We start from the raw sequence: 57671 nt of genomic DNA, 5'->3' as shown, positions 1-57671 counted from the left end.
TACAGCAAGAAGTCCTGATATTGGAACAATATTTTTTACAAGTCCCTCTAAACTTACAAGCAAAAATGAAAGTGCCAAGATAATAATAACCTTAGATGAATTTCTTATATAGGCTCCATTTTTGTAATTCCTTTCAAAAAATAAATACAACAAATATCCAATGACAATGCCCAATCCTATTCCTAATACAATCGAAATAGGAACTTTAAATAGTGATTTAAAAGAAAATTCACTGCCCTTTGCCATAGATAAGAATGATGAAAATAAAACCAAAACAAAAACATCGTCACAAGATGCCCCTGCTAAGATCATTTGTGGAATGGACTGGTCTTTTCCATAACCTTCATCAATAAGTTTCACCATCCTAGGCACAACTATAGCTGGAGAAACCGCCGCCATAACAGCTCCCATTAAAAGTCCATCAACCAAATGTAGCCCTAAAAGTTTTGGTACGAAAATCGCATAGGATAAAATCTCAAAACTTGCTGGCAAAAAAGATAGTAAAACAGCAGAGCGTCCTACTTTTTTGAGGTCTCCTATATCAAGACTGAGTCCAGCTTTTAATAAAATAACAATCAAGGCTATGCTTCTTAGGTCGGCAGAAATATCTAAAATATTCTTATCAAGTAAGTTTAATACTTGAGGTCCTAAGATAATTCCGGTTAGAAGCATACCAATTATTCTAGGTAGTCTTAGCCTATCAAAAATTTTCGCATAGACCATGCCCACAATAACAATAAGTCCAAGTGATAATATCATAAAATCTCCTTTCCAATAAAAAAGCTGATAACCCTACAAAAATGTAGAAGTCATCAGCCAACGCGTTTTAGATTATAATTATCAAGGGAGTACTTCATTCCCTAAAAATATTATATGCAGATTTATCCTAAAATCAAATTTATTTTTTATTAACAGGTTCAAAGGTCTTTCCAAAATCACTTGATTTATATTGTTTTTCATTTCCATTAATATCTTTGCAAACAAGTAAAATAGACCCATCTTCTTTTACAGATCCAGAAATATCTGGGCTAGTATCAGGAATCTCCGATATAAATTTTATTTTATCATCATTAATCTCAACAAAAAACCACCTTGACCTGGCCCCTGCCCTATCAACTTCTATCAGACCATAGCTTGAATTCGGGATTTTTTTAACATCTTCGAGTCCAAAGTTATTTAAGAATTCAGAACTACTTAGGTTTTCTTTTTGCTCTATATCTTCTTGATTATTGTTAGTTTTTACGATTTGCTTATCCTTATGAAAATAAAATTTAAGTTGGTCTCTGGCTTCTTTGTTTGTTACTTTACTTAAATTTGTAAAAGTCTTTTCACTATCTTCAAAGGTCATCTTATCCATTGTTATAAAGTCTTTCCTATAAACAACATAATCAAAATCAACCCAACCTTCATTTAAGAGATAATATTTTTCTCCATCATAAGTAAAAGGAATACTATCCTTAAAAGCAAAGATACTCATAATCAAAACCACATAGCCAGCCAAAAGACCAAGTCCAACCATAAGAAGAGTTGACAATAGTTTTAAATAAAAATTAATATTAAGGTCTGTAAATTTACTAATAAAGAAAATATTATAAGCAAAAAATACAAATATAGATATGCCCAAAAAAATATTGTTAAATAGTGGGATAAATTCAATTTTTGCACATAATATAAAGCACAAATATAACAAAGGAAAAGATCCTATATATAAAACAAAATATAAAAATTGTTTTTTTCTAATCATTTTTAGCATATTATTAATCATTGTCCTATAATTTACTTATCTTTTTTGCCAGAAACCACAAACCTACACTTCGGAAAATTAGAACAACCTAAAAACTTTCCATATTTTCCTTCCCTCTCTACAAGCTTGCTCCCACATTTTGGGCAGATTCCCTCTTCTATTTTCTTTTCATTTTCCTTCTTAATTTTATTTATATCCATTACATGAGAAATATCTGTTTGGTGTGACTTATTAGAATTTATAATGCTTAAAATCTTCTCCAAATCTTCTTCATTATAAATTTCCTCGACAGAGAGCTCTTCAATAAGCTTACCAACTTGTGAAATCCTGCAGAGCTTGGCATCCTGAACCTCAACATCTTTAAGATTTGCTTCTGGAGAAAATGCAATAATAGAAAAATATTTCATCTTTGGATAGACCTCTTCTAAAAGAGCCTCAAGTGCTTTTATATGACCATAATTTTGTAAAATCGGATTCATAAATTCATATTTTTTACTACCTAAATATTGTGTCCAATTACGCGAATATTCCTTACCATAAATTTTCCCCTTATAAGCCTTAGTTTCTATAACAAAAATTCCATATTTTGAAATAACCAAGTGGTCAATCTGGCTTGTCTTTGTGTGATTAGATGGGTTGTCAATCTTAATATCATTTAAAACCCTATACTTATCCTTATCTAATTTATTTAAAAATTTTGCAGAAACAATCTCCCCTATTTTCCCCTTAAATTGAGACCTAAATACTGTCACCAATAAAATACAGAAAACACCTATAATAATTGACATTGTATCAGACATAATCCCTCCTATCCTAAAAACAAAATCAACTTTACATAATTCTAGCAAGTTTTGTAAATGGCAAAAATAAAAATTGACGCAAGAAGATACACTATTCCAGCAAAGGTAGTTAAGTCAATTTTAAACATAAATATAAAAATAATTAGAATAATATTTACAAATAAGGATGGTATCATGGACTTTAAATTTTCCGTACCGATTATTATATCTTCTTTAATATTTCTTTTATGACCAGATTTATACGAAGGAATCATTTTGTTGTTAAGCATTAAAATAATGTTTTCAGACGCAAGTATATAGACTAAAAACTTAAAAACCAAAACAAGGTTGACTTCATTTTCATTTACAAAACCTAACTTTGTAGCTAGGAATGATAAAATATATAAAATCAATATAAAACCTGCTAGAAAAAATAATGTAAAAATATTTTTACTCAATATATAATTAAGTCTATCTTTTCTATTGTCTAAATTTTTAAAATCATCATAAAACAGGGCATCTGTTGTAATATATCTAAAAATCGCACTCGTAAGTACCCCAAGACCCAAACAAAAAATCCAATAAGGCATACTAAGAAATGCAAAAACAAATAAAATTAACAATCCAAATATAAACCATAAAATGTCATAGCTTCCATCATCTACAAAAAATTTCTTAACTGTTTTTTTAAAAAAAATAGTATCCTCCTTTTATAATTTAAAAACTTTTGGTAAATCAGTTGTCAAGACATCCACAATATCATCAAGTCCAATAATTACAAAATGAATTATTTCATCATCTCTAACATGGTCGACATCTTTTTTTAATTTATCGATTAAATCTGATTTTTTACTATAATAGAATGGATAATAATCACTTTCTGAGCCTATATGCCAGCTTGGCTTATAAACTTCTGATGTATCTTGGTATAAATAAACAGTTTCATCAAATAAGAGACAAATTTTCCTTAAATCCGATTTATTTTCTAAAGTTACTTTAAGTCCCTCATGATTCCAACTTATGTCGATAATATAAAGGGGTTCCGGACTTAATTCTCTTATTATATATTTTTTAAAATTTCCCATATATATACCTTTTTATTTTATTATAAAATAAATTTACTTAATATGCAAAAATATACTTTAGTATTATAATTTAGGATCTATTTATATATTTAAAAAACAAAAACAGCCCCGTAAAGAGCTGCTCTCATTGATTTATTCTGTTCTAATTAGATCAATTGTTGGTCTGTCTAAAATTCTTTTTAAAGATAAGTGATAGATCAATAGATTTATCACATAAACAACCAGTGCAAATCCCAAATACATTTTATAATCAAAATATTTCAAGAGTATAGGTAGGCTAAATTGTGGTGATAGTATAGATATTATTAACATCACAGTAAGACTGATAAAACTTACTAATAGAAAAGATTTGACTTGTTCTAAGAAAAATTCTTTTTCATAATTTTCTTTTAATTCATCAATATCCATACCTGCAGAATATAAACTTCCAATTTCTTTTTTTCTAGATATCAATGAGATATTTATTGAAGAGTACCCATTTGTCACATTTAAGATAAATATAATTATCCCTACTGCTAATGAAATATATAGCAAATACTTTAGAGATGATGCTTCTTGCTCTTCTATTTCTTTGCCTACAAATATATCATATCTTTCATTGATTTGAAGAGATTCTCTGAGTTTATTTTCTATAAATTCTTTGGCACTTGATAGGTCTTTGTCATCTATTTTCATCTTCAATGTATATGGATAGTTTAGATATTTATCATCCTTAGCTTCTTCAACCAAGTCAAAATATGTTTCATAGTCAGTAAAAATATTTACTACAAAGGGAAATGGCTTAAATTCAAACTCGCCTGTATCGTATATTTCCTTTGATATCTTTATTTTCTTTTCAAATCCAACCATGGAAATATCTATATTTTTAGGATCTTTGAAATATTTAACCATCTTGGCTTTTGCAATTGGTTCTAATGGATCAGCTTGCACCTTGTTATATAAGATAAATTCTCCCTTAGAGCCTCCAAGTTTTTCTAAATCATCTATATCCATTGCAATAAGGTTGCCTTGCAAATATTCTTGCGATTTCTTTTTAAGTATTTTTTTGATTTTTTCATCTAATTTATACTTTTTTGCTTGATTAGATAAGTCAAGATTGTTTTTAACACCTATATACTTATCCTTATATATAAATGACTTTTGACTTCCTAGCTCTTTTTCTATATAGCTTAGAACGTCAGGAACTTTTTTATCTGAGCTATAATAAGTAGTAAAAATATTATAAGAACTATCTTCATCATAATAGTCCCTAAAATACTTACTTATAGAAATTGATAATATAAACATAGATATTATTAAAATACCAATGGCTGAAATATACCTTTGACTTTTGATAGAAGAGAGATTATTATTTCTTAATTCCTTCCATAGGTCTTCATTTTTCTTTTTCTTTGACATGGATAAGTCGACATTTCCCCTTATACCATCTATTATATTAATTATAGATATCTTTCTAGCTGGTTTTATTATCGATAAGCTCATTACCAAAAATGAAACTAATAATATGAGCCCTGTTAGTAGAGGATTAAATGTAACATATTCAAATTTTGATATTTCTAGGTTTTTTTGCGAATAACTATATAAACCATAAATTAAGAAAAATCCAGACAAGTGGCCCAAAAGTACAGGGATGATTGAAATAAGTCCTGCTTCTTTAAATAGTAACTTATATATTTGAAAATCTGTTGATCCTATTGATTTATAAATAGATAGTTCTTTGATTTTTCTAAGTCCCCAGACCCAGAAAATATTCCTTGTAAAAAATATAAATATTACAATCATAGAAAGAAGAAAAAATATCATCATTGCCTTAGCCATTATTTTTTCTAGCCAAGTATCATTTACTCTATAATATTTTTCTATTCTCTCGTCAAATCTCATCTCTATTTTTCTGCCGAGTCGTTTTGTGATCTCATCTTCAAATATTTTTTTATTTAGATGGACATCAACAAAATCATCAAATCTTAATACCGCTGGTTGAGGGTCCTTTGTTGTATCAAAGATTAATCCATAGGATAGACCAGCATATTTATTGTAAACATCTTCATAAATTCCAACCAAGTTATAAGATTTGATTTGGTTTTTTTCAAAACTTTCTTTTTCTATTTTTGAATTTGTAGGATCTAATTCTTTTTTACCAAGGAATCTTTTACCAAAACTTATAGGGATTTCATCTCCTATTTTTAATTTGTGCTTTTCAACAAGAGATTTTGATAGCATTATCTCATTCGGATTTTCAGGAAAACGCCCAGCTTCAGTAAATGAAAATTCTCTCATTTTATTAATATGGTTATCCTGTCTATAGATAACTACTAAATCATCATCAAGCTTTGCACTTGTGAAGTCCATGTTTAACCTACCAGCTTCTTTGACACCATCTATCTCTCTTAATTTTTCGATATCTTCTTCGCTTAGATGATCATCTATGTGGGCATCAGCAAAATTGGTAGCTCTTGTTTCCATGTAGTTTGCGTCTAGATTTACCTTAACAAAATAAAAAACAACTGTAAAAAACAAGGAAACAATAAAAACCGAGATGAAAATTGGAAAATTCTTCTTATTCATTTTTCTCATCTCCTATTATTTTCCCATCAACTATAGTGACAATTCGATCTGCCTCTAGGGCGATTTTTTCGTCATGGGTGATTAGGATAATTGTTTGTTTTAGGGTTTTATTAAAATATTTAAAGATTTCAATTATTTCCTTGGAGTTTTTCCTATCGAGGTTGCCAGTTGGTTCGTCGGCTAGGATTATTGAAGGTTTATAAATCAAAGACCTTGCTATGGCAACTCTTTGCTGCTGACCTCCAGATAGTTCACTTGGGAAAGAATCAAGTTTACTTTCTATGCCAAGTTTTTTGACTAAATCTTCTAAAACATCTTCTTTGATTTTTCTCTTATCTAGCTTTAAAGGAAGTTCTATGTTGTGCCTTACAGTTAGATTTTGAATTAAATTATAAAATTGGTAGATAAGGCCTACTTTTCTCCTTCTAAATAGGGCCAATTCCTTTGATGAATATTGGGATATGTCGTTGCCGTCTATATAAACTTTTCCATAGCTTGGACTATCTACCCCACCTATGATATGTAAAAGAGTTGATTTGCCAGATCCACTAGGGCCTACAATGGCTACAAATTCTCCTCTTTCTATTGTAAGGTCAACTCCATCTAAGGCCACTACCTTAGAATTTCCTTCTCCATATTCTTTTCTTAAATTTTCTACTTTTAATATTTCCATACTTTACTCCTTATCTTTATCTAAGCTAAGTATATGAAAGTAAAGTGATTTTTAGGTGACATTATAAAATTTCATTTCAAACCTTGCACCTTCTTTTGTATTTGAAACAGAAATTAATCCATTATTCTTTTCAACAATTGTTTTTGCCATGGCAAGACCTATACCAAATCCCTTAGAGTCAGGGGTTTTATAAAAGCGTTTAAAGATTTTTTTGATAGAATCTTTATCAATTCCTCCTCCATTGTCCTCAACAATTAGAGAAGTATAGAGTGGATTTTTGTAAGATGAAATAACTATTTGATCACAGTCTGGTCTGTTATCTGCATTTTTTAAAATATTAATCAGGGCTTCTGTTAGCCAATAAAAATCACCGAAAATAATATTTTCTTTTAAATTATTTTCTATTTTTATACTTGTAGATCTTTTTATATCTAGGGCGTCTAAAGCATAGGTCACCAATTCATCAAGATTAATTTCTTCCTTTTTCATAAGTTCTTTATTGGCATCAAGGCTTGATAGTTTGAGCAAAATATCTGATAAGGAATTTAGTCTTTGAATTTGCCTTCTTAAGATTCCTATATCATCATTATCTGGGTAATCAATTTCCAAATTTTCGGCAGAAAAAACCATGGAAGTGATTGGTGTTTTTATTTGATGGGCAATATCTTCTAGGTATTCTATTTGCTTTTCGCTATTTTTGCTTGTAGTTTCCTTGGCTTCTACTATTTCTATAAAAAGTTTGTAAGTTTTATCTTCTAAGATTGAAAAATCATCTTGCTTCATTGGGATTTTATAATTTTGATTTTTCATATTCTCTATTAAATCGATAATCTCATTAATTCTCTTTTTCTTTCTTTTTTCTAAAAAATAATAAAGTAAAAAAAGACTTATTATCCAAAATACATATACCATCTAGTCCATCCTATAACCAATTCCCCTGACAGTTGAGATTACTTCCCTGTCAAGCTTTTCTCTAATTCTTTTAATAGTTGATGTCAAGGTGTTATCATTTACAAATTTATCCCTATCTTCCCAAAATATTTCAAGAAGTTGGCTCCTTGTATAAACCCTGTGGGGATTTTTGATAAATAAAAGTAATATTTCGTATTCAAGTGGAGTTAAGTCAATATTTTCCCCTTTAAAATAGACTTTTGACTCGTTTAAATCTATTTTTATATCTTTATAAGAAATACTTTTATCTTGTGATATAGGCAGAGTCCTTAAAACAGCATCAATCCTCGCCCTTAGTATTGCAAGTGAAAATGGCTTGGTTAGGTAATCATCAGCTCCTTGGTCCAAAGCCTCTATTATAAAATCTTCATCATTTTTTACCGTTGTTACTATAACTCTGATGTCCTTTTCTTTTAATCTTTCTATCAGATGCTGGCCCTCTTTATCAGGCAGATTTATATCAAGAAGTGCTACATCAAAATCAACTTTCATCTTGTAAGTAGCTTCATAAAAAGACTTTGCAAGGTCTACCTCATAGCCATTTTTTATTAAATATCTTTTAATTTGCAAGCCAATATCTTCATTATCTTCTATAATTAAAATTCTTTTCATTTACTTCCTCGTTTTAAAATAGTATTTACAATATACCCTTATTAATTTTTAAAGAAAAACACCTATTGTTTATAGGTGTCTTGCTAAAATTTATGGTAGAAGCATGCAGAATCTTCTAAATCCCAGGCTCCTTCTTTTATATAAAAATTATAAGCAGGTGAATTTTTCAAAGTCGTAAAAAATGCACCACTTATAGATTTTTTCTTCAATTTCTTTATGGTCGTCTTATACAGATTCTCCCCTAATCCTAATCTCCTATATTTTTCTGAAATAAAAAATTCATCAATATAATAAGTAGTTCCACTAGCATATCTCCTAGAGTGTCCTAGTATTGCTCCTATTATTTCATCTACATCTGCTATAAGATATCCAGTAAAGTTTGGAAAATCACAAAGAGACGATAAGGATTCTAAGGCTGTTTCTTCTGTCCATTTATCATTCCAAGGTGGAGCATTATAAACTTCTACCATCAACCTTGATAATTTAGTTAAATCTGCTTTTAAAATTTCCCTAATTTCCAAATTAATCCCTTCCTTATTTTTCTATATTTTTTTAATTAATTTTTAATCGTCCATGAATTTTTTCAATCTTTCAGCATATTCTTTTGGGCGTTCATGCAAAAATTGACCATGACCCATATTCTCAAAGACCTCAACTGTAATTTGTGGTAAGTATTTTTGCAAATTCTTTTGGCTTTTTGCTGGAATAGGCTCTTCGCTACCCCTCCAAAATAAAACGGGTTTAGGGTATTTTTTTAAATTTTCAGAAAATTTGTAATGGTAAATATAATTACAAACATTTTTAATTGTGGTTTTGCTAATTTTTGCATACATCATTTCGATGATGCTTGTATTATCCTTACCTGCGACCAAATCTAGCAAACATTTTGGAATTTTTTTGCCTTTTTTGATTATATTTGTTCCTATAATAAAGGCGTAAGTACAAGGATAAGCCATCAATCCCAAGTCAACAGTTATGGGTGCATCTAAGAGGACTTTTTCTACCCTAATATTGTCCCTAGAAATTAGGTCTACTGCAAGAGTCCCTCCCATAGAAAACCCACAAAGTCCATAAAGCTCCCCATTTAACTCATTTAATATGAAAGATTCTATATCTTCAATTGTTTTTTCCATTGAGATCATATCATTTATGCAAGAATCACAATGGCCATCAAGCTCACAAAAAATCACATCATAATCAGTAAGATACGGCAAAAGTGGTTTAAAACATAAGTCTGCAGTTGATGCAAGACCGTGTATAAATAAAATTGACTTATTTGATTTTTCCCCATAGCAAGTAAAATTCATTATATTTCCTCAAGAAATTTCAGATGTTTCCATAATTTTTCAAAACAGAGTCAAAATATATCCATCTATCAAAGCAATTAAAAAGTACATGAAAAAGGCTCGAATAAATGATTCTATATGTTTTTTGGGATTTTGATAAAGGCTTTGATCTGGTATTTTTGATAATCTAATTCTTTTTGTCCTTCTCCACCACAAAAGGTCTATTACTACCAGGTCAAAAATATTCAAACCTTGGCCTAAAATTAATAAGTCTATGAAGTTTTGAGCAAAACTTAGCTGACGTATTTTAAATCCTACTAGTAAAAATAAAATAGAAAAGGTTACAAAGTTTGCCATAATTATTGAAATTTTACTTTTTTCTCTATATTTTCCTCGGTATTCTTCTATTTCTTTGATTTTCGCTTGCACTTCTTCAGGGTAGGACATATAGTTTTTTAAATTTTTCTCATCAGTACCAGTGCCTAAATAACATATGGCGAAAAATATTAGACACAGAGTCAATAATACAGCTAAAACCATAAAGACCTCCTAAATTTTTTTCTAATTTATTTCCTTACAAAATTGGGACTTCAAGCTTTCAATAATTCAATTATTTCATCTTGAGCAATCCTTCCTTCTTTAAAAAACCTCACCAAAGGATAACAATGGCACATTCCTTCCCCTACCCTTATCTCATAAGAAGCCTTATATTTATCCATAGTTTTTTTAAATTCCTCAGCAAAGGCATAAAGACATTCATCTCCACCATAATAAAAATAAGTTTTTGGAAAATCTGTGAAATCTCCCCTTGTACCATCTAACATATATTCTGGCAAATCTTCATTTCCTTTCAAGATTTCTCTTGCAGTTATAAGATAGGTTGGATCTATCATAACATCTTTATAGTTAAGTTTTTTCAATTTATTCCATATTTCCTTATTTTCATCCAGTTTTACATCTGGAATCCCACCTGGAGATACTGAAATAATTTTCCCTGGCATTGGGAGAGGTCTACCCAAAGCATTATTATGCAAAAATATTCCAAGAGATAGGCAAGCTCCTGAAGAAAATCCGAGAACATTTATATTTTGAGCCTTATAAGTTTCTGTCATTAACCTATAGGTTTCAAAGCAAACTTCATAAGTTTTTCTTACATTTACATCTGCTGAGCATAGTGGATAAAATAAAAACCAAACATCTTTACCCGTTTTTTCCATAATTCTTTCAGATAAAGTAAAGTCTAATTTATTTGGTTGGGTAATCATACCTCCACCAAAAAGATAGAAAATAGCACCATCGGCAGTTTTTTTATTTTTTTGATAAGTAAGAAGCCTAGATCCCATGACCTCTCTATCAAATAGATAATAATTTTTCTTCCTAGCCATCTTCTTAGCCTTATCTAAGTCAAAAACAACTTTAGCATTTTCGCCTTTTGCATACTCAAGCATCTCTTCCTTGTTTTTTAAAAACATTTTTTTAACTCCAAGAAGACTTACTATGCCTGCTGCTGTTTTATAAATCAAACTCACCTGCCACTCCTTCCTATGAATTCCAACAAACTATAAATTGATACTTATTATCACCTTCATTATACCCTGATTATAGTAGGGTATAATGTTTTCATAAAATTTTTAAATAGAAAATGGCCCTTAAGTTTTTGCCTTAAAAGCCATTCTTTCTTTGATTTAATTTGTAAAATACTTATCATAATTTGAAAGTAAAAGTCTTAGTCTTCTAACTTCCTCATCGAGGAGGTCTCTGCCTTCTTCTGTTATAACATAATGCTTGCCTTTTTTTTCTACTTCTACACGTTTTATCAAGTCATTTTCTAAAAATTGTGCCAAAAGGGCATAAAGGGTGCCAGGAGCAAGTTTTATCCTTCCCTTGGTTATCTCTTCAACCCAAGATGTGATTTCTGCCCCGTTTCTCACTTCTCCTAAGGCCAAAAGGGTAAAATACATTGGTTCTGTTAGGGTTTGGAATTGATCTCTTGCCATTATTTTGCCTCGAGAATCTTTTCTATATCTTTTGTGACCTTTTCGTCATAGATATTGCCATCAACTTCCAAAACCATATTACCCTTTAAAATCAAATATGAATTCTCATCAGAAAGGCTATAAACCTTATCATAAGAAAAATCTTTTGAAATATCTTTTACAAATTCTGCCCTGTATGGATGGTTTTTAGCATTTCTAAGAATTCTATTAAATAAATCTTCCGCAAGCCCTTCAGAATTTACTACAGTTTTTCTTATATTGAGGTCATTAGAATCTGCCATGTAGTCTTCACAGCTTTCCGCCAAGAAACTTGTAGATTCTTTCCTTACAGAAAAACCAGCTATTTCTTTTGTTTGTAAGTCATCTTTTAATGCAAGCTTAGCAAAAATACCAAGATTAGATATGCTAAATACCACAAACATTATTACTGGAATTAAAGCAAATAGAAATTTTTTCTGTCCTTTTTGTGCATCCATAAGTTTTACTTTTTTGATAAAGTAAGAGATAAGAATAACCATAAATATCATAGGAATCACGGAAATAAGTATTGTTAGCCCATAACCCATTTCTAGCTGATGTATTACTAATGCAATCCAAGATAAAATTATTAACACTATTGATAATACAGGTAGGAATGCTTGTAACTTTCCTATTCCCAATCCAGTAAATTTCAAATCTTTTATGGCTTTAACTTCACTATTTCTTCTCTTAAAACTTACATAATCTCCCAAAGATAAGAGTGATAATATGAGAAATAAACTAACAGCTGGTGCCATAAAAAATGGAAAATTAGAGTAATATATATCGCTTGACCTTAAACGGGCAATACTGGATAGAGCCAGAAAGACAAAAACAAGAAGATTCAAGCTTATTGTAATTAATTCTCCCTTAATACCTTTATTTAAAATCTCAATTTCATAAAAATCATCATTATAGAGTGAATTTGATCCTTTCTCATCAACCTGATATAGGTTCATATTAAAACTTCTATCAACCATATGCCAACCATATTCTTCTGCCATCTCATCATAGTCTTTGAGTTCTTCCTTAGAAAACTTAACATACCAAGTCTCATTAGGAGCAATTGTAAATTGGTATTTTATATCAGCTGGCTCACACTTTTTAAACTGGTGAATGAATGGCAAGATAATTTTTTCAATCTGCCAACCTTCCTTCGCCATCTTTTCATACCATTGTGCCATAGGACCGAAATTTGTATAAGATAAAAATCTAAACTTAAGCATTTTTTGCCTCCTTTAAAATATCGACTTTCGATATTTGTTAATTCAATTATATATCGATACTCGATACTTGTCAATATAAATTTAAAATTTCAATTTAAAAACCACCCAACCTTATCTACTAAAAATAAGACTAGATGGTTTACTATGTTATAATCATTTAATTCTAATATTTATAATTTTGCTCTTAATATTTTTTCTCATAATAACTACTCACAAAAAAAGTTATTATAGGAAAAGAAATAATTCCAAGAGCTAAAATAATCGCAGGTAAATATGCCTTTGCAGAAAAACAAATCACAGCAGCAAGGCCCATGATAAGCATTAATATAGGTGTCATTGCTGCATTTACCTTATCCCTTATTTTCTCATTTCTCTCATCATTTACATTTATTCTGTAAAATGGATCTTCCTCCATTCTCCTATTATGACCTAGGCTAACACTAGAAATAGTCACACTAGTTGTAAAAATAAAAGGCAAAATTCTACTCAAAGTTTCATCATCCTTAAAAATAAATAAAGCCACCAAACTTATAAAACCAATTACATATCCAATATACCAAATTTTCTTATTCTTCATTGACATTCTCCTCCTCGTAGATAAAAATATCTTCAATGGCCATTTCAAAATATCTTGCAATCTTAAATGCCAAAATAATTGACGGATTATATCTCCCATTTTCTAGAGATCCCACAGTTTGCCTTGATACTTCAAGAATCTTCGCCAATTCTTCCTGAGTAATCCCCTTATGTTTGCGAATCTCTTCCAACCTATTTTTCACATTTATCTACCTCCTATGACAAGCTAGCTTTACATTTATTATAAGTCCTTTTATTTCATATGTCAAGTTTACTTTACATTTGTACTTAAAAATAAAGCCTAGTTTAATCAACTTCAAAAGTAAACAAACTAGGTTTCTTCTATTATAATAATAAAAATTTTTCTTTATATTTCTTCCCAAATTTCGTACAAACTTTTACCATCAAATACTTTATAATAAAAGGCATCATTGATAGTATCGAAAGTTTTTTCATCTCCTAAAAATCCTATAACTATATCCTTAGAAACACTTATTATCGCATCTTTCTTATTATATGAAAATTCAAAGCCTTCTTTAAATTCTTTCCAATCGTAAGGAGTAAAAGTACTTTTCCCAGAAATGATTTTCTCTAAGTCTTCTACTAAATACTCTGTAAAATATTCATCATCTGAAATTACATAGTTGGTCAAATCTGGTTTTAAAACTTTCATCATTGCCAAATCATAAACCATCCTTGACATTTCAATCTTACTTGATTCTATTTTTATTTTATTACTTGTTTTACTCCTTATAGAAATGGCTTTCGCCCATAAATCAGAAAATTCGCCAAAAATATTAAAATACCTAAAGCCATTTTCTAATAAGCTTTTAACGCCCCTCTCTATTTTTAATTTATCCCTCACATGGTGTGAGATAATAAAAGCATTATTTCCAGATATGGGTTCAAAATTCATAACATGGCTATCTTTTATACAAATATTATCGCCAATCCATTCGTAATTATAATACATTTTGCCCTAACTTTCATGAAGGTAGATCTTAATTTTTATCCTTGCCCACTTACCACGCATTTCCTTTTCCATTACTTTTGCAAAAAGAACTTTCCCAGCATCCATGAGCCTTGAAAATACTACATTGTCTTGGCGAGGTACATAGCCAATTTTTTCTTTTCCAAGGGTTTCTATTCTGATTGCCTGGGGATCGTGCTCATTTTCAATTTCTCGATAAAAAACCAATTTATCTTCAATCTTTAATGTTGAGTATATTCCTTCAATGCCTTCAACATGGGTTGTTCCTGCCACATAGGTATCGAAAAGATAAATATCCTGCTCAAAAGGCCTTGGTATATCTATCTCTCCACCAGTATTTACAAGATAATCAATTAGATTATTTTGATCTTTTTTTATTAAATCAGTCATTTTTTATCCTCTAATAATTCTTTAATGTATTCTTCCTGAGTTCTTATTGCTTGCTTGTAAGATTTCAACATTTCTTTTAGTTCATTAAGCTTTTCTGCTTTTTTCTCTTCGTCCTCAACATAAATTCGCCAAGAATAGGGAGGGATTGATTTTATTGTTTTAATACTGCTTTTAATTTTCGCAATTAAATCTTCTAGCCTTTCTATTTCCTCTTCCATAGATTTAAGGGATAAAGATTCATCATCCTCTATTTCTCCACTAGTTACAATTGTATATATAATCTGCAAGGTATTTAAATCACCATTTTTATATGATTCTGTTGAGGCAACAAACAATTCTTTTTCTTTGTCTGTGATATTTTGATTTATATCGGGATGGATTTTCTTTACAATTTTCTTATATATTTTTTTTATTAAAGCCGTATCTTCCTCAGATAAGGCTTTTGCTCTTGAATGTTCCAGTGCAGCCTTTAATTGAGAAACAGTGTCTTGGAGTTTCTCTTTGTAGTCATGAAATTCTATATCAAGCTTTTTCTCAATTTCTCCAAGGTCTATTTTTTCTTGTCGGTTTATCCTTGCTTGAATAAGGGATTTTTTTCTACGCAAACGTAAATATTCGTTAAAGGCCTTATTTACCCTATAAGTAAGGCTTCCAAAAGTTAACATATAGGAAGTTTGAATATTTTCACAAACTACATACAAAAGATTGTCCCTTTCAAAAATAAGATTTTCTAAGTCTTTTTTGAGGTCATGAATTTTTTTCTTTTTATTTTTATAATCTTCTATTTCAACAATTTGTACCATAACATATCCTTTCAAATATTGTTTATATCAATTCTCAATACAAATGTATAGAACAACCCATACCCATTATGAATTTCATTATTTCATAAATTGTGTAAGGATAAGTGCCTTTTTGAACTAGCTTATCCTAATCAAAGATTTTTTCAGCGTCTGTAACTCTATCTGGAGCCATCATAGATTTGTCCTTTATGCTAATTGAAGGTGAGAACTCTAAGATATCATCCCTATACCTTATCGTAATTTTAAATATTGCACTAAGAATATCTCATTTTGATAAACCGAAAACTATGCACGATTCCAATATCATAAGTATTGATTCACCAAGTGAAAATTCACAAAATAAATATAACTTTATAGATACATAGACCATAAATATTGTCTATTATTCCCATTGCAATTCTTTTTTACAAATACAAAATCTCTTAAGAATATTTTTGGGCAATCATCACCCCAATCGGTGCCAAACCTCCATATACCAATTTGATTTCAACTACCGAAAACCCATGTTTTTCAACAAAATCTTCAAATTGATTTTTATTCCATTCTTGATACATCTTAAATCCCAGAACAGACATCAAAGTCTTAATAATTTTTCTTTCTTTACCCTCTGTCCATAAAAAATTAGGAGCAAGTAAAGTGCCGTTAGGCTTTAAAACCCTGTATATTTCTTTCATCGCACATTCTGGATTTGGCATAATATGAAGTGCATTGGCAATTAACACACAATCGAATTTTTCATTAGCGTAGGATAAATCAGTTGCATCAGCTGTTTCAAAGATAAGGTTTTCATATTCTCCACGCTTTTTAGCTTCAATAATCATTTGTTCAGAAAAATCTGTACCAATCCAACTCTTAGTCTTCTTTGAAAGTGCAAAAGAAAATTGCCCTGAACCACAAGCAAGTTCAAGCACATCCATGTCTTTTTTCAGATAAGGAAGAATGTATTCACAAACTTCATCATATACCCCTTGATCTTTTTTCATAAAAGGTGCATATAGCTTAGCAAATCTATCCCAAAAATTTTTATTACCTTTATCAATCATTTTAAACACTTCCTTTAAATAATTCACTTTACTGATATTTATATTAATCATATTATCCATCATTAATAAGATAAGTTATTTATTATTCGTCTACTCTTTATAATATTATACCAAATATATTGTTGATATTAGTTATTATCTCTTATACTCATTAAATATTACTATAAAGTTCACTCTATTTAGACATAATTCCTTACCGTATATATTTTGAAAATGATTAACATGAGTTTATTAGTCATTAATGTCATTTAAGCATTTGCAAATTTTTTATTCAAACATTTACATTACTTCAAGCTTTGTCTTTTATATATTTTTTAAATTCATTTACTTACAGATATCCTCTTTCCATTTTCACACGAAAAAAAGACGATAGATTTTAAATTTCTACCGTCCTTAAATACCCAAGTATTTTATTATTTATGATTTTCTTTTAAGAAAGCATCAATAGCTTTTCTTGATTCACTTCTTGCTTTTTCATTGCCTTCAGCTGTTCCACCTGTTGCAACTATAATTTTCCCTAAATCTAAAATACCATTGCCTGCAAATATATGCCCTGCTCCTTTATATGAATAAATCTTTGCCTTAGGGTTTTGTTCTTTTATTTTATTTGCCATGGCAAGGCTATCCCACATCAAATCATCCTCGCCTGCTATCATTAATATATTTGCCTTAATATTTTTGACTGGTATTAGTTTTTCTCGACTTGAGGAGTCTTTTTCTATTGCACTATTATAAGTTTCTTTAAAACTAATAGGACTTTTAATAATAGCTGGAACAATAATATTTTTTAAAAATGAGTTAAATGATGATTTTTTAATATCTATATATGGAAGTTCCTCTCCTTTATAGGTCCATGATGAACCATAATCTTTAAAATCTAGACCAGCAAAATTATAAGATGAAGGTGCCATCAAAATTAAATTATCTATTTCAGGATATTTGCTAGCCAAATTAAGGGCATATTCTGCACCTTTTGACGCTCCCAAAACACTTATCGGTTTACTGTCTTTTATATTTCTATTTATATAACCTATAACATCTTCAAATTGTTCTAAGGGAATTTTTCTCAAAGTCTGTTCTTGGTTCTTCATGCCAAACATAAATAGAGCAAGAGTTTCATAGCCTTCTTTTGCTAATAGCTCAGCATTTTCAAAATTTGGGCTTCCTTCAGAACCTCCAAAACAAATTACAAGACCCTTATGTGATTTTTCCTTAGGTACAAATCTAAAGCCTTGCATTCTACCCTCATCCACATAAGTTACATTAACTCCATCAATATCTGTAGGATATAGACTTATATTAGTAACATCCTTAAAATATTCAGGAAATTTCAAAGCATTGTTATCTTTATACTTATGGTCATTATATATTCTAAGAATAAAAACTAAAACCACTAAAATAATAACTATTGAAAAGATTCTAAAAAATTTTTTCTTCATTTTATTCCCCTACTTTAAAATAGAATACAGATTCTACTAGTATTTAAAAGATCTGTTTGTAGTTATTATATCCTTTTTAGAATATTATTTACACTAATCTACATTAACACTTTAATAACCTCCATTAGAATCTTAACCTCAATAGAGTTGTCGGCCTGCTTATATATACTATGCCAAAAATATTTTTTTATCATCTTTCTAAGCTATTTATACTTTAGATTCTTTTGAGCTTTTGGGCATAAAAGAACCCCTCCATCCCTAGTAAGGATTTTGGGGTTCTTGTTAAGCTCTAATATTTATTTTAAAATAGGTTATATAATTGACCTAGGGCGACCTTGTCTACTGGATCACATGTGATTTTCTTTCCTTCAATTGTTACTTCGTAAGTTTCTGGGTCTACCTTGATGTTTGGAGTTTCGGAATTTAGTTTCATATCTTTTTTGCCGATGTTTCTACAATTATGAACAGGTAGTACCATTCTTTTTAGGTCTAGTTTTTCTTTTATGCCTGATTCATAGGAGGCTTTTGAGACGAAGGTAAAACAAGAATTACCGATTCCTCCACCAATGGCCGCATACATTCTTCTGTATATTACAGGTTGTGGTGTTGGTATGGATGCGTTTGGATCTCCTGACGGTGCCATTATTATTAGACCATTTTTTAGGATTTGTTTTGGGCGAACTCCAAAGAATTTTGGCTCCCAAAGGACTAGGTCTGCACGTTTACCAACTTCGATTGAACCAATATATTCAGATACTCCGTGGGCTATGGCTGGATTTATAGTGTATTTGGCTACATATCTTTTGGCCCTAAAGTTATCGTTATTATTTCCTTCATCTTCTTTAAGAGCTCCACGTTGGTCTTTCATCTTTGAGGCTGTTTGCCAAGTTCTCATAACAACTTCACCAATTCTGCCCATGGCTTGAGAGTCTGAAGACATTATTGAGAATACTCCCATGTCTTGGAGGACATCTTCTGCAGCTATTGTTTCTGGTCTAATCCTTGAGTCAGCAAAGGCTACATCTTCTTCTATGGTTTTGTCAAGATTGTGGCAAACCATAACCATATCCAAGTGCTCATCTGATGTATTTATTGTAAAAGGCATGGTTGGATTTGTTGATGCTGGAAAAACATTATTAAATCCTGCTGCAACTATTTGATCTGGTGCATGTCCTCCTCCTGCTCCCTCAGTATGGAAGAAATGTATAGCTCTACCTCCAATAGCATCTAGGGTATCTTCGATTGTACCACCTTCGTTAAGGGTGTCGGTATGGATAGCAACTGCAATATCGTACTCATCAGCAACTTCAAGGCTGGCATTTATAACGGCTCTTGTTGCTCCCCAGTCTTCATGAATCTTTAGTCCACAAGCTCCTGCTTTTATTTGTTCATAAAGTGGCTCTTTGCTTGAGCAGTTACCCTTACCTAATAGTCCAACATTTACTGGATATCCTTCGACTGATTTTAGCATAGCTTCTAAGTGGTTAGGGCCTGGAGTACAGGTTGTAGCATTTGTTCCATCAGCAGGGCCTGTTCCGCCTCCGATTAGGGTAGTAGTTCCTCCTGCTAGGGCTGTATTTGCTTGATCGGCTGATATAAAATGAACGTGGGTGTCAATTGCTCCAGCGGTTACGATTTTATTTTCACCTGAGATTATTTCAGTGCTTGCCCCTATTACAAGACCAGGGTTGACATTATCGTTCATATCAGGATTACCTGACTTGCCTATTCCTGTAATAATACCATCCCTAATTCCTATATCTGCTTTGTAAATACCAGTATAGTCTAGGATAATCGCATTTGTAATTACTGTATCGCAAGTGCCTGAGGCATAGCTTGCAGTTGATGATTGGTTCATACCATCTCTTACAGTCTTACCGCCACCAAAGATTGATTCATCTCCATAAATTGCATAATCTTTTTCTATTTCTATTATAATATTTGTATCTGCTAGTCTAACTTTATCGCCTGTAGTTGGCCCATACATAGACCCGTATTTTTCTCTTGAGATTTTAAATGACATCTATTCCTCCCCATCACTATTAATATTAGCGTAGCCTTTTTGAATTAGGTTTTTCATGGCTTCATCTTTTTTTATATCATGGGCTACACCATTAGTGAGTCCGTTGAAGCCGATGACCCTTCCATTTCCGCCAATATCAATTAATCTAACCCTATGGGTTTGACCTGGTTCAAATCTAATAGCATTTCCTGCAGGGATGTCTAGCTTTTTGCCGAAGGCCATGCTACGATCGAATTTCAAATATCTATTCACTTCAAAAAAATGAAAATGTGAACCGATTTGTACGGCCCTATCTCCAGTATTTGTTACATTTATTTCAATAGCTTCGAAATCTTCATTTAAAATTAAATCATCATCTTTATAAAAAATTTCACCTGGAATCATTTTTGCCTCCTACACTATTGGTTGATGAACTGTTACAAGCTTGGTTCCATCAGGAAATGTGGCTTCTATTTGTACATCCTTAATCATTTCAGGGACACCTTCCATGACATCATCCCTTGTTAGAATCTTCCTGCCTTCTTGCATCAAATCTGAAACAGTCTTGCCATCACGAGCCATTTCATAAAGCTCGGCACTGATTAGAGCGACTGCTTCAGGATAGTTTAATTTAAGTCCACGTTCTTTACGCTTTCTGGCTACTTCTCCAGCTGTAAATATCATCAAGCGTTCAATATCTTTTGGTACTAAATGCATATCCTTCCCCCTTTTTCAATCAAATAATCTATTATTTCTTTTTCACATTCTATTAAATCCTGGCCCATCTTGCCCAAAATCCTAATTTGAATATCATTTCTAAAGCTGTAACTTGCCCCACCTTTTAGTCCTCTCTTTAAACTATGCTTATCAATTATATTGCGAATCTCGCCTATATTATTTTCATCGGAAAAATTTATAGCAACCATTGACAAAAAGTGGTCATAGCCTTCCATCAAACCCAGTTCATTTATATTTTGTTCTCTTGGCCTTATGAGGTTTTTTTCGGTATAGATAAGTTTGCCATCAAGGTTTATATCTAGATTAGTCTTGTAGCTTTTAAATTCAAAGCTTTCTCCCCTGCCAATTCTACCAGCTACAAAGCAGTTAGAAAAAATAAGCCTGGCATCTTTTTCTAAATCGACCTTGATATCCTCCCTAAAATCTGCATCCTTGTAGAGAATCATTGGTAAAAGTTTAAAAATAAAGTCAGATTTTTCTTCCCCACGAATTTCAACCTTACGACTTGCGAAAGAATTCTCATTCATCTTATAAACTTTTTCATATGATTGAGAAGAAAGCAAGACCTTGCTATTCTTTTTTGCATAGAACTTTTCTTCTTGCATATCGCCTTCCAGGATACCTGGGCTTGAGCTCATAATCATAGCCTTGGTAAAGTCGCCATATTTAAATGTATGCATAAGTAGAAATGGTGGCGAATTATAGATATCTTTTAGGATAGTTGTATCATCCTTATTTTCAAACTCTAAATATAATCTGCTGGCTCTTGCGTATGTTTTTTTCATTATTTTAAATCTTCTAACAAGACATGCTTTCTTATCCAGTCATAGACCTCATTAAGTCCATCGCCATTTTTGATATTAGTAAAGATAAATGGACGATCCCCTCTTTGGGCTAGGGTATCCTTTCTCATAGCCTCAAGGTCAACGCCAACATAAGGAGCTAAATCTTTTTTGTTTACGATAAGAAGGTCTGATCTTAAAATTCCTGGGCCTCCTTTTCTTGGTATATCCCCACCTGCAGCTACATCTATTACAAAGATGGTGGCATCTGCAAGGTCAGGACTAAAAGTTGCTGATAGATTGTCTCCACCACTTTCGATAAAGATCATTTCTATATCCTTAAAATTTCTGACTAAATCCTCACAAGCTTCAAGGTTCATAGAAACATCATCTCTTATAGCTGTATGAGGACATCCTCCAGTTTCTACTCCTCTTATCCTATCTCTTTCAAGAATTCCCTGATCTTTTAGGTAGTTTGCATCTTCTTCTGTATATATATCATTAGTGACTACTGCTACCTTGTAATCTTTTTTGAATTCTTCTACTAGTTTTTCTATTAAATGTGTCTTACCGCAACCAACAGGGCCTGCGACACCGATTTTTACGTAATCCATAAGCCTCCCTAAGACATATAAAGTCTTGAATATAATACTTCATGTTGCATTGAAGCAACTTCTACACCTGGATAGGAAGTAAAATAATACTCCTCATCCAATTTATCTATCTTTGTAACTAAATCAATTATCAAGTCATAGATTTCATATAAGATTTTCTGCCCATCAAACTGGCTAATAGGTACGGTCTTAACCGCTGTAATCACTAGATTCTGTGCCATATTAAAGGCAAAACTCAAAAGAGATGCGGTCAAATCAATATCAAGACTTGCTGTAATTAGAGCATAGGCGACTGAGTGATGGATGATAATGTCATTTTTCTTATGATAATCTAGGTAGTCGTAATATTTTGGTGGCATAGCTATGTCCATCTTATGAACTGTCGATATAAGTCTGGAGCCTAACTTCTCTGAAGCTTCCCTTAATTCTTTTTGGCTTTTTTGAGCCTGTAATCTTATATTTAGATCTAAAAGCTCATCTTTTTTTCCTTCTATAAAATAATTGTAAGCTAGATACACAGCTAAAAGGTCATTATAATAGAAGCTAGTTTTTAAATAGTTTATTAAATATTTTTTTGTATCTTTCGAATCTCTAATCAAATTCTTTAGGATATAATTTTCAAGTCCATAAGAATGAGAATAAGAACCTATAGGAAATTGACTATCATTTAATTGTAGGAGGATGAGCTCTTCTTCATATTTTGTTCTATTCATGGTGATGGTGGTGATGATTGTGGTCGTGATGGTGATCATGATTGTGGTCGTGATCGTGGTCATGGTCGTGACTATGATGATCTACTACTTGACCTTGAGGTAGAATCGCCATCAAGTTGTTTTTTGGCAATAATTTAGCCATGACCTTATCCATCTTTATCCCTTCTACAGTCTTTAGCATTTCTTCGAGAGTCTTCTCATATGGTGTAATTAAAGATTCGCCATCTTCTGACCAGTACAATTTTGCATGGCGATTACCAATAATATATGCCAAGTTGACAAAGCTCTTAGCCTCATCCATAGAAAGCTTTAAGCATTCAAGCTCTTCGATATTGATAGCATAAATTATATTATTTTCTCTATAAATTATATCCCCATGCTTTAGACCTCTTTGTCTATCCTCTTCAGAAAGCTTTAGACCCAAGTCCAGACCCGCATATTCAAATCTTTGAATTTTCTTATGAGCATGGTCGTAAGGCATATTAAGCCAGTTTATTTTTAAATTTTCTTCATTTATATCAAAAACATTTCCAATAATTTTTTCTATTATCACTTTATTCACCCCTTTTTTTACAAACTTAATAGTACCCCCTAAAACAAAAAAAAGCAATGATTTTACATTTTATAAAGTGTAATTTTCTTTATTGTACTTTTTGAAGACAAGCTTAGCTAAATTTCCCAGATAAAAACCGCATATAGAATATATCCATATACGGTTAATTATACATAGGAAAATTAAGCCCCCCCAAATTGTAATTATAACAAAGAGGACCCAGGGCTTCATACTGATTTTATTAAAAAGCTCGATATCACTTTAAAAGATATGATATAAAAAGCAAAAACTAAAGGATAGAAATAAACTCTTATTTAAACAATCCGTTCAAAGACCATCATCGCTCGAATCTTGTCTCCTCCGAAAAACCCTTTGATCCACAAGATGGGGTTGTTATAGTATGAAGCTATATCCTAAAGAAACTTGTTTATTTATGGCAGCTTGTAGGTTAGTTAAACTTGCGATTCCCGATTCTGTTCCTAAAAATTTCTCTATGAGCACTACTCGAAGAACACCATATTTATAACAAGCAAATCATCTGCTTCTGTCAGATATTAAAGATTTTAAAACTTCTAAAGGTAAAGATTTAATTAGTTTGTCAAGTGCACTATCATTGAATTTTTTCTCCAATCTACTGTTTGCTATTTCTCAGGAGACCATTAATTATGGAGTTTTCAGATATGGATTTTATGATATTGATATCTGCTTTTGCCTTTCTGCCTTTAAGTGATGATTTTTCAATCTTATCTTTTTCGGCATAGATAGCTTCATAATCATTATCGCAGCTTTTTAATTCTCTAGATATTATTGAGTGATGAAAACCTAAAATTTTTGCTATTCTTTTAGAAGAATATCCCTCTTAACTTAGTTGCTCCATCTTATTTCGCTCATTTATGGTAATATGTTTATAGCTCATATTAACCTCCGTGTATTTTTGTCCTTTTTAACATTTCACACGAAATTAGTATTAGTTTTCTATTTTATTACAGTGTCGCATTTAATTTTACAAATTATCAAATAAAAATGGAGGACTTATGCTTTATGTTATAGGTCCTCTAAAATGAAAATTATCATAATTTTATTTTAATTTACAAAGTAATTAACTCTTCCATAAACTTGTTTTCCAGCCCTATCTTTATATTTCAAATATTTCATCGCTTACTTCATTCAAAAACTCAATATCATGGGAAACTATAAAAATTATTTTATCCTTATTTCTGTATTTTTTAATAAGTTTGGATATTTTTTCCATATTTGAATAATCCATACCACTTGTAGGTTCATCGAAATAAACAAATGTAGAATCTTTGCACATAACTGATGCTATCGCAAGTCTTTGCTTTTGTCCTCCTGATAAACTCATAGGGTGCCTTTCAATAAATTCTTCTAAACCTAAATCTTTTAAAATGATTTTTGCCTTTTCTTCATTGAAATTTTTTACTCCTAAACTAAGTTCGCTAAATACCTCGTCCGTAAATAGCTGATGATTTACGTCTTGCATAACAAGTGAAGAGTTTTTAAGTCTTTCTTTTTTAGACAGTTGCTCTCCCTTAAAATAAATTTCTTCTTTTGATTTTTTCTCAAGACCAATTAAACATCTCAAGAGCGTTGACTTTCCTCGTCCATTAGAGCCTATTATGCCATAAATTTTGCCAAGCTTAAAAGAAATATTTTTTAAACTTAAATATTCATCCTCAGTAAATTTGTAGGAAAGATCTTTTATCTGATATTCTCCATCTCCTTTTAAATGAGGTACTTCCAACTTAGTTAGCTTCTTATCCCTTAAGGCTAAGTTATTTAAGTCTCTTGTATCTAATTTTAAAAATTCATTTCTTGTATAAGTTTTTTTAAGCTTACCCTTATCTATGAAAAAGATGTGGTCAACTATATCCATCAAATAATAAATCCTGTGCTCAGCTACAATTATGCTTATGCCTTTTTCTTTTAGTATTTTAAGCATCTTTGTCAAAACGCCTATACTTTTAATATCCAAATTTGATGATGGCTCATCCATAACAATAATCTTTGTGCCTGCTATATAAGAAGCTGCAATACAAAGTATTTGTTTTTCACCGCCAGATAGGTTAAATATGTTTCTGTTCAAAAGATTTTTTATCGGAAATATTTCTAGCATATCATTCAAACGCCTGTCCATCTCTTCTCTTGCAAGTCCAATATTTTCTAAATAAAACAATAATTCTAATGTCGTATTAACATTAAAGAAATATGTCTTAGGATTTTGAAAAACAGTTGAAACAAGCATTGAAATTTGATAAAGTTCCAAATCTTTTATATTATTACCATCAATAAATATTTCGCCCTTTGTCTTCGCGTTATCATATCTTACGGCTAAGCCATTGATTGAGTTTATTAAAGATGACTTACCACTTCCACTTTTTCCTGTAAACAACACGCACTCTCCCTCAGCTATGGATAGTGATATATCATCTATTATATGGTCTTTGCCATAATCAAGGCTTAAATTTTTTATTTCTACCATATTAAGCCTCCAACAATAAGTCCAGTTATAATTAAAACATATACAAAATCTATAGTCTGTATCTTTACAGGAATATATCTAGTCTTGGCAATTGGATTTTCTATTGCCTTTGTTTCTGCCGCTTTTGCAATATCATCTGCAATGTTTGAAGAAATAATTAATAGTGGCACTGAAACGTACTCAAGATATTTGATTGGATTTTTAAAATTTATCCCCCTTACCCTCATAGCCATTTTGATGTTTTTCTTCTCTTCTTTGAAAGATGGGAAAAATCTAAACATAACCGCAATAGGTATGGAAAGATTTTTTGAAATTTTAAGCTTATCCATTGATGAAATTATTGCGCCTACATCAGAGGTCTTTATCATAAAGCTAGCTGCCATAAATGGCAATAAAAACATTCTGAAGATAATAAATAAGCTTAAAAACATCTTAATTATTGGATTTATATTAGATAACACCATAAAATTAGGTAAAGCATATAATATTGCGCATAAAATTATCCATTTAAAAAATGTTTTTTTGTACCCATTCAAATAAAATAAAATACCAATAAGACAAACAATCTCTAGCTCAAAACTGATGTTTAAGCTATGCACAACAGTTAAACCTGTAAGAAATACGACTAATAACTTACTTATTGGATTTGGATTAAAGGGATAATTTGCAGAAAAGGTAGGCATTATACAATGCCTGCTTTTTCAAAGTGTTTTTTCAATAGTGCCTTGCCTATATATGCCCCTATAATTCCTCCTAGGAAAGCACCTAAGGCTACTAAAGCCATGTGAGGATAAGTTATTAGTTTTTCCATTGCATCAACATAATCTTTTCCCATCATCATAGATAATTCAATATATTTTTCTTTAGCTAAAAGCATTTGCATTAAAGAGCTACATATCCATGTGCTGAAGATTGCATAAGAAAGCATATTGTATTTAAATGAATTATAATTGCCAATCTTTCTAATTAATTCTGCTATTATCATTACTATAAGTGATAAGACTGCAACTACATAAGTATGTCCCATAGCAAACATCACAAGAGGTGATATCATACCGAGTATAAATAAGGCCCATGGTTTTTGAACTTTAGTCATAAATAACATAAGAACAGGCCCTTCAATTATGCCTAAAACTGTTGGGTATATTAAAAACAATATTGGAATCATACCCATCATGCCAACACCAAACATCAAGACGAAATAAATTACGGCAAAAACACCGATACTTACTAAATCTTTTACTTTTAATTTTTTAGTATCCATTTTAATCCTCCTAATAAATAAATTCTTCTGCCATTTTTGTTTTTTCTATTAAATTCTTGTAAACTTTTGATTTTTGTAAAAGCTCTTCATGCTTGCCTTCACTTTCTAATTTTCCGTTTTCAAGAACTACAATCTTGTCTGCATTTTCTATGGATTTCATTCTGTGTGAAATGATGACAACAGTTTTATCTTTAATTAAATTATTTAAAGACTCTTGAATTTTTTTCTCATTGTCAACATCAAGGCTTGCTGCTATCTCGTCTAAGATCAATATCGGTGCATCTTTTAAGAAGGCTCTGGCTATTGATAACCTTTGTCTTTCTCCACCTGATAGTTCAGCACCGTTTTCACCAATAACTGTATCGAAACCCTTATCCATTTTTTCTATAAAATCTGTGCAATTTGCAAGTTTTGCTGCTCTTTTAACTTCTTCGTCACTTGCATCTTGCTTTCCGATCCTAATATTTTCCATAACGCTTTGATTAAATAGAACTACATCTTGGAAAACAATAGACACCTTATCAAAAAGGGATTCTGTTGATATTTCTTTTATATCTTTGCCATCGATTAAGATTTGTCCCTCGTCGTAATCATAAAGTCTTGATATAAGTTTCAATATAGTTGTTTTGCCACAGCCACTTGCTCCTACCAAAGCAGTTACCTCTCCCTGCTTAGCTTTAAAGCTTACGCCATTTAAAACTTTTGTGTCTTTATTGTAGGCAAATTCAACATCTTTTAAATCAATGTCAAATTTTTTTAGTTCATAGTCATCGCCTTCTTGTAAATCTTGATTTTGAATTTCTTTTAATCTTTCAATTTTAGGCGATAAATAAAATATCTCCATCATTCCCTCTTTAGATGCATCAAGAGCGTCTTTTATCTTCATGGCCGCTAGTAAATAACCTACAAGGTAGAGAGGGCTTATCTCTTTATTAATAATTAGATTTACGCCAACAAATATCACAACAGCAAGGGAAATAAAGCTAAAAATTGATGAAAGTGACATAATTAAAATAAGTCCTATCTCTGTCTTTAAGTGCACTTTTTCACTTTTATCCATTTTTTCATATAGCTTATCTTTCATTTCCTCTGATAAGCCATAGGCTTTGATCTCCATTTGCATCTCGATATTTTCTTGAAAGCTTTCTGAGTTTTCTCTTAAGACGTCATAATATCTTTTTTGTCCCTTAACCTGATGTTTTTTAGATAGTGGTATAAATATAAAGCTTAATATCGTTGGTATAATTACAGCTAAACCCATCTTCACATTGCTCACTAGCATCATAATGGATATTAGTGGGAAGAAGAGTGCCATACCGCCCACTTTTGGTATCGAGTGGCTCATTGCATGCTCTATCCCCTCAATATCGGACATGATAGTTTGCGCTAGGTCGGAAATATCATGTTTAGAAAAGTAAGATAGAGGTAGTTTTGATAAATTTTCCGCTGTCCTTATTCTTAAGTCCGCACTTTCTTGATATGTTGTGCTGTATAATTTATCGTATTCGATAGAAAGCAAAATATACATTACTATCAAGGTAAAAACTGAGAATGCTATATAAAATCCCTTGCTTTTAACAATATTTTCCAAAACTTCCTGAGCAAAAATCATTAGTAATATCGCAGGAAGCATGTTTATACAATAAACGAAAAATGAAGCCAGTGTTGCTTTACTTAAATTTCTTGCTCCTTTATCTGTAAGAGCAAATCTTTTTTTATAAAACTCCTTCATTTGAAACCCTCCATTCATTCGCACTGTTAAACATATCTTGCAGTCTCTTATACTTTGTATCACTTGACATTAATTCTTTGTCAGAACCTCTTTCTATAATTTTTCCGCCATCCATTACAATAACTTCATCAAGGTCTTTAATTGTAGATAGTCTGTGTGCAATCATGATAACTGTTTTATCCTTCATCAGATTTTTAAAAGCTTTTTGCAATTCAAACTCGTTATCTGGGTCAATAGATGCTGAAGCTTCATCCATAATAATAATTTTAGAATCCTTTAAAATTGCTCTAGCAATTGCAATCCTTTGTTTTTCTCCACCGGATAAATAAACTCCTTTTGAGCCTATGATAGTATTTTCTCTTTCTGGGAATTTGTCTAATATTAGATCGCATCCTGCTAATTTTAAGGCTCTCATAACGTCATCTCTGCTCGCTCCTTTATTAGCTAAAGCAACATTATCATAAATGCTCTTCTTGAATAATTTTGAATCTTGAAAAACAAAGGAAATGGCTTTAATTAAGGCTTCATCAGAGTATTCACTTATTGCTACGCCGCCTATCTTTATGCTTCCTTCATTAACATTGTAAAAACCCGATATAAGTTTTGCTACAGTTGATTTGCCTGATCCAGATGAGCCGACTAGCGCATAGGACTTTCCTTCTTCTAATTTAAAGGATAAATTTTCAATGACAGCTTTATCGTTATAAGCAAAGCTAACATTGTCAAACTCAATATTGTAATTTTTAAAATTATTGACATTGCCATGGACCAATTTATCTTTTTGCATATCATTATAAAGCGCCTCTAAAGTATCTACTGCATAATTGCCTTGAGAAATATACATAGCGTACCACATTATCCTCATAAATGAAACAAAGAGAACTCCTGATAAGAATAAAATCATGATAAGCTCAAGTAAAATCACCTTGGCGCTGCCTAAGCTAGTCATAAAATAAACTATAGGTATAATTAAAATTGCAATTAAACCAAAAAATAACCATTGATACAAAACATAGGGTTTTTTACAAGATAGTGAATAATCATAAGCATACTTTGAGTAATCTTTTATCGCCTTGTAAAAGCTTTTAAATGACTCTACATTTGCTCTAAATATCTTTACTACCTGCATTCCTCTTACGTATTCAACAGTCTCAGCACTTAGTTTAGATAGAGCTTCTTGGTATATCTTCATAAATTCTTGCTCTCCCATCATTGCACCTAAAATCAAGCCATCGATTATGGTAAGAGCAAGCAAAGTTATGCCAACTCTTATACTTACTATAAAGCCGAGTGCTAGTACAAGTACGGGTGTAACTATTGCCTGAGAACTATCGGGAATCATGTGAGCTACAACCTGATGAGTTTGCGCGGCGTTGTCATCTATGATCTTTCTTATTTGACCAGATGGATTTAAGTCAAAGAACCTAAAACTTGCTTTCTCTAAGCCGTCTATCCCCCTTTTTCTTAAATTTGTTTCAAGCCTAAAACCTAGTATGTGAGAACATGTTCCTGAAACAGAATAAAATATTGCTCCACTTGTTAGTGTGATGACAGATTTTAGCGCTATGCTCTCTGCGCCAGATAAATCTGAATTAATTATTAAATTATCCAGAAATTTGTAGATTAAATAAAATCCATATACCGTAAGTACAGCAGATATAGCAGAAAAGACTATAGCTAAAAAACCAAGATATTTTTTATCCTGCACATAAGCAAATAGTTTTTTGTAAATCTTCATAATAATATCTCCTTTCTTTGATATCCATTTTAGATATAAATTCGCTTAATTGATAATAACTATCATTGCTTTTTTATTATACATCGCTTATAATTACTAATACAATAGTTTTGAATTAATAAGGCTAATTGGAACATTGTCTAAAAGGGATAGGTGTATTATGACATATTATGATTTTGTAAAAGATTATTTGAAAGTAGATGAATGTAAAAACAATAAGAAGTACTCAAGTGCAGGACACACTTTTTGTTGGAAAAAAGAGGACTCAACTTATGGAGAAGGCCTATATTGGTTTTATGAAGGAGATGGGTTTATTATTGATATACATGATTTTTATATCAGTGAAGAAGTTGTTCAAAATAATACCTATAGTATGGCAGACTATGTGTCGATATACACAAGCTACATAGTTAGCGCAAACGGCGAAAAATTTAATCCATATCAAACACTTACAGCGAACTCCTTATGTACTTTTGATTTTGATAATATACGAGATGATTTTGTTTTTTTATTACATGAGAACTGTTATTATCTAGCTGTTTCCATTGGTTTTAAAAAAGAGCTCTTAGAAAAGCATCTAGCAGCTATTAATATAGATACAGAATCATTTTATTCAGCTTTACTTCAACCGAATCAAATTATTCTTACAAAATCATTAGAAAAAGTGGCTATGGAAATTCTAAATTGTAAGATGGATGCCCCCGCCGCTGATTTTTTCTTTAAAGCCAAGGCAAATGAGCGGGTAAGCATAGTTATTGACACATACTTAAATAGAAAAAAATATAAAATTGAATCTGATGATAATAAAGCACTTGAAGATGTAGCCAGATTTTTAGATGATCATTTCGCCATGAATGTAAATCAAGAAACCCTTGAAAAAATATCTAAAATGAGTGGAACAAAATTAAAAAATTTATTCAAAGAAAAATATGGTCAAAGCATTACAGAATACACTCAAAGAAAAAGAATGAATGTAGCTGAAACTCTACTCTTAAATACCAAACTTCCTATAAAGGAAATAGCCGAATCTGTAGGTTACACATCCCATAGCAAATTTTCCATTTATTACAAAAGATACAAAGGAAAACTTCCTAGCGAGGTACGTGGATTGGCTTGCGACCATCAAACTTTAAAATGTGATTGCTGTGATTAAACTATTTTTTTATATTTATACACCTTTATCTTATATGAGTTTATAGATATTTGTATAGGTATATATAAAATGGGTAAAAAGCAAAAAAAGAGCAGCCTTTTGAGCTACTCTCATAGAAAGTACCAAATGAGTTAAATATATTTTTTGTGTTTCCTCATACCAGTTGCAAAACAACACTCACGTCAATGTAGTTTTTTTGAGTCTTTTTGACGTATCCTTCTTCATCTTTATCGAAGACAAAATGCTTATAAACTCATCAAAATGCAGGATTTCTAAATTTACATCTTTTGTATCAACGCTATGGCTTACACATGGCTTGAGTGGTCAGTATGGATAAATTTTGAAAATTTTCAAAAGCCTCGTATGTGGGAATATATTAATCAATACGTATCTTCTAATACATTATATCATTCTGGGGCAAAGAAAGAAAAAAACAGCCCTCATGACCTGAACCCCAAAATCCGGAATACGGATGGAGGGGTTTTTGTATGCCAAAATACACAAAAGAATTTAAAATCAAACTAGTAATGGAATATTTATCAGGGGAATCTGGAGGCAGTCCGATAATTGCTAAAAAATACGATATACCCGAAGGAACATTACAAAACTGGATAATCAAATATCAATCAGGTGGATTTGATAACTTATCAAAAAAGCAAAATCAAGATAAATTCACTAGTGAATTTCAGCTATCTGTAATACAATATAGGCAAATCAATAATATCTCATTCAGACAAACCGCAGAGCACTTTAATATAAGCAATAGATCAATAATATGTAATTGGGAGAGAGCATATAGACAGCTTGGTTTATCTGGACTAGAGGATAACAGAGGAAGGCCTAAAAAAGACATGACCAAATCAAATAAGAAGTTTAAACCTAATACTCCAATAAACGAAAGTGAAAGAGAAGAGTTAATAAGATTAAGGGAAGAAAATAGACTTCTCAAAATGAAGATAATCTACGAAAAAAAGCTACAAGCCTTGCTGCTGGAAGAGGAAGCAGAAACAAGGAAAAGACAAAGATAATCCTCAACTTAATAAAAGAATATCCACAAAGTAAAATAAGTGAATGGTTAAGCATAGCAAAATTACCAAAATCATCCTACTATGAATGGAAGATAAAATTAGAAAGTCCAGTAGATAAAGACAAAGAAGTTAAAAATGAAATTAAAACCATAACAGAAGCTTCAAAAGGTCGATATGGCTACAGAAGAGTAACTATGGTATTAAAAAATAAAGGCTTTAATATTAATCATAAAAAAGTCTTAAGAATAATGAGAGAAGAATCCTTGCTATGCTCTAAATTCAAAACTAGATCAAGAAAATACTCATGTCTAGACAATTCCCCAATGGAGAACTTCTTTGGGATATTAAAACAAGAAATGTATTATGGTGTGGAATTTAAAAGTTATGATGAATTAGTTAGTGAGATAGAAAAATATATCAAATGGTACAATGAGGATAGGATTAAGATAAAATTAAACGGAATGTCTCCTGTTATGTACAGATTACATTCCGCTTAAAATATTATTAGATTATTCCGTGTTTACGGGTTCAGGTCAAGGAGTCTTGTTTGCTATGTTTTTTTTAATAGTTTTTACTTATTTTAGTTTTGATATTCTATTAGCGTTTAAGTATTTATTTTTAAATGAAAAGAGAGACTCGAGTTAACAAGTCTCCCCAAAATTTGACAAATAGCCTATTTTAATCATTATCTCTTTGCATCAATAATAATTCTACTTTATTTATTTTATTAATAGCAATAATTGAAGATATTGGTCCTAACAAGGTTCCCAAAATTATTACTATTATTAACATTAGAATCATAAGGAATATATTCGGTCTTAAAAAAGGCATATTTAAAATTGATGAAAATACATTATTGAAAGTTATACTTAAAACAAAGGAAAGCACAGAACCTATGACTGCACCTGTACCATTAATTAGCATAGATTCAACAAGAACTACTTCTCTGAGTTTTTTCTTTGTTGCTCCTAATATCCTTATGGTTGCAAATTCTCTTTTCCTTTCCTTAACTGATAAGGTATTTACAAGACTTAAAATAAAGAAAGCTAGTATCCAAATCAAAGCTATCAATATATACACATATATAAGCATGTTTTTTGCTGAATCTGAAACTTGTGTCATTATTTTTCTTGGCAATAAAGGATACACTTTTTCTTTTTTAAATTCTTCTTTAATAAGTTTTTGAATTGTTTTTGGATCTTTGTTTTTTTCAACTTTTACTAAAATAGAAGATATATCATCTTTTTTTGCCACCGGATGATTAATTATCTTTTCATATTCCTTGGCTAATCTATGAGTTTCTTCTATTGTCATAAAAACTGAATTATCAAAACCCATGCCCGTTTTTGCAAGCCTACCTCTTATATCAAATTCTTGATTAAAAAATTTAACCTTATGATTAATATCCCCCACAATATTAGCACCAACAACAACTTGCCCAGCTTTAATTGGAGTTTTAATCTGTTTTTCAAGCCAAGGTTTAACGCTAAAGTCATCAGAAAAATCAATTCCTATAACTTGAATGGGAAAAGAACAGCACCCAGCAGAAAGTGTAGCTAGATAAACTTGGCCACAAGCTTTTTCTATGCCCGGTATTTTTTTTACTCTACTTAATATGTCCTTGTCAAAAAAAAATGTATTAGGTTCTCCCCTTAATATTGCACCTGTAATTTTAGAATCATAACCTTCTGGAACTACTATAATGTCTGCTCCCATTCTATCTGATAAAGATTTCATGCCATTTTCAAGAGAAAAAATTATAAATGATGACATGAATAAAATAAAAGTTAAAATTCCTACAAGAAAAATCAAGGTAATTGATCTTGTCTTCTTATTTTCTATATTTTTTTTTGCCAAATTAATTGTGTATAAATCTTTCATTATTTTGCACCATCAAGAGCATTATTGCAAGCTTCTATAAATTGCTTGTAAGTTCCTGTTGCCCCCGAAATAACGTCCACTCCTTCAGGATTTCCTTTTTCCACTAATCTATCTGGGTATGATTTTGCAAGATTTATAGCTTGTTGGGCTATCTTATATAGTCCTTCATTTTGGCTTTGACCATAAGATTCATCCTTTTCTTTTCCATCTCCATCAATGTTTTGCATTGTGCAAGATTCAATCTTATTGTCTTTAACAGTTATATCCACCTTTACAAGTCCGCCTCTTTCATCTTTGGCAGATTCTCCATGATATGTGCCGTCCTTATAGCTTACGCTTGGAGCTTCTTCTTTTTTATCTCCTCCACAAGCAACTAGGACAAGCCCCAAAGAAAAAAATATTAATACATTTAAAATTTTTCTCATATAAACTCCTTAAGTTTTTGATCTTTTTTTACAGAATCAAGAACTGGTCTTTTTCTTTTCATTTTTTCTTCTTTTAAAATTTTACCATGATCAAGAGTTATCATTCTTTCAGATTCTTCACCGACTTCAGGGTCGTGAGTTACAACAATAATTGTTGATCCTGCATTGTGAAGTTTTTTAAATATATCAAGAACTATATATTCATTCTTTTCATCCAAATTTCCTGTAGGTTCATCGGCTAAAAGTATTGCAGGATGATTAATAAGAGCTCTAGCGATGCATACTCTTTGTTGTTCCCCACCTGATAATTGGTTGGGTAAGTGCTTGGCTCTATCAGCAAGACCTACTGCAGCCAAAGCTTCCATTGCTTCTTGTGCATCTGGCATAGAATGATAATATTGTGACATCATTACATTTTCCAAAGCACTCAAATAATTAACTAAATGAAATTGTTGGAAAATAAGTCCTATCTTATCCCTTCTAATAGCTGTTAGTTCCTTAGGTGATTTTTTTGCTATATCTTCACCATCCAAAATAACTTCACCAAGTGAAGGTTTATCCATGGCACCAATAATATTCATCATTGTTGTTTTACCAGAACCTGATGGACCCATTATAGAAATCCATTCGCCCTTTTCTACACTTAAATTGATTTTGTCAAGGGCTTTAAGTTCACCATAAATTTTTGAAACATCTACAAGTTTTAATATGTCCATAAAATTCCTTTCTATTCTCCACGAAGCACTAAAGCTGGATCAATATCAACAGTTTTAGATACTGGTATTAAAGATGCAACTATAGTTATTACTATACAGACAATAATTGTCATAGGTACTAAAAGAGGCAAGAAACTTACCTTTCTAGCAAATACCGAAATACTTACTCTATTGGCAAATATATATCCTAATGCAACACCTAAAAGACCACCAAAAACCCCCAAAAATGCTCCTTCACCTAAAAAGTCAACAATTACTGACGAATTTGTGGCGCCCAAAGCTTTCTTAAGACCTATTTCTTTACGCCTTTCAGTTACAACTGCCATCATTGTTGTGGATACACATATCATCATTATGAATAATACTATTATCGTTACAATGAAGACAAGAGCTTGTAATTTATTCAAAACTATATCTTGTGAGGCGGTAACTCTTTTTACCATTTGTGGAGTTAGAGATCCATCCTTTTGTGAAATATTTGATACTATTTTTGAAAGTTCATTTTGTTCAGCTTCTATTGAATATTCTACGACATCAAAATTTTTGTCTTTAACAAGCTGTGAAATATCATCAATACTCATAAAAATAAGTTCTTCTTCTTTACCACCTGTTGTTACAACTCCTGAAACAACAAAATTAGTATCTATAGAACCTTCTCCATTAACTTTGGGAGTATTTATGATAATTTTATCTCCCTCTTTTAATCCCAAAGCCTTTGAAACTTCATTACCTATTAAAACTTCTCTCGATTTTTCAGGCCATGAACCGTCAATAAGCCAGTATGGAGAATTTTCTTTCGCTCCCTTTAAATCTGTACCTGCAAGCATATAAGGTTGTTCATTAATTTTTGCATTTGTATAAATATAAGGTGCCTGACCTACAAGCTTTCCCGAAGGAATTAACGATTTAACTTCATCTAACTGTTCATTGGTGATTTTTTTATCAGGGTTAGTGGGAATTACCAACATATTTGCACCATAAGACCTAAACTCCTTACCCATTTGTCTAGGAATATCATAGTAAATAGTAACAAGTCCTGAAATAATTGTTGCTCCCATAGCTATAGCAAGTAGTGCTGTTAACATTCTTGCACGTCTCCTTGCCAAGGAAGTCATTATCATTTTTAAGTAAAATTTATTTTTACTTTGTTTATCTGCCATGTAGTACCTCCGTAGGATTTAAATTCAAAAGGTATCTTATAGCTGGTATTGACCCCAATATTGTAACAAGAATAATAAGTATTGCTACAATAGGAACTACCATAGCTGTTGGAGCTATTGCTGAGCCAAAAACTGTTAGACCAATAATCTGAGTAAGTAGCAGACCAACACCGTAACCTATAACTGTTCCAAATATCGCTGTCAAAATTATTTCTACAAGAATTATGCAAATTATCCTTCCATTTGACGCCCCTATAGCTTTCTGAAGTCCAATTTCATTAGATCTTTCCATTACAGATGCTGTAATAAGATTAGAAATACCAAAGCCTGAACCAATCAAAGTTAATACTGTAATTAAAACCATAAGAAGTGTAGTCTTATTTAAAATATCTCCTTCACTTTCTGCAACTTGGCGAATTGGCTTAGCTACAGAATCAGTCATTACTTCTGTTATTTGATAACAAATAGCAGATACATAAGCTGTACAATACCATACTTCCCTTTCCTTAATAGTTAAAGATAGTGGGTTTCTGGCAGCCTTTCTTGCTAAGTCATTGTCTGGTGTAGTAAGAGCTGATACTTCAACTTTATTTACAACTCCAGTAACTCCAGCAAATTCTTGTGCTGTTTTTAAAGTAGAATATATAAATGCATCTTCATCAGAACCTGATGAGAAAATACCCTTAACTTTTAATTTTTTGTCTAAATTATTGCTTTTTAGTTGGATTTCATCACCAACTTTAAATCCATTTCTATCTGCAAAAATCTTTCCAAGCATAACTGAATCGCTATCATTTTCTGATAACCACTCGCCTTGAACTTCCCACCAGTTTTTAAGTCTAATCATACCAGTATCAACTGATTCTCCAGTAGGCAAATTCATATGATTATTAAACCATGTTCCTACCATCTTAGTATGTTTAGAATCATTATTACAAGAAACCCAAGTGTTAAGATATGGCGTATAGTCTACAATATTGTAAGCCCAAAAAATAGTTTTAATGTTAGGAAGTTCTGATTCCTTTAAATATTTTTGAACCTGCCCCTCTTTTTCTTGCATGCCATACAAATCATCAAGAAGGGAAGCTTCCTTTGGCAATACATTAATATTTGCTCCATAGGTCTTTAATTCTTGATTAACTTTATCTCCAACACCGAGCATGGTATTTAACATTGAAGTGGCAAGAGAAGCTCCAAGGGCAACTGTAAATGCAATAAGAGCCATCTTTCCCTTTTGTCTAAAAAGCGCTCCTTTAACTATTCTCCAAAACATAAGCCCTCCTACTTAAATACATAAGACAATGCGTCAAGATCTTTTTGCGCAATCTTTATCTTTTTATCATGGACAATGTATGGGAAAGGTATCGGGTTACATCCACCCTTAAAACCTATTGTACCCCTATTCATTACAACGTCGCACAACTTACAAATAACATCATCGCCTCTTTCAAAATATCCAGATGGACCACATATCTCGCAGGCATCAAGTACAACTCCATAGGAACCTTCTGATTTTTTAATGCAGAAAAATCTCATTTGTACACCATCCTTTGCCTTATACAAATATCTGTGCAAATGCATATCCTCTAAGCTGCTTATAGGAATAACAATCATTCCATTTTCAGTTTGATAATCTTCAGGTGGTGAAAGGGCCTGTTCCTTATTAGAATATGCCTTTCCAACCGTTAATGAAAAAGTATTAATAAATAGAACGACAAGGAAAAAAATCGCCCAATGTTTTTTATTCTTCATTCTATACTTTATTTTTCTTAACTGAGCCCTATTGCTATAATCTTCATTAACTTTAATATTTTGCTTATATAAAATTACTGGAATAGCTATCATAATTAGCATTGTTGCAAATAAAAACACATTTTCGTGATTAGCTATAAATGCAATAACTCTAAAAAAGTTAACATTTCTAGGAATAATCCCTTTAGAATAAAACCTTTGAATTATGATATTAAATTGGCTGATACCCGAACATACCAAGCTCAAAAAAACAATAATCTTTAAGTTTTTACCTTCAAGTTTAACTGAAGACTTATATATGGCAAGTCCTGATAAAATCATCATGATTATTCCAAAAACAAAGCCTAAAATCCTAAAAAGTACAATAGTTGAAACAGCACTTTCGCCATAATATACAAATTTGTTTGATTGGTTAAATACATACGGTAAATAATAAAAACAAATTCCTACAAGATAAACAACAACCGATGATGAAATGAAATTATCATAAATTTTAGCATTTATCTTATCTTCAAATATCATAAAAATTAATATTAAAAATACTGAGATAACTATGGGTACCATAGACCAGAAATTCAATTCTGTTCTATTAATAAAATTAGGTATATTTCTTATAATTATTGAAACAATTGCTGCAATTACCCCTAAAACTAAAGAAATTATAATAACATACTTTTTATATTTACTTTCTTTAGTTGTATAATAGGCAAGTATTAAAGAGATCATTAGAGAAAAGGCTATTCCCGCCTCCATAACTTTAATAAAAATTTTTAAAATAATTTCACCCCCCATAAATGTATATAAGGGGAACATAAATTCCCCTTATAAATATTATAAATTTTTAAAACTTTACCATTGTGGTCCGTTCCATTCGAAGTCAGTCCATTCTGCAACAAGTGGTTCTGTCCAGAATCTACCTGTTACACCAGTTTCTTTATCTACGTGTAGTAAGTAGTCATTGCCTGGTGCAGCTACTTCGAATTTTACATCATAAACGCCAACACCTTCGTCAAATTTAACATTTGCACCATAGTGTGGACCATCAGATGCGTTCATTGGCATGAAAGCTACTTCTTGAACATGGTCTGAACCTTTCTTTTGTAAATAAGCTTTTACTTTTAACCATGGAACAAAATCACCAACACCATAACCTAATGTTGAACCTTCTTGTGATGCTGTAATGTCAGCTTCAATATGGCAATCAGCTTCTTCTTTAGGAATTGAGTTTCCTGCTGGTTCCATATCAACTGGTTGGAAATATACACCAGAGATTACTAAAGGTCCTTTAGTTTGGTCATCGCCAATTGGAAATTCTTCAAATCCTGCATCTTCTCCTGGAGCTGCAGCTTTTGCATCTCCTGCTTCTTTTTTGTTTCCTTCAGCTGGTGCTTTTTCTTCAGCTGGTGCTTTTTCTTCAGTAGAAGTATTAGCTGTATTATTAGCTTTTGTATCTTCTTTTTTACCACAAGCTGTAAACATTAATACACACACAAGTGTCATAACAACAGGAAATAAATTTTTCTTTTTTAACATAATATCCTCCTATTTATTTTCCTGGCTGGCTTCAAGCTCAGCTCTAATTTTTTTGTTTCTATTATTTTGATAGATAACAGAAACAATGGTTACTACTAATAGAATAATTTGTGGAATAAGATTTTCATACCTATCGTATATACCTATAACTTCAGCAGACCATCCATTCATCCAAGGAACTATAGTTCTGCCAATTACATCTGCTTCTTGTAATTCTCCTATGCCCTTTCCTAAGAAAGATAAGCAAAGTATAAACATTAGCCAAGAAGTAAATGTAAAGAATGGTTTTAATGGTAGCCTTACAGAAACTTTAGCAATTAAATAATATACAATTGCAAGTATTATGGCGGCAACTAAAAGTCCAATCCACATATGCATTGGATTTTCAGAAATGCCTGTTCTCATACCTTGGAAAAACAAAATGAGTTCTGCACCCTCTCTTGCTACTGCTAAGAATGAAGTGAAAGATAAGGCAAAATAATTACCCTTGGAAACAGATTGTTCAACTTTGTTTTTAATGTATCTATTCCAAACTTCAACTTCAGATTTAGAAAGCATCCAATTGGATACATAAAATAGTACGATAACAGCAAGAAACATCGCAATTCCTTCGAATATTTCTTGTCCCATTCCAGACTCAACTTCTCCCACTGTATTGGCGATGATATTAAATACTCCAGCTAGGACTGCTGAAAAAACAATGCCTAGCAAGGCTCCAATATATACACCTTTTAAATAAATTCTATTATTAGTCTTTGATAAATATGCAGCAATGGCAGCTACAACTAAAATGGCTTCAAGTCCTTCGCGAAGTGTAAGTCCAAGAACTGCAAAAAATGTACCAAATCTTTTTAGCAGCTCTCCCAACAATTGACCTGTTGAAAGGCTATTTGCATCTTCTTGACTTTGACCACTGGACTTAGAATCTCCAGAGGTTCCATCAAGAGTATGGGCATCTTCATGAAGGTAAGTTATAAGTGCATCAATTTCATCTTTAACTTCTTTTGGGTCTGCATCTTCTTTGATAGAATTTTTTGCTCTGTAAAATTGATGTTCAACCATTGAACCCCTTTGGCCTGAAATTGCAGTCATAGTTGTTTTTTCAAATCCGATTTTTTCATAGAATTTAAAGTAAGCTACATTAACTGCATCTGTGGCTGCTTTTTTAGCATCCTTATCTCCAGGCTTGTAAACTTCCACAGCTTTTTCTAAATGTTCTGACATAGCATCAGCGACTTCAACCCAGTTACCATAATTTGTTTCTGCTGCAAAAGCAGGCGTTAAAGTTAGGCTAATCATGATTACCATGATTGCAAAAACGCTAGTCATTTTCTTTAATAAATTCATCTCTATCCCCCTTTCTTTATTAAACTTCCATCTTCCATTTGGTAAAGTGTATTGCCGTATTTTAAAATATCAAGCTCATGAGTAACTATAATAAGCGCAGTACCTTTAGAATTTATTTTTTTTAATAAATCCATTATCTCCATAGTAGTATTTTTATCCAAATCACTTGTAGGCTCATCTAAAATCAAAAGCTTCGGCGAATTAATCATAGATCTGGCTATCAGCACTCTTTTTAGCTCTCCTCCAGATAAATTTTTAGGAAAATCATCTTTCAAATGCAAAATTCCCATCTCATCAAGAAGCATAGCTGCTTTTTCATAAGCAGAGTCATCTCTTTTAAATAGATAATAAGGAAGAGACACATTCTCTAAAACATTTAAATTTGGAAGTGTTCCTAGACTTTGTGGCACAAAACCTATGATTTCATTCCTATATTTGCTAATTTCTCTATCAGAAAAATCACTTATATTTTTGCCCTTAGCAAAAATTTTACCTTCAGTCGGTTTTAATAAACCAGACAAAAGATTTAAAAAAGTTGACTTTCCAGAACCACTTCTGCCAATTATATTGACAAAATCTCCCTCCTTCAAGGTAAAGTTTACATTTTTAACAGCAAAAAGTGTATTAGAACCTCTTTTGAAACTCTTGCTTAAATTTTCAGTTTCAATTATTGATTCCATTATGAATGTCTTTCTTTCATACAATAATAAATATTAACTAAAACCAATATGCCTGACAACAATGTGCAAAACGGAATGGTTATTGCTCTGCAAGCCATATCGGCTTTCATGCATCCACCAATAAGCACTTGAGTGTTTAGTATCTCTAAAATACCAATTGCTATATTTGAAATAGATAATCCTAAAGATATTTTTGAATCTTTAACTACAATAAGAATAATTGCTAATACTAAAATGACTGCGCCAATACCTATAGTCATATTTCCCATCCAATGGCATTTCATGAACATCCCATTTTCCATAGGAGGGCAAACGGGTGTTATAAATTTTGGTGCAAGCACTAACAAGATACCTATAATAGCAGAAATATATCCCAAAATCTTTTTTCTACTCATTTTAATCATCCTTTCTACTTATCTTTATTAATAACATTGTAATATAAAAACGTGTTTATTTTTTTTTATACTTACCGGCCTTTTTTTCAACAGTTACCCCTGGCCAGTTACCAACATATTGGTTGGAACCAGTGAGGACGCTAAAAAGTGTTTACTTACCACTATTGGTGTTGCCGGCAAGTGCAATAGTAATAGCCATCTTAGTCCTCCTTCTTTTCTATTTCTTCAATTGCAATTAATTCAGCATCTGCTTTTCTAATGCTAAGTTCATAATGTCTAATATTAATTTGCACAGGGTCGCCAAGTGGCGCCACCTCCCTTATGTAAATTTCTGATTTTTTTATAATTCCCATGTCCATTATCCTTCTTTTCAAAGGACCAGAACCATTGATTTTTTTAACGATGTTGTATTTTCCTACAACTGCATCTTTGACAAAACCAAGATTCGCCAGGTGGAACTCAGTTACATTACTATCACCTAAAGACTTAATCCTTAAAATCTTATAATTAACATTTAAGGGTGCCATTACTAAGTTAAGCATCTAACCACTCGTTTATAGTTTTAAATTTATTAAAATAAATTACTATTTGAAATTGATTATCATCTTCTTAATAATTATAACATAGAAAATTAAAAATTCAAATCAATTTCCCAGTTTTTTAAAAGAATGGAATATTTTTAAGATTGAGAATATTTTTAATTTCTTTATCTATCTCCATATCAGAGATAAGTAAAATATGAGATTTCTCATGATTGTATGTCGAGCTAAGTTCTTTGGAACTCAAGAGAATACCTTCATTAATTAGCACATTAATAAATTGATCTATTTCCTCTATCGAATAATATTTACTAAATTTCTTGTGTATTTTTTCTCTATTGCCAAATTCTTTTACTAAACTGAATACCTCATTCAGTATTTCGTAATCGCATTCAAGAGTTTTGAAACAATTATCTTGATAAATATTGATTTGATTATTGTTAATTTTAGATACCGAAATTGTATCATTTACTTTAAGATTCACATCTAACCTGCTAATATAATAGTTAATTTGTAACATTTAAGATTTAAGATTTGATTTTTATTAATTAGATCTCAGTGTGTGAGAACGAGAATCAACACTTGATTGATTATAGTTAACATTTTTTTCGCTGTTCACTTTTATTGTCATTTCCACGCACCTCCTCGTATATTGGAGATGTAGTAAAAACACTACATTTTATTCTCAATCCCATTGTCTTATGGGATAATAATTGTATAGATAGAGGTCGTAGTTCACCTCCTTGAAGCTTGTCTTCCCGTGAAAGGGTTACGCCTCTACTTTACGTCCTTATCAGTATGAGCAGGATAGCACATTTGGTTGCTGTATGTCTAACGAGGTTTGATTGGCGTAAAGTTCTTGAGGGTTCTTTCTCTATCTAAATTTATATTAAAGCTGGGTGATTTTATGTTTTACATTGGTGTTGATATTGAAAAGAACAACCACGAAGCCTCAATAATTGATTCTGATGGGAAACTTGTTTCTGAGTCTTTTTCTTTTTCTAATTCTATTAGGGGTTTAGAGAAGTTTCAGAAATTTATTTCCTCTTTTTCGATTGATTCTAATAATTGTATTATTGGTATGGAAGCTACAGGTCATTATTGGCTTTCTCTTTATTCTTTCCTTATTGATTTAGGATTTTCTTGTGTTGTTATTAATCCCATTCAATCTGATGCTTTTAGAAAGATGTATATTAGACAGACTAAGAATGATTCTGTGGATTCTTTTGTTATTGCTCAAATTCTTAGGTTTGGTGAGTTTTCTGTTTCTCATTTTTCTGATGAGGATACTTTTGCTCTTAGAAATCTTTCTAGATACAGGTTTGCTCTTGTTGATGAAGTTACTGATTGGAAGAGAAAGCTTGTTGCTATTTTAGATCAGGTTTTCCCTGAGTATTCTTCACTTTTTTCTAATATTTACGGAGTTACTTCTAAAGAGCTTTTGAGTAAGTATCCATTACCTGAGGATATGCTTTCTATTTCTGCTAATGAACTTGCTGAACTTTTATCAAGATGTAGCAAAGGCCGTTTTGGTATTGATAAAGCAAAAGAAATTCAAGATAAGGCCTCTAATTCATTTGGTATTAAATTTGCTTTAAAATCTTTTTCTTTTCAAATTAAGCAGATTATTAATCAAATTTCTTTCCTAGAAGATCAAATATTAGATATTGAAGAAGAAATATCTTCTATGTTAAATTCTTTTTGTCCTGTTATCACAACGATTACAGGTATAGGTGATATATTAGGTGCTGCTATCTTTTCTGAAATCGGTGATATTTCACGTTTTGAAAAGGCTAGCCAATTAGTCGCTCATGCAGGATTAGATGTTACAGTTAAACAATCTGGCAATTTTAATGCTACTGACACTAAAATATCTAAACGTGGTTCTCCTTATCTTAGACGTGCTATTTGGCTTGCTGCTAATGTTGCAGCCTTTAAAGATCCTGCCTTATCCTTGTATTATCAAAAACTCAGACAAAGAGGAAAGGCCCATGGCACAGCTATTGGAGCTGTTGCTACGAAGCTAACTAACATAATATTCGCCGTTTTAAGGGACAACAAAGTTTATTTACCTAATATTTAGTTATCATAATTCATAATTTCTAATCCTAAAATTTAGGCTTATTTGACGTGCCATAAATTACAAGATTAATAATTTTTTGATTTTTTCTTGACATTTGATAGCTGGTCTTCTCATTTTGTATCTTTCTACAGTGTTATTATATCACAAGATTAACTACTTTCTATTCATCTTCTTATAATCATTTTCTAATCTGTTCTTAATTTTTTTATATTCCTTATCATTAATTAATTTGAGATCATAAAGTCTACATAACACAGCAACTCTCATACTATAAACCTTTATTGCTTGCATTTTAACCTCCTATGTAAGTTGATTTTTTTGCCTTGGTAGTTGGATTAAATTTGAAATATACTAATCTCCCTTGAGCAATTTCAATAATATTCACACTTCAAAGTATTTTGATTTTTATAGAAAGATGACAAAATACCCCTAACTTTAAAAAGTGAAATTTGCCCTCTTTGGAAACCAGAATTTTTATTTTTTTATAGTATTTTAGAGTTTTATTGATTAATTTGAATACAAAAAAAGGACTTATGCTCTAAGGCATAAATCCTCAAAAAAATATTATAAAGTTTATATTATGGAGTATCATGAAAAATACTATTTACAACTTCTCGTTCTTCTTGCTTATTTATCATATGTCCCCCTTGTAATTTACTAATGTATGCATTTTCATAAGTAAGTAAAATCAATCACTTTATCACAAACTGATTCTAAAAACTCAACATCATGGGATATTATTAAAATCAACTTATCTTCTTCCTTTACTTTCTTTATGTTTTTAGCTACTATTTTCATATTTCTATAGTCCAATCCACTGGTTGGTTCATCGAAAAATAGAATTTTCTTGTCGGATAGTAAAGCGGATAAGATAATTACTCTCTGTTTTTGTCCTCCTGACAAGGTATGAGGATTCCTATCACTGATATTTTTTAACTCCATATCTTTTAGCCAAGTATCTAAAGCATTATCATCTTTAATATTTGATGTTAATACTATTTCATCTTTGACAGTGTCCGTGAATAACTGACAGTTCACTTCCTGCATAATAAGCAGGCTCTCATTTAGCCTACTTTTTATATTTAAATTCTCATCATCTTTTAAAATTTTACCTTTATTTTCTTTGTATAAGCCACATATAATTTTTGCTAATGTAGACTTCCCAATTCCATTTTCTCCAACAATCCCAATAATATTCCCATAGCAAAAATTAAGATCCTCAATGGACAAAATTATTTTGGTATTTCTTTTGAATATTAGATCTTTTAGCACTAATAAAGTCCCTTTATTTGAAGTTTCAAAATCATCAAATCTTTCAATAGCTTTATAATCAGAATGCCTAAGTCCTGTTCTTATTCGTTCATCTTCACTTAGATTTTCAATTTCATCCATACTATATTCTCTGATGATTTTTCCATCCTCTAAGTATATTGCTCTATCAACAATGTCTTTTAAATACCACAACCTGTGTTCTGCAATAATAATAGTTTTTCCTAAAGATTTAAGCTTTTTTATTGTAAGCGATAATTCTTTCATTGACTCTATGTCTAAGCTTGAAGATGGTTCATCAAGAATAAATATCTCAGGGTTTAATGCGTAAATGCTTGCTATAGCAATCTTCTGCTTTTCTCCTCCAGAAAGATTGAATATATTTTTATTCATCAAGTTTTCAAGATGAAGCTCTTTTTCAACTTCTTCAATCCTTTTGTTAATTACTTCTCTTTCTATTCCGTAATTTTCTAAACCAAAAGCAATTTCATCGGTTGTATTGGTTGTATAAAACTGTGTTTTAGGATTTTGAAAAACCGAGCCTACATTATTAGATAATTTATAAATTGGTGTGGTAAATGTATTCATACCATTGACCATAACACTGCCAGAAATGTCCCCATCATAAAACTCAGGTATTATGCCATTCATAAGCTTTAATAGAGTGGACTTTCCACAACCACTCCTACCACATAGAAGAATGCATTCCCCTTTTTTGATTTTCAAGTTTATATCTTTTAATGAGTAATCAGATCCTCCCTTATACTTAAAACTTAATTCTCTAATTTCAATCATAAGTCCCACCCTGATACTTTCATAAATATTACTATTGATAAAATTAAAATCATAAGAATTAGAACACCAATATCATTTTTTCTAAACTTAATTAGGTGTCTACTTGTTTTGTTAACAGGAGCATCGAGTCCCCTTATAATGGCTGATTGAGAGAGCTCATCCCCAATTTCTATCACACTTACGAATAAGGGTACAAAAAAATATTCCATAATTAATGTTGGTTTTCTTATTAAATTTATTAAGTTAAAATTAATTCCTCGAGTTTTCATCGCCATATTTATATGACTCCATTCGTCTTTAATAGTAGGCAAACATCTAAATATTACAGAAATCATTATGAGTGAGTCTTTTGAAAGTTTTAATTTTTGTAAAGTTGCCACTGCACTGGAAACAGATGTTGAATTTAAAATCCATTTACCCACGATAATACATGGCAGAAATTTTCTTCCAATTGCCAAGATAAATAAAGTTAAATTCAAAAGAAAATTCATACTAAAATAGGTTAAAGATTTTTCCAATACTACACTTATTACAAAAAATAAAATATACCTTATAGCGGATTTTTTATAACCATCGCTAATAATGATGACAAGGAAAAATAATGTAATAAGGCTTTGATAGATCCAATCAAACCCTAAAAAAATTAAAATATTCGCACCTATAAGCAAGATAAGTTTTGTTCTGAGGTCATATTTTGACCCCAGAACAAACTTTGAATTTTCCATTATAAAACTCCTGCGGATTCCAACTTTTTATTTAGTATTTTCTTTGTAAAATAAGAACCAATCAAAGAGAATATAAATGTTCCTATAATCATAACTGGTAACATCCATATCGGTGTCCATGCCCTTACTGTGTTACAAAAGCTTTGATCTAAGCCACCTTTTATTACACTTTCAAAAAATGCTTCTCTCATAACCCAAATTGGTAAAAATCCTCCAAATAAGTTTAGAGAAAAAAACATATGACTAATTGTATTTTTCTTAAAGTCTGTATAATTCCCACCTTTTGCTATGAACATAGCAATTATTCCGGCAGGCACTGCCACTAATGGTGCAATTGGAATATGTCCAGTTGCAACTAATAAAATACTTGGTAAGATAGCTGCGATTACAATAGCAGTGGCTGACTTTGTTTTTGCAAGAAGCATATGATAGGTTGGTGCAGCAAGTAGTGCCACAAGCATAGGCATTAGTAAAAATAAAACAGGGACAGGCATTGATATTGCCCCAATTACTAAATATGTTACAAAGTAAAGTGCAATTAAAACACCGGCTGTAACTGCATTTTTTGATGATTTCTTTTGTGTTTTCATAAATTTCCTCCTTTAAAATTGATTGTTAATGTACAATCTTCCATTCTTTAGACTTTTCTTGATAATTCCATAAGTCTTTATATAGTCCTTCATTTTTAATAAGTTCTTCATGCTTCCCAACTTCCTCTACCTTTCCTTTGTCTAAAACAACAATTTTATCAGCTCCCATTACGCTTCTTAATTTATGTGCTACAACCACAACTGTTTTATTTTTAATTAAATTTGATATGGCTTCCTGTATAATAAGTTCATTTTCAGGATCAAGCGAAGATGTTGCTTCATCAAGTAGTATTATTGGGGCATTTTTTAATATTGCTCTCGCTATTGATATTCTTTGTTTCTCACCTCCAGACAGAGTCGCTCCTCCTTGTCCAATCATAGTGTCAAATCCATCATCTTTTTTGACTATAAAGTCATAAGCTCCTGCCATTTTTGCAGCATTCATGATTTCATATTTACTTGCATCTTCATTTCCAAATTTTATGTTGTTATAAATTGTGTCTTTAAAAAGATACACATCTTGGAAAACAACAGAAAATTTATCCATTAATTTATCAGGGTCGGCTGTTAGCAAATCTACTCCACCAATTTTAATTGTCCCTTCATTAGGATCATAAAATCTGGAAATTAATTTAATTAGTGTAGATTTTCCAGAGCCAGAGTAACCAACAAAAGCAGTTAATTCATTTTCATTAATGTCTAATGAAACATTATTGATAACCTTAGATTCCTTGTAAGAAAATGAAACATCGTGGATTTCAATTTTGTTGCTTTCGTTTACATCGGAATTTCCTGACATAGTTTTAGCGTTAAGTAAGTTAATGATTCTCTCTCCTGAAACTGATGCCATTTGTAGACCTGTATAATTTACAAGTGCAAGCTCCAAGGGATCAAAAATCCTTGTGCCTACAAATAAGAACATTAAAAATGTATCAATTTCCAAAGATCCATTTATAAACAAATAGGAACCTGCTAAACTCATCAAAGGAAGTCCTATTCTTAAAATCATACTTGCTATGGTAGTTAATGAACCAACTCCTTTCTCACTCTTAATATTTGCGTCTCTCGAGTTATCTATATCTTCTTGAAGCTTTGTTAATGTATCATCTAAGCTGTTATAAGCTTTTAGAGTCTTAATAGCATCCAAATATTCGTTTATATCTTCTTCCTCTTTTATCCTAATTTTCTTTGTTTTCAAATAAATTTTTTTCTGAAAGTTTTGCATTAGTGTAAGAAGTAGAACAGAAATAGGTAGTCCAATAAGAGTTGCTATTCCCATTTTTACATTAATTATCAAAAATAATATTGAGCAAAGAACCGCTACACATATACCACTGAAAAATTGAGGTAATTGATGCGTTACTGCCGTTTCAACTTTGAAAAAATCATTCATTAATGTATCTAAGATCTCTGCTGAACTTTTCCCTGAAATATAACCTATTGGCAGTTTTCTTATGTGGTCTGCTAGCTCTATTCTTCCATCTGCACTTGTCTTGTATCCAAGTTCATAGGTATATTTTGTGGCTAAATTTTCCAATAAGAATGTTATTAAGAAAAATACTGCCATTATCCCAAAATACTTCCATAAAAGGCTCGTATCTATACTATCTGCACCTCTATTTAAAAATAGTGTTTCTACAATTTTCGCCAAAGCAATAAATGGTATAAGGTTGGAAATAGATGCTAAAATATTTAATATAATTGATTTTCTTATATTATTCATCTTTCCTAATGTAATATTTCTTATCATTCATTCTCACTCCCTTCTATATCCATTTGCCAAATATTTATCTTCTTATAAATATCAAAGAGTCGCTTATATATTCCATCTGCAACGATTAAATCTTCATGCTTACCTCTTTCTGCAATTTTTCCATCAGATATTACTAAAATTTGATTTGCATGCTCTATGGTATTTAACCTATGAGCAATCATGATAACCGTCTTATCCTTAACCAATTCAGATAAAGCTTCCTGCATAAGATATTCATTTTCAGAGTCTGCAAAACTTGTTGCCTCGTCTAATACTAATATTGGTGCATTCTTTAAAATCGCTCTTGCTACAGCAATACGTTGTTTCTCTCCTCCAGATAAATAAGTCCCTTTACCCAAAACAGTGTCATACCCATCAGGAAGTTTTTCAATGAAATCATGACATCTTGCTTTTTTACATGCTTTTATGACATCCTCTTTTGTAGAACCTGGCTTTGCCATAGCAACATTATTGAAGACTGTATCTGTGATAAGATCACTGTCTTGAAAAACAAATGCTATCTTGTCCATTAAGGCGTTCATCGGAATATTTTTTATATTAACTCCACCGATTTTAATAGAGCCTTCTGAAGGATCATAAAATCTCGGTATTAGCGTTCCAATGGTAGATTTGCCTGCTCCCGAATAGCCAACTAATGCTGTAACTTCTCCTTGTTTAGCACAGAAGCTTATATTCTTTAAAACCTCTTCATCTCCATAAGAAAAGCTTACATTCTCGAATTCAAGATCATGACCTTTTATCTCTTCCTCGCTATTTTCAATTGCCAATTCTTTTTGATCTATAATTTCGTAGATTCTCAAAACAACTTCATTTAGTAAATTCATTCCTTCTGCAAAATCTCTAAGTTTTAATGCAGGTACGCTAATGGCAGGTGCAAGAATCAAATAGAAAATAAAAACTGTAGCAAAATCCAAGTTATTATTTCGTGACATTAAAAGTATTCCTACTGGAACTATGAATGTAGCAACAGATAAAATAAACATTCTAAATGAAACAAATCCCGGTCTTATCATTGATGTCATCGAACTTGTAAAGTCTCTATATTCTCCTACTGACTTTGAAAAAGTTTTAAAAGATTTTGCTCCTGTTCCAAATATTTTAACTTCCGGCATACCTTTAACGTATTCAGTAGTTGCTGAATTAATTTGATCCAAAATCGCAAAGTTCTTCTCAAGTCCACCCGACTTTATAATCTTTGCCATGATTGCAATCTGAATTCCTAAACCAACAAATATAATTAACAAAGTCGTAAGACCTAATATTAAATTTATCTTCAACATAACAATTATCATTGCTAAAATTAGTGCTAAAGTTGAAATTAAATTTGGTAATTGATGAGAAAAATATCCCTCAATTTGATTCATATCCGATCCTAATACTTGCCTTATTTTTGACTTGTTGTCTCCGGTAAAAAAACCTAAAGGAAGATTTCCAATATGAAATAATATCTTCTTTTTTAAGTTAGCTATTAAAACATATGAAAACTTATGGCATAAAATACCTCCAATGTAAGTTAAGCAATATGACAATACCACTGCTGCAAGTCCATAGGTGCAGAACTGCATTGTACTTTGTTCTAATTTTCCATATAAAAATAGAGATTTTATGACTTTGTATATCACCAAAATTGGACAAATACTTAATAGCATACCAAGACTAACAAATAATATCCCTCCTACAAGTTGTCCTTTTTTTATTTCACTGTAGGAAATAATATCTTTGATTGATTTCTTCTTTTTCATCTAAAACATACCTCCTTACCGAACGAGTTCGTTCATTTGCCTTAAAACTAATACAAGGAAAACACCATTGATGTTTCCCTTGTAAAATACTTATATTTTATTTTTTTCTAATGAGGTCTTTGAAATAGTTCGCTTATTATTCCAAAGGCTTCACTTGAATTTGTTTTGTTTTCTCCCTTAATAATATAGTCATTATATATTGTTCCAACAGCTCCGTATAAAATAAAAGCTGCAAAACTTCTCACATTTTCTCTATTTATTCCAATATTATTTTCTATTTTTTTATTTTCAATTCCTTCAATTATAAACTCTGAATAGACATCTATAAATTTTCCAATGTAATGAATCAATTCCCATAGCCTGTAAGAGTTATCCGTAATTGAATTCTCTTTTGAAAAATTATATTTTGTCGTAAACTGACCGATATCTTTTACTATAAGTTCTCTTAAAATTTTTATTCTTTCTTCGTAATCTATTTCCTTATTTTGAAGTATATCCAACTTATTTTTTAGTTTTTCTTCAAAATATGTTTCCATACACGCCAAGAAAATATCTTCTTTTGATTTAAAATAATAATAAAACATTCCCGGCGCTCCGTTAACTTCTGCGAGAATATCTCGCACAGAAACTTTCTCATATCCATCCCTTTCAAAAAGTCTGGATGCTATATTTATAAGCTCCTGTTTTCTTTCTTCTGGATCTTTTACATTTCTCTTTGCCAAAACCTCACCACCTATTGACCGACACTCGTTCTTTAATAAAGATTATCATTTTCTTATACTTTTGTCAATAGTACCCTGTAATTATATTCTGAGTATGGTATAATTTTATTTGCTATAAATAATACGCTTAATGCTTATAGTCTTAATTACACAATAACAGGGTCTGTAAATAATTTTGTGTATCAACCTAAATCCTGTTTAAAGGGTAATGGTTGATACATTTTTTATGCTTCAATCATCATTGGTGTAGCTACAACTTTTTCTACATCAACATTTTTATCTTCTAGATTATCTTCAAAATTCCCATATTGATTTAGGAACGAAAAAAAGAGCAAGTGGTTTTTCTTGTCCACCTGCTCTAAATATTTTTCATGTTCAGAGACTTTAAATATTTCTTCCTATCAATTATTTAATTTCCATGATTCCGCCTTAGTTTTTGCATTTATAAGGTCAGAATAAAGTCCATTATTTTTAATCAGTTCTTCATGATTACCACGTTCTACTATTTCTCCATCTTTTAAGACTAAAATCTGGTCAGCATTTCTAATTGTCTTTAGTCTATGAGCAATCATTATTACTGTCTTATTTTTTGTTAATGATTCTATTGCTTCTTTAAGCTTATCTTCATTTTCCGGGTCTATATTTGCTGTTGCTTCATCAAAGATTATGATGTCCGCGTCTTTTAGCATGGCTCTGGCTATGGAGATTCTTTGTTTTTCTCCACCAGATAGACTTGCTCCACCTTCCCCAATGATAGTGTTATATCCATCTGGTAAAGCTTCTATAAATTCATGACACCTTGCTTTTTTAGCAGCTTGAACTACTTCTTCATGGCTCGCATTTTGTTTTCCAAATTTTATATTGTTTTCAATTGTATCCTCAAATAGATATACATCTTGAAATACCATGGAAATTGAATTCATAAGGTTTTCTATCTTATAGTCCTTAATATTCTTTCCACCTATTAAAATTTCTCCAGAATTTACATCCCAAAATCTTGCTATTAGATTACAAAATGTTGTTTTACCAGATCCAGATGGTCCGACAATGGCAGTCATAGTATTTTCTTTTATCTCTGCTGATACATTTTTTAAAATTTGTCTATCATCATAAGAAAAGCTGACATTTTTAAATACAATATCATGATTTTTTATTGGCTCTGTAATACTTCCTTCTTTCATATCTTCCATATCATTTACATAAGAATAAGAATCTATTGCATTCTCAACCATTCTTAGCATAGCCATAGCAGAGCCAGATGTTATAAGCCCATCAAATATTACAAAACTTGCTATAAGTATCATAATAGTATTGACTATTTGACCATTTTCAACAAAATATAATTTTATTGAAATAAACAACATCAAACAAATTGTTATAGCTATTATGATTTTAGCTAATAAACTATATGGCATTATAGTTTTTTCTAAATCAAAAGAATATTCACTAGCACTATCAAAGCTCTTGTCAAGTTTTTTATTATTACTTCCTCGTAGATTATATGATTTTATAATTTGCATTCCTTGCAATGTTGATAAGACTTCTTTAGTAAGTGATACCTGAATCTCATGAATCTTATCTGCATTTTTACTTGACCTTTTTTGCATACGAGCAATGATCATTAAAAATACAATAGAACCAACTATTGCTACAATACCTACCTTATAAGAAAACAAAAATAAGGATAAGATAAAAACAATAGCATTAAGCATGCCACCGAAAACCATAATACACAAAGTTGGAACCCAAGTCTCTACATTATCTAAGTTAGTAGTCGCAATAGTTGTTAAATTTCCTAAACTTAAACTTGAGAAGAATCCCATGGGAACTTTTTTTATTTTTTCACCTAATTCAATTCTCTTGTGTCCAGCCATAAAATATCCGGCATGTGTTTGTTTGAGCATAGAGGAATTTTTTGAAATAATTACTCCGGCTATACTAATTAATAAAAATAAACTTGATATTCCTATTGTTTTAAAGCTTATATCCTTGTTTACTATCCCAAAAATCGCATAATAAATGGCTGCAAATTGTAGAGCATTAAAAATAGAACCGAAAAAATTAGCAAAGATTGATTTTTTTAGATACACTTGTTCTTCAATAGAAAAATTCCATATTTTTTTAAAAACACTAAGCATTTTCTTCTCCTTTCAAGGCAGTTTCCCAAAGATTGTGATAATCTTTTGATTCCTTCAAAAGCTCTTCATGACTTCCTTTACATGCAAGTTCTCCATTTTTAATTACAAATATATTATCTACATCTGTTATTGTCTTTAAACGATGGGCAATTATAATTAGAGTTTTCCCTTTGACAAGCTCTGATATTGCATCTTGAATCAAGGCTTCATTTTCAGGATCGATATAAGAGGTAGCCTCGTCTAAAATAACTATTGGAGCATTCTTTATTATAGCTCTTGCAATTGATATTCTTTGCCTTTCTCCTCCAGACAAATGTTTACCAGCTTCTCCTACTCTTGTATCATATCCATCTGACAACTTCATTATAAAATCATGGCAGGCTGCTTTCTTACATACTTCAATTATTTCCTCATCACTAGCATTTTTATTTCCTATTCTGATGTTATCTTTAATTGACATATCAAAAAGAAAATTATCTTGTGCTACATAGGAAATAACAGTAGATAACTTTTCAAGGGACATATCTTTAATATTTACATTTCCTATACTTATAGAACCACTATCTACATCCCAAAATCCTGAAATTAGTTTTGCAATAGTCGACTTTCCCGAACCCGATTCGCCTACTAAAGCATTCACACTTCCTTCTTCTATATTTATATTTATATTGTTTAGGACTTGCTTATCTTTTTCATAAGAAAAATCTACGTTTTTTATCTCTATATTATAATTTTTTATATCCAAATTTTCATTTTTATGAGATAATTCTCTCGCAGAAAGTATATTTTTAATCTCTTCGAAAATAGTTGACATTCTTCCAATATCATCTTCAAAAGTCATTACTCTCATAATATTTTGGATAGTCCCAAAAGAAAGGATTATCAATGTTAAAAATACACCACCATCTAGTGAACCATTCATACAGAAATATAAACCAAATGGTATAATTGTCAAAATACCAACTGGAGCAATAGACATACTTATCGCATAGTCTCTTGTATTTTCTCCCATCCAATCATAATAGTAATTTGCCTTTTTATACACATTGTCCCTGTATTTTCTATAAGATTTTTCGCCTTGATTAAATGTTTTAATAACCTCTATTCCATTTATATATTCAACCACGGAATTATTCATATCTTGGCCAATTTTAACTGCTTGTGGAAACTTTACCTTCATTCTTTTCATCGGCCATGTCATAAAAAATCCACCAATAACTAATGGAATTAAAGATATTAAACTTAGTCTATAATCTAAAATTAACATGTAAACAAATAATATTATAGGTCCGATTAAATTAGCTGTCATCTCAGGTATCATATGAGCCAATGTTGTTTCAGTATTATCGACTTGATTTACAATTATGTCTTTTAACTTACCAGTAGATTCATTCAATATATCTCCTAATGGCATATTAAATAATTTTTCCATAAGGCTTTTTCTTATATCTCGTATTATTTTATAGGCTGTTTTATGAGAAATCATTGTTGACAAAAACATAAACACTTCTTTGATTATAAGACATGAAAGTATCAAGAAAATTTTATTTATATAGTAATAAAAATCTTGGCTACCATCAATTAATGATATAATCATCTTACTTAGAATAATATATACAAAAAGATTTGAAATTACTCCAAGTATTGCAAACAAGACAGAAATAAAATATGGTGCTTTATTTCTCTTAATGTATTTTTTTAATAGATCCATAAATTTAACTCCTTTCATCATCTTTTTTCATTACATTTATAAAATAAGTCTCTATCATTTCAGTTAGATATATCTTATTTTTTGTAAAATTCTCACGTGCATTCAAAATTTCGCAAGCCATCAATCCAGAATTCATAATATTAATCATAAATTCAAATGTTTCATCAGAAGGTAACACGTTAAACAAAGTAGAAAACAATTCTTTAAATACTTGTATGGACTCTTTTTTTATTTTCACATATAATTCTTTCAGATCATCATTTTCTTTTAACTCACATAAAAACATAACATAAAGCTTTACATAATCATTATCTGCAAGTATCTTGTCTATAATCATTCTTGAAAACAACTGTGGACTTAATATTAATCCTTCATCATAAATTGATTTTTGAATAATATCTTTTCTATTTAAATTACCTTCCATCATAATGTCGTATAAGATTTCATGCGTAGAACCATAATGATGATACAAGCCACCTCTAGAAAGCCCAGTAGCTTCCATAATGTCATTCATAACTGTATTTCTAAATCCCTTATCCAAAAAGACTTTAATAGCTGCTTGTCTAATCTGCTTTTTTCTTTCATCAGCTTCCATTTTCATTTCATAAATAACCTCCAAACCGACACTCTTGTCGGTATTATTGTATCAACTCTGATAATCATTGTCAATAGCTTCGCTTATACTTCTTTATTAATTTC

General features: G+C 31.1%; 60 protein-coding genes, 3 pseudogenes and 1 riboswitch (1 of these 64 cut by a window edge). Of the genes and pseudogenes, 4 read left to right on the top strand and 59 right to left on the bottom strand.

Annotation, left to right across the window (positions count from 1 at the left end; all coding sequences use genetic code 11):
- The 35 genes and pseudogenes from HMPREF0072_RS03100 to HMPREF0072_RS02935 all read right to left on the bottom strand — a co-directional run.
- Window positions 1–759, bottom strand: partial view of a cation:proton antiporter gene (locus tag HMPREF0072_RS03100; RefSeq protein WP_004827347.1) — the 5' portion only. 444 nt of this gene lie to the left of the window's left edge; the window shows 759 of its 1203 coding nt (coding positions 1–759); its start codon is at window positions 757–759; its stop codon lies beyond the left edge, outside the window.
- 37 nt (window positions 760–796) lie between these two features.
- Window positions 797–870: riboswitch (Fluoride riboswitch) on the bottom strand.
- Window positions 871–898: 28 nt separating this feature from the next.
- Window positions 899–1765: a hypothetical protein gene (locus HMPREF0072_RS03095; protein WP_004827346.1), complete on the bottom strand. Its 867-nt coding sequence runs from the start codon at window positions 1763–1765 to the stop codon at window positions 899–901.
- 11 nt (window positions 1766–1776) lie between these two features.
- On the bottom strand, window positions 1777–2544 hold the full coding sequence (locus tag HMPREF0072_RS03090) for an NERD domain-containing protein (protein ID WP_039931053.1): 768 nt from the start codon (window positions 2542–2544) through the stop codon (window positions 1777–1779).
- 41 nt (window positions 2545–2585) lie between these two features.
- A complete protein-coding gene (locus tag HMPREF0072_RS03085) occupies window positions 2586–3092 on the bottom strand; it encodes a hypothetical protein (RefSeq protein WP_039931051.1) in 507 nt (168 codons plus the stop codon).
- Window positions 3093–3233: 141 nt separating this feature from the next.
- Window positions 3234–3608 carry a hypothetical protein gene (locus HMPREF0072_RS03080; RefSeq protein WP_004827343.1) on the bottom strand — a complete coding sequence of 125 codons (375 nt, stop codon included), beginning with the start codon at window positions 3606–3608 and terminating at the stop codon, window positions 3234–3236.
- A gap of 132 nt (window positions 3609–3740) precedes the next feature.
- On the bottom strand, window positions 3741–6173 hold the full coding sequence (locus HMPREF0072_RS03075; RefSeq protein ID WP_039931050.1) for an ABC transporter permease: 2433 nt from the start codon (window positions 6171–6173) through the stop codon (window positions 3741–3743).
- Entirely contained in the window at window positions 6166–6846 is a 681-nt protein-coding gene (locus HMPREF0072_RS03070; protein ID WP_004827341.1) for an ABC transporter ATP-binding protein, read from the bottom strand. Before HMPREF0072_RS03070 ends, HMPREF0072_RS03075 begins: the two co-directional genes overlap by 8 nt.
- Before the next feature lie 51 nt (window positions 6847–6897).
- Window positions 6898–7758 (bottom strand): sensor histidine kinase, encoded by an 861-nt coding sequence (locus HMPREF0072_RS03065; RefSeq protein WP_004827340.1) that lies wholly within the window; start codon window positions 7756–7758, stop codon window positions 6898–6900.
- Window positions 7759–8409 carry a response regulator transcription factor gene (locus tag HMPREF0072_RS03060; protein WP_004827339.1) on the bottom strand — a complete coding sequence of 217 codons (651 nt, stop codon included), beginning with the start codon at window positions 8407–8409 and terminating at the stop codon, window positions 7759–7761.
- A gap of 83 nt (window positions 8410–8492) precedes the next feature.
- Window positions 8493–8930, bottom strand: a complete 438-nt coding sequence (locus HMPREF0072_RS03055) for a GNAT family N-acetyltransferase (protein ID WP_155811864.1) — start codon at window positions 8928–8930, stop codon at window positions 8493–8495.
- Window positions 8931–8972: 42 nt separating this feature from the next.
- Window positions 8973–9716, bottom strand: a complete 744-nt coding sequence (locus HMPREF0072_RS03050; protein ID WP_004827337.1) for an alpha/beta fold hydrolase — start codon at window positions 9714–9716, stop codon at window positions 8973–8975.
- 39 nt (window positions 9717–9755) lie between these two features.
- Window positions 9756–10235, bottom strand: coding sequence for a hypothetical protein (locus tag HMPREF0072_RS03045; protein ID WP_004827336.1), 480 nt, complete (start codon window positions 10233–10235; stop codon window positions 9756–9758).
- Between the two features lie 50 nt (window positions 10236–10285).
- Window positions 10286–11224 (bottom strand): alpha/beta hydrolase, encoded by a 939-nt coding sequence (locus HMPREF0072_RS03040; RefSeq protein WP_004827335.1) that lies wholly within the window; start codon window positions 11222–11224, stop codon window positions 10286–10288.
- A 156-nt stretch (window positions 11225–11380) separates the two neighbouring features.
- Window positions 11381–11692 (bottom strand): PadR family transcriptional regulator, encoded by a 312-nt coding sequence (locus HMPREF0072_RS03035; protein WP_004827333.1) that lies wholly within the window; start codon window positions 11690–11692, stop codon window positions 11381–11383.
- Entirely contained in the window at window positions 11692–12936 is a 1245-nt protein-coding gene (locus tag HMPREF0072_RS03030; protein ID WP_004827332.1) for a DUF2812 domain-containing protein, read from the bottom strand. Before HMPREF0072_RS03030 ends, HMPREF0072_RS03035 begins: the two co-directional genes overlap by 1 nt.
- A 184-nt stretch (window positions 12937–13120) precedes the next feature.
- Window positions 13121–13513: a hypothetical protein gene (locus HMPREF0072_RS03025; RefSeq protein WP_004827331.1), complete on the bottom strand. Its 393-nt coding sequence runs from the start codon at window positions 13511–13513 to the stop codon at window positions 13121–13123.
- Window positions 13503–13715, bottom strand: coding sequence for a helix-turn-helix transcriptional regulator (locus tag HMPREF0072_RS03020; protein ID WP_004827330.1), 213 nt, complete (start codon window positions 13713–13715; stop codon window positions 13503–13505). Before HMPREF0072_RS03020 ends, HMPREF0072_RS03025 begins: the two co-directional genes overlap by 11 nt.
- Window positions 13716–13879: 164 nt before the next feature.
- Window positions 13880–14485: a hypothetical protein gene (locus tag HMPREF0072_RS03015; RefSeq protein WP_004827329.1), complete on the bottom strand. Its 606-nt coding sequence runs from the start codon at window positions 14483–14485 to the stop codon at window positions 13880–13882.
- A gap of 6 nt (window positions 14486–14491) precedes the next feature.
- A complete protein-coding gene (locus HMPREF0072_RS03010; protein WP_004827328.1) occupies window positions 14492–14893 on the bottom strand; it encodes an HIRAN domain-containing protein in 402 nt (133 codons plus the stop codon).
- Entirely contained in the window at window positions 14890–15696 is an 807-nt protein-coding gene (locus tag HMPREF0072_RS03005; RefSeq protein ID WP_004827327.1) for a hypothetical protein, read from the bottom strand. Before HMPREF0072_RS03005 ends, HMPREF0072_RS03010 begins: the two co-directional genes overlap by 4 nt.
- 422 nt (window positions 15697–16118) lie before the next feature.
- Window positions 16119–16739 (bottom strand): class I SAM-dependent methyltransferase, encoded by a 621-nt coding sequence (locus HMPREF0072_RS03000; protein WP_039931048.1) that lies wholly within the window; start codon window positions 16737–16739, stop codon window positions 16119–16121.
- A gap of 413 nt (window positions 16740–17152) precedes the next feature.
- A complete protein-coding gene (locus tag HMPREF0072_RS02995; protein WP_004827324.1) occupies window positions 17153–18178 on the bottom strand; it encodes an alpha/beta fold hydrolase in 1026 nt (341 codons plus the stop codon).
- A 301-nt stretch (window positions 18179–18479) separates the two neighbouring features.
- Window positions 18480–20201, bottom strand: a complete 1722-nt coding sequence (gene ureC, locus HMPREF0072_RS02990) for an urease subunit alpha (RefSeq protein WP_004827323.1) — start codon at window positions 20199–20201, stop codon at window positions 18480–18482.
- A complete protein-coding gene (ureB, locus tag HMPREF0072_RS02985) occupies window positions 20202–20585 on the bottom strand; it encodes an urease subunit beta (protein WP_004827322.1) in 384 nt (127 codons plus the stop codon). It abuts the gene before it with no gap.
- Between the two features lie 9 nt (window positions 20586–20594).
- Window positions 20595–20897 carry an urease subunit gamma gene (gene ureA, locus HMPREF0072_RS02980; RefSeq protein WP_004816472.1) on the bottom strand — a complete coding sequence of 101 codons (303 nt, stop codon included), beginning with the start codon at window positions 20895–20897 and terminating at the stop codon, window positions 20595–20597.
- Entirely contained in the window at window positions 20888–21703 is an 816-nt protein-coding gene (locus tag HMPREF0072_RS02975; protein ID WP_004827321.1) for an urease accessory protein UreD, read from the bottom strand. Before HMPREF0072_RS02975 ends, ureA begins: the two co-directional genes overlap by 10 nt.
- The gene (gene ureG, locus HMPREF0072_RS02970; RefSeq protein ID WP_004827320.1) at window positions 21703–22314 is read right to left on the bottom strand and encodes an urease accessory protein UreG; all 612 of its coding nucleotides are present in this window, start codon (window positions 22312–22314) and stop codon (window positions 21703–21705) included. The genes HMPREF0072_RS02975 and ureG overlap by 1 nt, the downstream gene beginning before the upstream one ends.
- A gap of 8 nt (window positions 22315–22322) precedes the next feature.
- Window positions 22323–23066 carry an urease accessory protein UreF gene (locus tag HMPREF0072_RS02965; RefSeq protein ID WP_248601163.1) on the bottom strand — a complete coding sequence of 248 codons (744 nt, stop codon included), beginning with the start codon at window positions 23064–23066 and terminating at the stop codon, window positions 22323–22325.
- Window positions 23020–23580 (bottom strand): urease accessory protein UreE, encoded by a 561-nt coding sequence (locus HMPREF0072_RS02960; protein ID WP_039931047.1) that lies wholly within the window; start codon window positions 23578–23580, stop codon window positions 23020–23022. The genes HMPREF0072_RS02965 and HMPREF0072_RS02960 overlap by 47 nt, the downstream gene beginning before the upstream one ends.
- A gap of 673 nt (window positions 23581–24253) precedes the next feature.
- Window positions 24254–24496 (bottom strand): annotated as a pseudogene (locus tag HMPREF0072_RS12810) (helix-turn-helix domain-containing protein); the annotation flags it as partial.
- A gap of 219 nt (window positions 24497–24715) precedes the next feature.
- Window positions 24716–26080, bottom strand: coding sequence for an ABC transporter ATP-binding protein (locus tag HMPREF0072_RS02955; protein ID WP_004827317.1), 1365 nt, complete (start codon window positions 26078–26080; stop codon window positions 24716–24718).
- The gene (locus tag HMPREF0072_RS02950) at window positions 26074–26763 is read right to left on the bottom strand and encodes an energy-coupling factor transporter transmembrane component T family protein (RefSeq protein ID WP_004827316.1); all 690 of its coding nucleotides are present in this window, start codon (window positions 26761–26763) and stop codon (window positions 26074–26076) included. Before HMPREF0072_RS02950 ends, HMPREF0072_RS02955 begins: the two co-directional genes overlap by 7 nt.
- Window positions 26763–27344, bottom strand: coding sequence for an MptD family putative ECF transporter S component (locus HMPREF0072_RS02945; RefSeq protein ID WP_004827315.1), 582 nt, complete (start codon window positions 27342–27344; stop codon window positions 26763–26765). Before HMPREF0072_RS02945 ends, HMPREF0072_RS02950 begins: the two co-directional genes overlap by 1 nt.
- A 10-nt stretch (window positions 27345–27354) precedes the next feature.
- Window positions 27355–29076, bottom strand: a complete 1722-nt coding sequence (locus HMPREF0072_RS02940) for an ABC transporter ATP-binding protein (protein WP_039931046.1) — start codon at window positions 29074–29076, stop codon at window positions 27355–27357.
- Window positions 29060–30814, bottom strand: coding sequence for an ABC transporter ATP-binding protein (locus tag HMPREF0072_RS02935; RefSeq protein ID WP_004827313.1), 1755 nt, complete (start codon window positions 30812–30814; stop codon window positions 29060–29062). The genes HMPREF0072_RS02940 and HMPREF0072_RS02935 overlap by 17 nt, the downstream gene beginning before the upstream one ends.
- A 160-nt stretch (window positions 30815–30974) precedes the next feature.
- On the opposite strand from HMPREF0072_RS02935, the gene HMPREF0072_RS02930 reads away from it, so the two are divergent.
- From HMPREF0072_RS02930 to HMPREF0072_RS02920, 3 genes are all read left to right on the top strand, one after another.
- Window positions 30975–31967 (top strand): helix-turn-helix domain-containing protein, encoded by a 993-nt coding sequence (locus tag HMPREF0072_RS02930; RefSeq protein WP_004827312.1) that lies wholly within the window; start codon window positions 30975–30977, stop codon window positions 31965–31967.
- 488 nt (window positions 31968–32455) lie between these two features.
- On the top strand, window positions 32456–32995 hold the full coding sequence (locus HMPREF0072_RS02925) for a helix-turn-helix domain-containing protein (RefSeq protein ID WP_004827310.1): 540 nt from the start codon (window positions 32456–32458) through the stop codon (window positions 32993–32995).
- The gene (locus HMPREF0072_RS02920; protein ID WP_322785201.1) at window positions 32992–33492 is read left to right on the top strand and encodes an IS3 family transposase; all 501 of its coding nucleotides are present in this window, start codon (window positions 32992–32994) and stop codon (window positions 33490–33492) included. The genes HMPREF0072_RS02925 and HMPREF0072_RS02920 overlap by 4 nt, the downstream gene beginning before the upstream one ends.
- 181 nt (window positions 33493–33673) lie before the next feature.
- Here the strand turns inward: HMPREF0072_RS02920 and HMPREF0072_RS02915 are convergent, their stop codons facing one another.
- The 13 genes and pseudogenes from HMPREF0072_RS02915 to HMPREF0072_RS02860 all read right to left on the bottom strand — a co-directional run bounded on the left by HMPREF0072_RS02915 (window position 33674) and on the right by HMPREF0072_RS02860 (window position 43907).
- Window positions 33674–34876 (bottom strand): ABC transporter permease, encoded by a 1203-nt coding sequence (locus HMPREF0072_RS02915; protein ID WP_004827308.1) that lies wholly within the window; start codon window positions 34874–34876, stop codon window positions 33674–33676.
- A complete protein-coding gene (locus tag HMPREF0072_RS02910) occupies window positions 34876–35301 on the bottom strand; it encodes an FMN-binding protein (RefSeq protein WP_004827307.1) in 426 nt (141 codons plus the stop codon). Before HMPREF0072_RS02910 ends, HMPREF0072_RS02915 begins: the two co-directional genes overlap by 1 nt.
- Window positions 35298–36017, bottom strand: a complete 720-nt coding sequence (locus tag HMPREF0072_RS02905) for an ABC transporter ATP-binding protein (protein ID WP_004827306.1) — start codon at window positions 36015–36017, stop codon at window positions 35298–35300. The genes HMPREF0072_RS02910 and HMPREF0072_RS02905 overlap by 4 nt, the downstream gene beginning before the upstream one ends.
- 11 nt (window positions 36018–36028) lie before the next feature.
- A complete protein-coding gene (locus HMPREF0072_RS02900; RefSeq protein ID WP_004827305.1) occupies window positions 36029–37177 on the bottom strand; it encodes an ABC transporter permease in 1149 nt (382 codons plus the stop codon).
- A complete protein-coding gene (locus tag HMPREF0072_RS02895; protein ID WP_004827304.1) occupies window positions 37167–38450 on the bottom strand; it encodes an ABC transporter permease in 1284 nt (427 codons plus the stop codon). The genes HMPREF0072_RS02900 and HMPREF0072_RS02895 overlap by 11 nt, the downstream gene beginning before the upstream one ends.
- Before the next feature lie 8 nt (window positions 38451–38458).
- Window positions 38459–39721 carry a DUF2318 domain-containing protein gene (locus HMPREF0072_RS02890; RefSeq protein WP_004827303.1) on the bottom strand — a complete coding sequence of 421 codons (1263 nt, stop codon included), beginning with the start codon at window positions 39719–39721 and terminating at the stop codon, window positions 38459–38461.
- A 57-nt stretch (window positions 39722–39778) separates the two neighbouring features.
- Complete coding sequence (locus HMPREF0072_RS02885) at window positions 39779–40462, bottom strand: iron transporter (RefSeq protein ID WP_004827302.1); 684 nt, start codon at window positions 40460–40462, stop codon at window positions 39779–39781.
- 9 nt (window positions 40463–40471) lie between these two features.
- Complete coding sequence (locus tag HMPREF0072_RS02880) at window positions 40472–41809, bottom strand: FTR1 family iron permease (protein WP_004827301.1); 1338 nt, start codon at window positions 41807–41809, stop codon at window positions 40472–40474.
- 2 nt (window positions 41810–41811) lie between these two features.
- Complete coding sequence (locus HMPREF0072_RS02875; RefSeq protein ID WP_004827299.1) at window positions 41812–42489, bottom strand: ABC transporter ATP-binding protein; 678 nt, start codon at window positions 42487–42489, stop codon at window positions 41812–41814.
- Complete coding sequence (locus HMPREF0072_RS02870) at window positions 42489–42884, bottom strand: DUF4418 family protein (protein ID WP_037328686.1); 396 nt, start codon at window positions 42882–42884, stop codon at window positions 42489–42491. Before HMPREF0072_RS02870 ends, HMPREF0072_RS02875 begins: the two co-directional genes overlap by 1 nt.
- A 61-nt stretch (window positions 42885–42945) precedes the next feature.
- Window positions 42946–43083 (bottom strand): annotated as a pseudogene (locus HMPREF0072_RS11270) (FeoB small GTPase domain-containing protein); the annotation flags it as partial.
- A 1-nt stretch (window position 43084) separates the two neighbouring features.
- Window positions 43085–43336, bottom strand: a complete 252-nt coding sequence (locus HMPREF0072_RS02865) for a FeoA family protein (protein WP_039931116.1) — start codon at window positions 43334–43336, stop codon at window positions 43085–43087.
- A gap of 208 nt (window positions 43337–43544) precedes the next feature.
- On the bottom strand, window positions 43545–43907 hold the full coding sequence (locus tag HMPREF0072_RS02860) for a hypothetical protein (protein WP_039931040.1): 363 nt from the start codon (window positions 43905–43907) through the stop codon (window positions 43545–43547).
- Between the two features lie 423 nt (window positions 43908–44330).
- Here HMPREF0072_RS02860 and HMPREF0072_RS02855 point away from each other — a divergent pair, with 423 nt between their 5' ends.
- Window positions 44331–45506 (top strand): IS110 family RNA-guided transposase, encoded by a 1176-nt coding sequence (locus HMPREF0072_RS02855; protein ID WP_004827291.1) that lies wholly within the window; start codon window positions 44331–44333, stop codon window positions 45504–45506.
- 153 nt (window positions 45507–45659) lie between these two features.
- On the opposite strand, the gene HMPREF0072_RS12140 is transcribed toward HMPREF0072_RS02855, so the two are convergent.
- From HMPREF0072_RS12140 to HMPREF0072_RS02810, 11 genes and pseudogenes are all read right to left on the bottom strand, one after another.
- Complete coding sequence (locus HMPREF0072_RS12140) at window positions 45660–45797, bottom strand: hypothetical protein (RefSeq protein ID WP_004827290.1); 138 nt, start codon at window positions 45795–45797, stop codon at window positions 45660–45662.
- A gap of 381 nt (window positions 45798–46178) precedes the next feature.
- Window positions 46179–47570 (bottom strand): ABC transporter ATP-binding protein, encoded by a 1392-nt coding sequence (locus tag HMPREF0072_RS02850; protein WP_004827289.1) that lies wholly within the window; start codon window positions 47568–47570, stop codon window positions 46179–46181.
- Window positions 47567–48295, bottom strand: a complete 729-nt coding sequence (locus tag HMPREF0072_RS02845; RefSeq protein WP_004827288.1) for an energy-coupling factor transporter transmembrane component T — start codon at window positions 48293–48295, stop codon at window positions 47567–47569. The genes HMPREF0072_RS02850 and HMPREF0072_RS02845 overlap by 4 nt, the downstream gene beginning before the upstream one ends.
- Window positions 48295–48885: an MptD family putative ECF transporter S component gene (locus HMPREF0072_RS02840; RefSeq protein WP_004827287.1), complete on the bottom strand. Its 591-nt coding sequence runs from the start codon at window positions 48883–48885 to the stop codon at window positions 48295–48297. Before HMPREF0072_RS02840 ends, HMPREF0072_RS02845 begins: the two co-directional genes overlap by 1 nt.
- Window positions 48886–48910: 25 nt before the next feature.
- Entirely contained in the window at window positions 48911–50635 is a 1725-nt protein-coding gene (locus HMPREF0072_RS02835; protein WP_004827286.1) for an ABC transporter ATP-binding protein, read from the bottom strand.
- A complete protein-coding gene (locus HMPREF0072_RS02830) occupies window positions 50632–52401 on the bottom strand; it encodes an ABC transporter ATP-binding protein (RefSeq protein ID WP_004827285.1) in 1770 nt (589 codons plus the stop codon). Before HMPREF0072_RS02830 ends, HMPREF0072_RS02835 begins: the two co-directional genes overlap by 4 nt.
- A 107-nt stretch (window positions 52402–52508) precedes the next feature.
- Window positions 52509–53123, bottom strand: coding sequence for a TetR/AcrR family transcriptional regulator (locus tag HMPREF0072_RS02825; protein ID WP_004827284.1), 615 nt, complete (start codon window positions 53121–53123; stop codon window positions 52509–52511).
- Window positions 53124–53350: 227 nt separating this feature from the next.
- A pseudogene (locus tag HMPREF0072_RS12425) lies at window positions 53351–53515 on the bottom strand (sigma-70 family RNA polymerase sigma factor); the annotation flags it as partial.
- 9 nt (window positions 53516–53524) lie between these two features.
- Window positions 53525–55261, bottom strand: coding sequence for an ABC transporter ATP-binding protein (locus tag HMPREF0072_RS02820; protein ID WP_004827283.1), 1737 nt, complete (start codon window positions 55259–55261; stop codon window positions 53525–53527).
- Window positions 55254–56972, bottom strand: coding sequence for an ABC transporter ATP-binding protein (locus tag HMPREF0072_RS02815; RefSeq protein ID WP_039931038.1), 1719 nt, complete (start codon window positions 56970–56972; stop codon window positions 55254–55256). Before HMPREF0072_RS02815 ends, HMPREF0072_RS02820 begins: the two co-directional genes overlap by 8 nt.
- Window positions 56973–56976: 4 nt before the next feature.
- Window positions 56977–57573, bottom strand: a complete 597-nt coding sequence (locus tag HMPREF0072_RS02810; protein ID WP_004827281.1) for a TetR/AcrR family transcriptional regulator — start codon at window positions 57571–57573, stop codon at window positions 56977–56979.
- Window positions 57574–57671 lie beyond the last annotated feature (98 nt).

This window comes from Anaerococcus lactolyticus ATCC 51172 (genome assembly GCF_000156575.1).
GTDB classification, from domain to species: domain Bacteria; phylum Bacillota; class Clostridia; order Tissierellales; family Peptoniphilaceae; genus Anaerococcus; species Anaerococcus lactolyticus.
Note: the sequence above shows the minus strand (reverse complement) of the source record. Positions and strands in the feature narration are given on the sequence as shown.

What these genes read in the sequence shown, in the direction of transcription:
- HMPREF0072_RS03065 (WP_004827340.1), bottom strand. Translation starts at nt 7,758, where the DNA reads ATGGTATATGTATTTTGGATAATAAGTCTTTTTTTACTTTATTATTTT.
- ureC (WP_004827323.1), bottom strand. Translation starts at nt 20,201, where the DNA reads ATGTCATTTAAAATCTCAAGAGAAAAATACGGGTCTATGTATGGGCCA.
- HMPREF0072_RS02880 (WP_004827301.1), bottom strand. Translation starts at nt 41,809, where the DNA reads ATGAATTTATTAAAGAAAATGACTAGCGTTTTTGCAATCATGGTAATC.
- HMPREF0072_RS02890 (WP_004827303.1), bottom strand. Translation starts at nt 39,721, where the DNA reads ATGGGGGGTGAAATTATTTTAAAAATTTTTATTAAAGTTATGGAGGCG.
- HMPREF0072_RS03095 (WP_004827346.1), bottom strand. Translation starts at nt 1,765, where the DNA reads ATGATTAATAATATGCTAAAAATGATTAGAAAAAAACAATTTTTATAT.
- HMPREF0072_RS02905 (WP_004827306.1), bottom strand. Translation starts at nt 36,017, where the DNA reads ATGGACATATTAAAACTTGTAGATGTTTCAAAAATTTATGGTGAACTT.
- HMPREF0072_RS02950 (WP_004827316.1), bottom strand. Translation starts at nt 26,763, where the DNA reads ATGCCTACCTTTTCTGCAAATTATCCCTTTAATCCAAATCCAATAAGT.
- HMPREF0072_RS03035 (WP_004827333.1), bottom strand. Translation starts at nt 11,692, where the DNA reads ATGGCAAGAGATCAATTCCAAACCCTAACAGAACCAATGTATTTTACC.
- HMPREF0072_RS03045 (WP_004827336.1), bottom strand. Translation starts at nt 10,235, where the DNA reads ATGGTTTTAGCTGTATTATTGACTCTGTGTCTAATATTTTTCGCCATA.
- HMPREF0072_RS03010 (WP_004827328.1), bottom strand. Translation starts at nt 14,893, where the DNA reads ATGACTGATTTAATAAAAAAAGATCAAAATAATCTAATTGATTATCTT.
- HMPREF0072_RS02835 (WP_004827286.1), bottom strand. Translation starts at nt 50,635, where the DNA reads ATGATAAGAAATATTACATTAGGAAAGATGAATAATATAAGAAAATCA.
- HMPREF0072_RS02925 (WP_004827310.1), top strand. Translation starts at nt 32,456, where the DNA reads ATGCCAAAATACACAAAAGAATTTAAAATCAAACTAGTAATGGAATAT.
- HMPREF0072_RS02915 (WP_004827308.1), bottom strand. Translation starts at nt 34,876, where the DNA reads ATGAAAGATTTATACACAATTAATTTGGCAAAAAAAAATATAGAAAAT.
- HMPREF0072_RS03005 (WP_004827327.1), bottom strand. Translation starts at nt 15,696, where the DNA reads ATGGTACAAATTGTTGAAATAGAAGATTATAAAAATAAAAAGAAAAAA.
- HMPREF0072_RS02975 (WP_004827321.1), bottom strand. Translation starts at nt 21,703, where the DNA reads ATGAAAAAAACATACGCAAGAGCCAGCAGATTATATTTAGAGTTTGAA.
- HMPREF0072_RS02900 (WP_004827305.1), bottom strand. Translation starts at nt 37,177, where the DNA reads ATGGCAGATAAACAAAGTAAAAATAAATTTTACTTAAAAATGATAATG.
- HMPREF0072_RS02910 (WP_004827307.1), bottom strand. Translation starts at nt 35,301, where the DNA reads ATGAGAAAAATTTTAAATGTATTAATATTTTTTTCTTTGGGGCTTGTC.
- HMPREF0072_RS03070 (WP_004827341.1), bottom strand. Translation starts at nt 6,846, where the DNA reads ATGGAAATATTAAAAGTAGAAAATTTAAGAAAAGAATATGGAGAAGGA.
- HMPREF0072_RS02870 (WP_037328686.1), bottom strand. Translation starts at nt 42,884, where the DNA reads ATGAGTAGAAAAAAGATTTTGGGATATATTTCTGCTATTATAGGTATC.
- HMPREF0072_RS02840 (WP_004827287.1), bottom strand. Translation starts at nt 48,885, where the DNA reads ATGAAAACACAAAAGAAATCATCAAAAAATGCAGTTACAGCCGGTGTT.
- HMPREF0072_RS02815 (WP_039931038.1), bottom strand. Translation starts at nt 56,972, where the DNA reads ATGGATCTATTAAAAAAATACATTAAGAGAAATAAAGCACCATATTTT.
- HMPREF0072_RS02830 (WP_004827285.1), bottom strand. Translation starts at nt 52,401, where the DNA reads ATGAAAAAGAAGAAATCAATCAAAGATATTATTTCCTACAGTGAAATA.
- HMPREF0072_RS02935 (WP_004827313.1), bottom strand. Translation starts at nt 30,814, where the DNA reads ATGAAGATTTACAAAAAACTATTTGCTTATGTGCAGGATAAAAAATAT.
- HMPREF0072_RS02895 (WP_004827304.1), bottom strand. Translation starts at nt 38,450, where the DNA reads ATGTTTTGGAGAATAGTTAAAGGAGCGCTTTTTAGACAAAAGGGAAAG.
- HMPREF0072_RS02955 (WP_004827317.1), bottom strand. Translation starts at nt 26,080, where the DNA reads ATGGTAGAAATAAAAAATTTAAGCCTTGATTATGGCAAAGACCATATA.
- HMPREF0072_RS02850 (WP_004827289.1), bottom strand. Translation starts at nt 47,570, where the DNA reads ATGATTGAAATTAGAGAATTAAGTTTTAAGTATAAGGGAGGATCTGAT.
- HMPREF0072_RS03075 (WP_039931050.1), bottom strand. Translation starts at nt 6,173, where the DNA reads ATGAATAAGAAGAATTTTCCAATTTTCATCTCGGTTTTTATTGTTTCC.
- HMPREF0072_RS02855 (WP_004827291.1), top strand. Translation starts at nt 44,331, where the DNA reads ATGTTTTACATTGGTGTTGATATTGAAAAGAACAACCACGAAGCCTCA.
- HMPREF0072_RS02965 (WP_248601163.1), bottom strand. Translation starts at nt 23,066, where the DNA reads ATGATCACCATCACGACCACAATCATCACCACCATCACCATGAATAGA.
- HMPREF0072_RS03025 (WP_004827331.1), bottom strand. Translation starts at nt 13,513, where the DNA reads ATGAAGAATAAGAAAATTTGGTATATTGGATATGTAATTGGTTTTATA.
- HMPREF0072_RS03080 (WP_004827343.1), bottom strand. Translation starts at nt 3,608, where the DNA reads ATGGGAAATTTTAAAAAATATATAATAAGAGAATTAAGTCCGGAACCC.
- HMPREF0072_RS02885 (WP_004827302.1), bottom strand. Translation starts at nt 40,462, where the DNA reads ATGTTAAAAAAGAAAAATTTATTTCCTGTTGTTATGACACTTGTGTGT.
- HMPREF0072_RS03000 (WP_039931048.1), bottom strand. Translation starts at nt 16,739, where the DNA reads ATGATTGATAAAGGTAATAAAAATTTTTGGGATAGATTTGCTAAGCTA.
- HMPREF0072_RS03090 (WP_039931053.1), bottom strand. Translation starts at nt 2,544, where the DNA reads ATGTCTGATACAATGTCAATTATTATAGGTGTTTTCTGTATTTTATTG.
- HMPREF0072_RS02875 (WP_004827299.1), bottom strand. Translation starts at nt 42,489, where the DNA reads ATGGAATCAATAATTGAAACTGAAAATTTAAGCAAGAGTTTCAAAAGA.
- ureG (WP_004827320.1), bottom strand. Translation starts at nt 22,314, where the DNA reads ATGGATTACGTAAAAATCGGTGTCGCAGGCCCTGTTGGTTGCGGTAAG.
- HMPREF0072_RS03050 (WP_004827337.1), bottom strand. Translation starts at nt 9,716, where the DNA reads ATGAATTTTACTTGCTATGGGGAAAAATCAAATAAGTCAATTTTATTT.
- HMPREF0072_RS02810 (WP_004827281.1), bottom strand. Translation starts at nt 57,573, where the DNA reads ATGAAAATGGAAGCTGATGAAAGAAAAAAGCAGATTAGACAAGCAGCT.
- HMPREF0072_RS12140 (WP_004827290.1), bottom strand. Translation starts at nt 45,797, where the DNA reads ATGCAAGCAATAAAGGTTTATAGTATGAGAGTTGCTGTGTTATGTAGA.
- HMPREF0072_RS02820 (WP_004827283.1), bottom strand. Translation starts at nt 55,261, where the DNA reads ATGCTTAGTGTTTTTAAAAAAATATGGAATTTTTCTATTGAAGAACAA.
- HMPREF0072_RS02940 (WP_039931046.1), bottom strand. Translation starts at nt 29,076, where the DNA reads ATGAAGGAGTTTTATAAAAAAAGATTTGCTCTTACAGATAAAGGAGCA.
- ureB (WP_004827322.1), bottom strand. Translation starts at nt 20,585, where the DNA reads ATGATTCCAGGTGAAATTTTTTATAAAGATGATGATTTAATTTTAAAT.
- HMPREF0072_RS02930 (WP_004827312.1), top strand. Translation starts at nt 30,975, where the DNA reads ATGACATATTATGATTTTGTAAAAGATTATTTGAAAGTAGATGAATGT.
- HMPREF0072_RS02945 (WP_004827315.1), bottom strand. Translation starts at nt 27,344, where the DNA reads ATGGATACTAAAAAATTAAAAGTAAAAGATTTAGTAAGTATCGGTGTT.
- HMPREF0072_RS02845 (WP_004827288.1), bottom strand. Translation starts at nt 48,295, where the DNA reads ATGGAAAATTCAAAGTTTGTTCTGGGGTCAAAATATGACCTCAGAACA.
- HMPREF0072_RS03015 (WP_004827329.1), bottom strand. Translation starts at nt 14,485, where the DNA reads ATGTATTATAATTACGAATGGATTGGCGATAATATTTGTATAAAAGAT.
- HMPREF0072_RS03030 (WP_004827332.1), bottom strand. Translation starts at nt 12,936, where the DNA reads ATGCTTAAGTTTAGATTTTTATCTTATACAAATTTCGGTCCTATGGCA.
- ureA (WP_004816472.1), bottom strand. Translation starts at nt 20,897, where the DNA reads ATGCATTTAGTACCAAAAGATATTGAACGCTTGATGATATTTACAGCT.
- HMPREF0072_RS03060 (WP_004827339.1), bottom strand. Translation starts at nt 8,409, where the DNA reads ATGAAAAGAATTTTAATTATAGAAGATAATGAAGATATTGGCTTGCAA.
- HMPREF0072_RS02995 (WP_004827324.1), bottom strand. Translation starts at nt 18,178, where the DNA reads ATGAAGAAAAAATTTTTTAGAATCTTTTCAATAGTTATTATTTTAGTG.